The following is a 55,746-nucleotide window of genomic DNA, read 5'->3' on the forward strand; positions in this document are numbered from 1 at the left end:
CTACGCGTTTGTCTCCGGGCCCCCCCCGGGGGGTTTGGCTGTGGCGGCGCCCCTCCGGGTACTTAGCCGCGCGTGTACCGGCCACCCCCGGGGGGCCCGCGCCGGCGGGCGGGGGCCTCCGCGTTTTCCGCCTGGGCACCGGGGCTGTCCGTCGCTGTCAGCGGCGGACAGCTGCCGGTCAGTGCTCCAGCAGGTGCTTGAGCTTCTCCTCACTGCGGGGCATCTCCTTGCGGACCCTGGGCTTCACCACGAGGGGCACGAGACCCCTGCCCAGGCCGTGGCCCTCGAAGTCGACGGAGAGGGTGACGCGCGAGCGGGTCCCGTTGTCGAGGGGCTCGATCCTGCCGCGCACGTCCGGCCTGACCGGGCCGTCGACGCCGTGGACGTGCCAGCTCCTCGGCGGGTCCAGCTCGGTGAACTCCAGGGTCGTGGGGATCCTCCGCCTGCCGTACTGCCGGGTGACGGCGACCCTCGAACCGACGTGCACGGGCAGGTCGCCCATGGGGACGGCGGACACGGCGCTGTCCTGCCACTCCGGCAGGTGCGTGGGGTCCGTCACGTACGCGAAGACCTCTTCCGGCCTCCGGTCGATGTCGATGGTGTTGCTGATCGCTGACATGGCGACCCCTTAGCGCCCCCCTGGCCGGCCTTTCCTTCCAAATTACTCCCCGTCCGAAACGGCCGCGCGCCCCTTGCGGGCCGCCATCAGCGCGTACACGAGGACGCCCGCGAAGAGGAACAGCACGCCCTGGTAGACGGCCGCGTAGCCGGAACCGGCGACCAGCCACATGGAGAAGGCGAAGGCCACGCCGGCGAGGACGGCGTCGCGGACCAGCTGCCCGCGCCGGACCCGCTCCGACTGGCCCGACGCCAGGAAGTAGAGCTGGGCCGCGGTGGAGAGCAGGTACGGGACGGTCGCGGTGAAGGTGGTGACCAGGACCAGGATCTCGAAGACCCGCGCGGAGCCCGCGGTGTAGTTGTAGACGGTCAGGCAGGAGGCCAGGACGACCGTGACCAGCACTCCGACGACCGGGACCCCGCGCTGCTTCTTCTCGAAGACCTTGGGGAAGAGCCCGTCCTTGGCGGCCGCGTACGGGGTCTGCGCACTGAGCAGGGTCCAGCCGTTGAGCGCGCCGACCATCGAGACCACGGCCGCGCCGGCGATCAGGGTGCCTCCCCAGGTGCCGCCGAAGACGGCGTTGACGGCGTCGGTGAAGGGGGCCTGGGAGGAGACCAGCTTCTCGTGGGCGACCAGCCCGAAGACGGACAGGGTGCCGAGCAGGTACACGACGGCGGCGCCGACGGTGCCGAGGACGGTGGCCCGGCCGACGTTGCGGGCCGGGTCGCGGACCTCGCCGGCGCTGACGGCGGCGGACTCGACGCCGATGTAGCTGAAGAGCAGGATCGCGGCGGAGGCGGAGACGGCCCCGACGGTGCTCTGCCCGGCGGCCTGGAAGGGGCCGAGGTTCGCCGGGTCGAAGAAGAACAGGCCGCCCACGGCCACCAGCAGCAGCGGGACCAGCTTCAGGACGGTCGACACCACCTGGACGGCACCCACGTAGCGGGTGCCTGCCAGATTGGCGAGGGCGGGCAGCCACTGCACGGCCAGCGCCGCCAGGCACATCGACCACCGGTGCTCGCCCACGGCCGGGAAGAGCACGGCGAGGTAGCCGACGGAGGCCACGGCGAGGGCGGCGTTCGAGACCCAGGCGGTGATCCAGTAGCTGTACGCGGCGAGGAAGCCCGCGAAGTCGCCGAAGGCGGCGCGTACGTACACGTAGGGGCCGCCGGTCCGCGGGTGGCGTTCGGCGAGGCGGCCGAAGACGAGGGCGAGGGCGATCGCGCCGACGGTCAGGATGCCGAAGGCCAGCAGGCTGACGGTGCCGAAGGGGGCGACGGAGGCCGGGAGCAGGAAGATCCCGCCGCCGATGATGTTGCCCATGACCAGGCAGACGGCCACCGGCAGTCCGAAGCGGCGGGTGTGCCGGTCGCCCCGGGGGCCGGCGGCCAGGGGTGTCCGTACGACGGCCCCGGGGGCGGTGCTGTCCTCGACGGGTGGGGCTGCGGTGCTGGTCATCGGTGGTGCGCCTCTGGATGTCTCACATGGTGGGCAGGTCAGCACATGGTTGACCACGCCGGAGTGCGCGACAAATCACGGGGTTTCGTCCGGCGCGGGCACCCCTGCGGAAGGAAGGGTTCCACCCGATCCGGCCCCGGGCCGCGAATCCTCCCGGGCGGTCCTCGCGGAGCGTTCGCCGCCGGGCTCCGCGTTCTCCCGGCATTCTTGGCCCTCCCCGCCCTCCCGGCCTGCGGCCGCCGGAACCGGCTGCCCGGGCTTCTCCGCGGGCCGGCCGTCCACCGGGACCTGGGGGCCGTCGGCCTCGCGCAGCCAGCGGCGCAGCACCGCGTGCACGGCCTCCGCTCCCACCAGCTCCGGGCCCGGCTCCGACAGCCCCGTCGGCCACATCAGGAAGGGACGGGCCTGCTCCCCGCCCAGCCCGCCGTGCGAGCCGATCTGCTCCTCGAAGGCGTGCACGGCACCGGTCGCCGGGTCGTACGCCGAGTTGACCATGATGTCGGCCACGTGCGGGAAGGAGTCCGTCCGGCGCACGGCCCGCGCCGCGCCCGGGCCGAAGGGGGCGAGCAGTTCCTCCGCCTCCCCCGGTACGTCCAGCCGCGCCACCGCCCCGTCCCGGCCCAGCACCTCCCCGTCCACCAGCAGGAAGCCCACGCCGGGGTGGTTGGCCAGGGTGGGCAGCAGCGCGGGGTGCGCCCGCTCGATCCGCGCCCTCGACGCCCGCCCCGGCACGTCGGGGAAGGAGATCAGCCCGAGGTTGCCCGAGGCCAGCACCACCGGACCGCGGCCGGGTCCCGGGTGCGACTCCTCCCCCTCCTCCTCCACGGGCCGGTGCAGGGCGGCCAGCACCGCGGCCCGGGCCTCGGCCCCGCTGCGGGTGCGGCCGGCCCGGCGGGAGACGGGCAGCCCGCAGCCCGCCCGGACCAGGTCCTTCAGGCTGAGTCCGTACCGGCCGAGGAAGGTCTCCCCGGGGCTCTGGCCGTGGTCCGACAGCAGCACGATGCGGTACTCCCGCGGGGCGTGCTCGGCGACCCTGGCGATGAGAGCGAGACTCCGGTCCAGCCGGGCCAGCACCCGGTCGGCGTCCCGGCTGTGCGGGCCCGAGTGGTGCGCGACCTCGTCGTAGGCCACCAGGTCGGCGTAGACGGCGGCACGGCCCGCCAGCATGTCCCCGATCACCGCGGCGACGACCACGTCCCGCTCGACCACCGTCGCGAAGGCCCGGATCAGCGGGTAGAGCCCGCCCCGCGCCACCCGGGGCCGGTCCCCCCGGGCCCGTGAGCGCAGCGACTGGCCGATCTCGCGGCCCACCTCGGCGACGAAGGACAGCGCGGTGCGCACGGCGTTGGCCGGGTCGGAGAAGTACGCGAAGTACCCCGCGCGGGAGCGGTGGGCGCGGCCCCGCCGGGCCGCGACGGACAGCACCAGCGCCAGCTGGTCGGCGCCCCCGCCGAACAGGTTGCCCCGGCTGGCGCCGTCCAGGGACAGCAGCCCCCCGTCACGGGTGCGCGCGACCGCCCGGCGCTGGAGTTCGGCGGCGCTGGTGGGCCGGTTGCAGACCATCACCTCGCCGGTGTCCTTCTCGTACCAGCGGAAGGCCGGCACGTCGAAGTTGGAGCCGTGCAGGATGCCGAGCTGGCTGGCGCCGGTCTGGCTGGACCAGTCCGTGTGCCAGGGCATGACCCGGTGGCTGCGCTCCAGCCAGCCGGCCGCCGTGGGCATCAACCCCTCGGCCGCCGCCCGGCGCAGCGCCTCGTACCCGACGCCGTCGAGCTGGAGGAAGACCAACCCGGAGCTGCCGCCGGTGGGCGCCCCGAACCGGCGGCGGCGCCGGTCCGCGAGCCGGTACAGCCGGCGCCGGTAGGCCTCGTCGTCGCGCACCGCGAGCGCGGTGGAGGTGGCCGAGGCCACGGCGGACATCGCGGCGGCGACGACCACCGCCGTCTCGGGCGCGACCGCCGCGCCCCGGCCGGCGGGGATCAGGCTGAGGGCCATCAGCAGCAGCGAGCCGTTGAGGAAGAAGACGAGCAGCCCGAGCACGAGGGCGGGCACCAGCAGCAGGGCCCGTACCAGGACCGGCCACACCAGCGCGCTCAGCACGCCGAAGGCACCGGCGCCCCAGGCCGCGGTCAGCCCCGTCCGCGTGATGCTGCCACCGTCGGCGGACTGCAGGCGGAAGTCCGGCAGGATCCCGGCGAGCGCGAGCATGGTGAGGGTCGACGCCGCCCAGACGAGCACCACGCGTACCAGTGCCCGGCCCGCGGGCCGCCAGCGCAACCGCTCCCGCCACACGCCGCACCCGCCTCGCTCCCCGGCCCGCGCCCGGCCCGCGGTCCCCTCGCCAGCGTCGCACAGGGCGGCGGGAGCGACCGGTCGACACGGGTGGCGCACGGGAGTACGGGCGGGCGGCGGTCAGGTGCCGTCGTAGCCGGCGGTCGGCATGGACAGCCGGCGGTGCACCTCGGCCTTCATGGCGGAGGTGTAGGCCGGTTCGTCCAGCCCGGCCGTCTCCAGCCGTACGCCGCGCCGCGCGCACTCGGCGGTGAACTCCTCGACGGAGCGCAGCGCGCGGGCCAGGACCCGGTGGTTGGGGGCGACGAACAGGTCGACCTGCCCGGCGTCCACGTCGCGCCAGAGCCCGCAGTGGTCGGTCCGCAGTCCGTAGAAGAGCAGCTGGCGGGTGACCACGTACCCCTGCTCGGCGGCCCACCGCACGCACATGGCGTGCTGGCTGCGGGTGTCCACGGTGAAGGGGTCGGCGTCGAGGTCCTCGAGCGGGGCCAGGCTGGCGATAGCGGCCACGCGCAGCGCATCCATGGCGCCCGACCCTACTCCGATCCGGGCCCAGGGAGGAGGGGGCCGACGGGTTCCGCTTCCACGGGGACGCGCGGTCGGGCGGTCGGGCGGTCGGGCGGTCGGGCGGGGGAGGTCCTAGGCTCGTCCTGTCGAGGGAAGGGGGTGCGGGGTGCCGGTGGAGATCACCTGGTGGGGTCATGCCACGTGCGCGGTGCGGGACTCCGGGGTGCGGGTGCTGACCGATCCGCTGTTCGCCCGGCGGCTGGCACACCTGCGGCGGCGGCGCGGGGCGGTGCCCCCGCCGGAGGCGGCGGAGGCGGACATGGTGCTGGTGTCGCACCTGCACGCCGACCACCTGCACCTGCCGTCGCTGGCGCTGCTGGCGCCGGGCACCCGGCTGGTGGTGCCGCGCGGGGCGCGCCGGGCGGTGCCGGGGCTGGCGCGGCTGGCGGGGGCCCGGGGGCTGCTGGTGACGGAGGTGGTCCCGGGCGAGGAGGTCGGCGTCCGGGAAGGGGTACGGGTGCGGGCGGTGAGCGCCCGGCACGACGGGCGGCGGGTGCCGTTCGGGCCGCAGCGGGCGCCCGCGCTGGGGTACGTGGTCGAGGGTTCGGCGCGGACGTACTTCGCCGGGGACACCGGGCTGTTCGCCGCGATGGCCGAGGAGGTCGGTCCGGTGGACGTGGCGCTGCTGCCGGTCGGCGGCTGGGGCCCGTACCTGGGTCCGGGACACCTGGACGCGGAGCGCGCGGCGAGGGCGGTGGCGGAGCTGGCTCCGGCGGCGGCGGTACCGGTGCACTACGGGACGTACTGGCCGATCGGCATGGACGCGGTGCGGCCGTACGAGTTCCACGCGCCGGGCGGGGAGTTCGCCCGGCGGGCGGGGCTGCTCGCGCCGAAGGTGGCCGTACGGGTCCCCGCGCACGGGGAGCGGGTGCGGCTGCCGTGACGCCGTGGCGGGTGGCGGCGGACGTGGTGGGGCGGGTGCCGCCGGAGACGACCCAGCAGGCGGTCGGCTACCCGGCGTTGTTCGTGCTGGTGGCGTTGGGGGCGCTGGTGCCGGTGATCCCGACGGGGGCGCTGGTGAGTTCGGCGGCGGTGGTGGCGCTCCATCAGCGGTCGTTGTCCCTCGGCGTGTTGCTCGTCATCGTGGTGGCCGCGCTGGCCGCCTTCGCCGGCGACGTCGCGCTGTACTGGCTCGGGTCGCGCGGGGTGCGTTCGCGGGGCGGCTCGCGGTGGCTGGAGTCCCTGCGGGGGCGGACCCCGCCGGAGCGGCTGGAACGTGCGCGGCTGAAGCTGGACGAGCACGGGGTGCTGGTGCTGGTGCTGTCGCGGCTGGTACCGGCGGGCCGGATCCCGGTGATGCTGGCCTGCCTGCTGGGCGGGCTGCCGCTGCGCCGGTTCGCCCGGGGTGACGCGCCCGCCTGCCTGGCGTGGGCCGCGACGTACGGGCTGATCGGGATCCTGGGCGGCTCGCTCTTCTCCGAGCCGTGGAAGGGCGTGGTGCTGGCGGTGGCCCTGACGTTGCTGATCGGCGTGGCTCCGGGGGTGTGGCGGCGGCTGCGGCGGGGCAGGGTCGGGCCGTGAACTCCACCTCCTGGGACACCGTCCGTGCCCTCGCAGACCGCTTCGAGGTGGCCGCGGCCGCTCGCGGGGTGCATCCTCCGCAGAGCCACCTCCTCCAAGTACTGAAGATCGGCGAGGAGTTCGGCGAGGCGGCACAGGCGGTGATCGGCGCCACGGGGAGCAACCCGCGCAAGGGGTACTCGCACAGCTGGGACGACGTGCACGACGAGGTGTGCGACGTCATCATCACCGGCATGGTGGCGCTGGCCCGGATGCGGCCCGACGCGGCGGCCTACTTCGGGGACCAGCTGGCCCTGAAGGCGGCCCGCTTCCTGCCGGAGCGCGCGCCCTGAACCCGCCGGGCCCGCCCGGCGGCCGTGTTGCCGTTTCCGGGACGGTCGGATGGAATGCCCGCATGGATGCGCGCCCGGATGCCCACACGCATGCCCACACGCCGGCCCGCCCGGACGGACCGCCGTCCCACCGCGCCGTCCTCGACGAGGTCGGCCCCCGCCTCAGGCGGCTGCGGGACCGGCACGGTCTGACCCTGGCGGCGCTGTCGGAGGAGACCGGCATCTCCAAGAGCACCCTGTCCCGGCTGGAGTCGGGGCAGCGCCGGCCGAGCCTGGAACTGCTGCTGCCGCTCGCCCGTGCCTACCGGGTGGCCCTGGACGACCTGGTCGGGGCACCCCCGGTGGACGATCCCCGCGTGCGGCTGACGCCCCGCGCTATGCGGGACGGCGGTACGTCGGTGGCACTGACCCAGGGCCTGGGCCCGCTCCAGGCGTACAAGATGGTCATCCCGGACCGGGGCACCGAGCCGGACCTGCGCACGCACGAGGGCTACGAGTGGCTGTACGTCCTGAACGGCCGCCTGCGCCTGGTCCTGGCCGGGCACGACCTGGTCCTCGGCCCGGGCGAGGCCGCCGAGTGGGACACCCGGACGCCTCACTGGTTCGGCAGCGCCGACGGGCTGCCCGTGGAGATCCTCAGCCTGTTCGGCCGGCAGGGCGAGCGCATGCACGTGGTGGCGAAGCCGAAACCCAAACCGGCCCGGCAGTGAACTGAGCCGGAGATGTCGTCCTGTTCCGGCAACAATGAGCCATGGACCACCTGCTGCACCTCGACCGCACGCTCGATGCCCTGGACCCACCGCGCTGGGCGCCTCCTGCCTCCGACGCGACCCGCTTGGTCCGCAAGGTGCACGCGCTACGGCGCGTTCCGCTGGGCGAACTCCGTCCGGCGGATCTGCACACCCTCATCTCTCAGCGGGTGGCGCTGCCGTACGTTCTTCCGCTCGCGGTGCGCTCGCTGCTTGACGAGCCGATGCTCGACGCCCTTTTCTACGAGGGTGACCTGCTGCTCGCCGCGGCGGACGCCCCGATGCCGGCATGGACCCTGTTCCCGGACCTCGCCCTACGGTTGCGCACCGTAGTCATGAACCTGCCGGAAGCCGCGACGGCCGACCTGCCCCGCGGCGCCACCGAGGAGCTCGCACTCTTCGTCGCCCGGACTGGATCGCTTTGCTGACCGGATGGTCCGGACGAACGGTCCGGTGTGCTCGTCCCGGCCGGCGAGCCGGGACTTCTGTCCGAGTTCGCGAACCACCGCTCGACCAGGTCGAGGAAAATCGGGTGCGGGCCACCGGCTCCGGAATGTTTCCTCGCCTCATGAACACGACGGGACTCGTGCGTCTCCGCCCTTGGGCGGACGACGACCTTTGGCTGCTGCGGCGGCGCAATACCGCGGAGATGACGGCTCACCTCGGAGGCCCCGAGTCCGACACCGCACTCCTCGCCCGTCACCGCCGCTGGACGGCCATGAGCTCGAACGCCGCACACGAGGGGCGGGTGTTCCGGGTTGAGTCTCCGGCGGGGGGCACGGTGGGTACGGTGTCCTTCACGCCGAAGGAGTACGGGGGAGAGCCGATCTTCGAAGTGGGCTGGGGCGTCCTCCCCGAGTACCAGCGCCAAGGCTGGGCGACAGCCTCCGTCCGGGCCCTCCTTGGCCACCTGGCCGCCCTCCCCGCGGCGCACCGCCGGCCGGCGGTTCACGCCTTTCCCCGTGTGGCGAACTCGGCCTCGAACGCGGTCTGCCGGGCGGTCGGCTTCACCCTCATCGGCGAAGCGGTGCACGAGTACCCGCCGGGCCAGCAACACGCCAGCAACACCTGGCGCTTCATCCTCACGTGACGGCCCAAAACGACCTCGGTCGTCCGGTCGTGTTCAGAGGGTTCGGGAGGCGCCGATCGGGAGGTCCCAGAGGTCCTCGCGGGGCAGGCCCGCGCGGGTCCAGGCGGCGCGGGTGCGGTGGAGGGGCTCCGTGACGGGTTCCGCCGACAGGACGAAGGTGGCCCAGTGCATCGGGGCCATCCTGCGGGCCCCGAGGTCCAGGCAGGCCCGCACCGCTTCCTCCGGGTCGGCGTGCACGTCGCGCAGCCACCAGCGCGGGGCGTAGGCGCCGATCGGCAGGAGCGCGAGGTCGATGCCGGGGTGGCGGCGGCCGATCTCGCCGAACCAGTGGCCGTAGCCGGTGTCCCCCGCGAAGTAGACCGTGCGCCCGGCGGCCGTGTCGGTGAGCACCCAGCCGCCCCACAGGGTGCGGCAGGTGTCCAGCAGGGAGCGCTTGGACCAGTGGTGTGCCGGTACGAATTCGAAGCGTACGCCGCCCAGTTCGGCGTACTCCCACCAGTCGAGCTCCGTCACGCTCGTGAAGCCCCGGCGGCGGCACCACCGGGCGAGTCCGGCCGGGACGAAGAGCGCCGTGTCCCGGGGCAGCCGCCGCAGGGTGGGGGCGTCGAGGTGGTCGTAGTGGTTGTGGCTGATCACCACGGCGTCCACGGGCGGCAGTTCCTCCCACGGCACCCCGACGGGTGTCATCCGCGCCGGGGTCCCCAGGATCCGCCGGGACCAGACCGGGTCCGTGAGCACCGTCAGGCCGCCGGTCCGCAGCACCCAGCTGGCGTGCCCGGCCCAGGTCACGGACAGCGTGCCCGGCGGCGCCTCCGGCAGCGGGGCGGGCTCGTACGGCAGGTCGGGGATACCGCTCAGTCCCTCCGCGCCGGGCCGGAACGCGCCCTCGCGGGCCAGCCGGGCGAAGGCGCGCAGCCCGGGCAGCGGGGTGGTCAGCCGGTCCGCGAACGAGCGGGGCCAGAGCCGGTGTTCGCCGAGCGGGCGGGGTGCGGACGGGGCGGACGGGGGGCCGGGCGGGGCGGACAGGGATGCGGAGGGCGCGGCGGGGGCCGGCGGATGCCTGGGCGGGTGGCCCGGCAGCGCGGGGACGGCGTCGCCGGGGCCGCCGGCCGGCGGGGCGGTCGTCACGGGGGCGTCCGGCTGGTCCCTCATCGCGAAGTCTCCGTTCGGCGGCGGCCGGCTGGCGCGGGCCGCACGTCAGTCGGCCAGTCCGGCGAGCACCGACCCGAGCCGGTCGAGCGCGCCCCGGACCTGTGGCAGCGTCAGCGGATCGCGGGCGCCGAGCGCGGTGAGCCGCTCCTGCGGGGTGGCCCCCAGCAGCGGTCCGGTCGACAGCCGTACCCGCAGGGCGCCCAGTTCGTCGGCGAAGCGCTGTCCGCCGGGGGTCGGCGTCCCCAGCCGGGCGCCGAGCCAGTCCTCCAGTTCCATGGCGTCGGCCACGCCGTGCCGGGCGAGTCCCGCGCGCAGCGGGGTGAGGTCGGCGTACAGGTGCCGGCCGGCCTGCGGGGGCCGGGCGAGGGCGCCCGCGGCCAGCAGTTCCCGGTGGGCGGCGGCGGCCACCGCGCCGTGCAGGGCGGCCGCCGCGTAGGCGCGCCCGGCGACGGCGTCGGTTTCGTCGAGGGCGTGTGCGGCGGCCACCGCGACGGGGCCCGCGACCAGGGCGCCGGTGGCGGTGAGGACGTCGAGGGTGCGGGCCCTCAGCCAGGTGCCGCTCGGGGTGCCGGGGAAGCGGACCACGGCGGCGGGCCAGCCGGCCGGGAGCAGCGCTCCGGCGAGGTCCACGAGTACGGCCGCCCGGTCGGGGAGCATCTCGGCGGGGCTCAGCACGAGCGTGTCGTGCGGCCGGTGCACGGTGTCGCGCCAGCTCTCGTCGCTGACGACGAACAGGCCGGCGGCCTCGGCCGCCTCGCAGGCCTCGCGCAGCATTTCGGGCGGCGGCACGCTCGCGGTCGGGTCGTCGGCCACCGAGAGCAGCAGGACCTGCGGGTCGCCGCCCTCGGCGCGGATCCGCCGTACGGTCTCCAGCAGGGCGTACGGGTCGGGGACGCCGCCGCACTCCGCCGGGGTGGGTACGTGGTAGGCCCGCCGTCCCAGCAGCCGGACCTGCGGGGTCCACCAGGCGGGACAGGGTCTGGGCAGCAGCACGTCGCCGCCGTACGCGCCGAGGAGCGCCAGCAGCAGGGCGGGCGCGCCGGGGCCGGCGGCCACGTTCTCGGGGGCGGTGGGGAGCCCGCGCCGGGCCCAGTGGCGGCAGGCGGCCTCGCGCAGGGACTGTCCGCCGCCGGGGGGTTCCGGAGCGGGCCGGTCCGCGGCGGCGGCGAGTACGGAGGTCAGCTCGGGCAGGACCGGGAGTCCCGGTTCGGGGGCGGGCGGACCGTACCTGACGGGGCCGCGCCCCTCCGGGGCCGGGCGGTGCCAGAGCCCGGCGAGCCCTTCCGTCTTGCCCTCGGCCATCCCCGACACGTGCCCCGCCTTCCGTTCTCCGCCACCGATCGATCTGCCCTTTATACGATTATTTACACTGATACGCCCGTCAACCGTGCCGCCTTGCCCCTGACGTCCCCGCCGCCTTTCGCCGCTCAGCCCTTCCTGCCCAGGAGGGCGAGCAGCCGGGTCTGCGCGTCGGCGCCGGGCGGAACCTCCAGCGGCTCCGCGTACATCCCGCTGGCGGCGAGTCCGTCCGCGTACGGCATGACCTCCTTGATGGAGAACTCGACCAGGTCGTCGGGCAGCCGGTCGTCGGCCCCGATGGCCCGCGAGAGGTCCCAGGCGTGCACGACGCAGTCCGCCGTCAGTTCCGAGCAGTACGCCGACACGCGCGTCGGCCCGTACGAGAGCGTGACCGTCCGCTCCAGCGCGCCGGGCGCGGCGAAGGCGGCGTGCCCGGCTGCCGCGGCCCGCTCCCAGGCGGCCGGCGGGTCCTCGCCCAGCAGGTCGCCGGAGAGCTCGTCGCCGACGTCCGCCACCGTGCGCCCCTCGGTGACCAGCGGCGGGATCCAGAGCTGCTCCCCGGTGACGTGGTTGACCAGGTCCCGCACGGTCCACTCGGTGCAGGGGGTGGCCGCGCCCCACTGGGAGGCCGTGACCGCCCGTACCCGCTCGCCGAAGAGCCTCAGCGCCGCGGCATGCCATTCCAGCAACGTCTTCGGCATGGGTCTCACCGTCCTTCGCCTCGGGGTGCGCCGCCCCCGGGGCCCACTGTCCTCGCCCCTCCTCTGCCCTGCCACCGACCCGGCCAATCCCCTTGCGCCACACCGGTGGTGTCCACATGTCAAAACGCACATCTCATGGTACGGGCCGATCCCTTACGGTGATCACCACGCCCGGCGATCCGCCACGACGACGAGGAGTGAGCCATGAGCACCGCCGCCCACGGCACGCACGGAGCCCGCGAACCCCACGAGACTGCCGTCTACACCCACGGCCACCACGAGTCGGTCCTGCGTTCGCACCGCTGGCGCACCGCCGCCAACTCGGCCGCGTACCTGATCGGCGAACTGCGCCCCGGCATGCGCGTGCTGGACGTGGGCTGCGGCCCGGGCACCATCACGGCCGACCTGGCGGAGCTGGTCGCGCCGGGCGGCCACGTCACCGCCGTCGACGCGGCGGCCGGCGTACTGGACCAGGCGAGCGCCCACGCGGCGGAGCGGGGGCTGTCCGGGGCGGTCGACTTCGCCACGGCGGACGTGCACGCGCTGGACTTCCCCGACGGCTCCTTCGACGTGGTCCACGCGCACCAGGTGCTCCAGCACGTCGGCGATCCCGTGCGGGCCCTGCGCGAGATGCGCCGGGTGTGCCGGCCGGACGGGATCGTCGCGGTGCGGGACGCCGACTACGCGGCGATGACCTGGTACCCGGCGACGCCGGGCCTGGAGGAGTGGCTGGACCTGTACCGGCGCGTCGCCCGGGCCAACGGCGGCGAACCGGACGCCGGGCGCAGGCTGCTGTCCTGGGCGCGGGCGGCCGGGTTCACCGACGTACGGGCGTCGGCGACGGCCTGGTGCTACGCGACACCGGAGGAGGTCGCCTGGTGGTCCTCCCTGTGGGCGGACCGCACCACCACCTCCTCCTACGCGGCGGCCACCACGGACGGCGGCCACGCCACCCCGGAGGCCCTGGCCGCCGCCGCCGGGGCCTGGCACGCCTGGGGTGCGGCACCGGACGCGTGGTTCTCGGTCCTGCACGGCGAACTGCTGTGCCGCGCCTGACCGTCTGACCGCTTCGGCGGCCCCGCCGGCACCGGCTGCTCCGCCCGTCCCGGCGGCTCCGCCCGTCCCGACCGCCTCAGGCGCCCCGACTGGCTCAGGCGCCCCGCACGCACCGGCCGCACCGGCCGCCCAGGCCGCCCCCGCCTCCCCGCCCACACCGGCCGCCCGGCCCGTCATTCTCGTGGCGGGCGCATCCGGAAGTCGTACTCCGGCGGCAGCGGCCGGTCCGTCAGGGCGGCCCACACCTCGGACAGGGTCTCCTCGCCCTCCCGCAGGTCGGCGATCTCGAAGCCGTCCTCGAAGACGCGCCGGGCCGCCCCGACGTGGCCCTCGGCCGCCAGCAGCCGGGCGGCGAGCAGCCGGAAGCGGCCCTGCTCGCGCAGCGACGGGCACAACCGGTCCCAGACGGCCCGCGCCGCCGCGAGGCGTCCGGCGCCGAGCAGGGCGGTCATGGCCTCCCGTCCCAGCGCGGCCTCGGCGGCCGTCCAGGCCCCGCCGCCCCGGCTCTCCCCCGCCAGGCCCTCGAAGGCCGCCGCGTACCGGTCGGCGGCCCGCTCCACGTTCCCGGCCAGGGCGTCGGCCGCCGCCAGACAGCGCAGCAGCGGCCAGCGCGAGGGCGCCTGCGCCAGCCCGCGCTCCCAGCTGCGTACCGCCTGGGCCACGTCACCGGCGTGCCACTGGGCCACCCCGAGGTGGTACTCGGTCAGCGGGTCCGCCGGGGCGGTCTCCAGCATGTCGCGCCAGTGCGGGGCCACCAGGCCGGGACCGGGCGGGGCGGCCGCGCGCGGCGCCGGGAGGACGCCGGTGCGCCACAGCTCCAGCCACGGCTGCTGGTCCTCCTCCAGGGTGGACTCCGGGAAGGGGGTGCCGGGCAGGTCGAAGCCCCCGCACAGCACCTCCAGCGCGCCCCAGCCCGAGCCGTCCGCCAGCCGCTCCCCCGGTTCGGTGTCGGCCTGCCCGCGCCACGCCTTGTGCGCCGCGTCCAGGGCCCCGGCCGGCAGGGCGGCGTCGAGCGCCGCGGACGCGGCCCCGCGCGCCGCCGTCCAGTCGGCGCCGTGCACCGCCGAGGGCTCCGCCGACAGCGGCCCGTACGCCTCCAGCCAGCTGACCTCCGCGCCGGCCTCCAGCCGTACGTGCTCCAGCTGGGTCCGTGCCAGCCCGGCCTGGATCTCGGCGTAGCCGCCCGTGCCGGGCACCGTCAGCCACTCCTGCCAGCGCCGGCCGCCCGGTCCCGCGCCCCACACGAACAGCTTGCGCCCGCGCAGCCGTGCGGTGGAGGCCTGCACCAGGCCGTGCCCGTCGGCGTCGAGGGAGGCGATCCAGGGGCGGTCCGCGTCCTCCGCCAGGACCTCGTAGAAGAAATCGGCGGGGTAGGTGCTGTTCAGCGGGTACGTACGGTCGGCGTCCTGCCAGTGCGGCACGGGGACGCGGCGCAGCGTGCGCTCGTAGCCGAAGTGCCAGGCCTCCTCGGCGGGGGCCAGGACGCGGGTGCCGGCGTCCTCGGGGACGGCGGTGTTCGACCACCAGTAGAGGGGGGCGGGCCGTTCGTGCGGATTGCGCACGCGGACGCCGACGTACAGGAAGTCCGAGTCCGCCGGCAGCCACAGGTCCACCTGGAAGGGCAGGTCGCGCAGCCGCTCCCACTCCCACAGCCGCACCATCACGCCCCCGTCGGGCGCCGGCACGAGCGCGGCGTGCAGCGGGGCGCAGGACAGGGCGGTGTGTCCGGTGGCGCCGATGTTCCATTCCACGCCGCCGGAATACCAGGCTCCGTTGAGCGCGAAGTGGGCCGGCTGGAACACCGGGTTGCGGTAGAGGAGTTCGCGCCCGGTGGGGAGGTGGACGAGGGAGTGGATCCGGCCGCCGAGGCCGGGCAGGACGGTCACCCGCAGCCGCCCGTTCTCGATGACGACCGCCTCGAACTCCCGCTCCTCGCGCCGCCGTCCGTATCCGTCGCGGAGCCGGACGGGGAGCAGGGAGCGCAGCGGTTCGTAGCCGATCTGCCGCGCCATGTCGCGCGGCAGCCCGTGGCGCGAGCGCTCGTCCAGTTCGTGTACCCCGTCGGGGGCGCGCAGCACGGGGAGCGGGTTGTCGGGGCCCAAGGGGGCGGCGGGGAGGGTCAGCTGGGCACGTCGGACTGTGGTGGCCATGGGGGAATGGAACACTCGCGTGCGGCCCCGTGCACAGGGGTTCCGCACATCACCACCGGTCAGGATTACGCAAAGGCCCGCGCGGCCGGGTCGTCGGGGCGGCCGGAGCCCGCCCGAGGCGGAAGCGGGCCGGAGGCCGGGCGGGGTGGGAGGCCCGGCGGCATCGCGGCACGGCCCCGCCTCGCCGGCGCAGCCCCCGCCCCACCGGAGCGGCCCCCGGCGCCGCCCTCACCCCGCCGGCGCCGTCAATGCCCAGCGTTCGTGGTCGCGCCAGGCGCCGTCGACGTACAGGAACTCCGGGGAGAGGCCCTCCAGGCGGAAGCCCCGGCCCCGGACCAGGCCGATGGACGCGTCGTTGCCCGGCTGGATGTTCGCCTCCAGGCGGTGCAGGCCGAGACCCGCCCCCGGCTCGGCGAAGGCGTGCGCCAGCAGCAGGTCGAAGCCCTCGCCGAACAGTCCGCGCCCCGCGGCGTGCGCGAAGGCCCCGTAGCCGAGCGCCCCGCACTGGAAGGCTCCGCGGACGATGTTGTTGACGTTGACGAAGCCGGCGGCGGCCCCGGTGGCGAGCTCGCAGACGAGGAACCCGGCCCGGCTCCCGTCGCCGCCGGTCAGCCGGGCCGCGTACGGCCCGTACTCCTCTGGGGTCCGCGGCGGGAACAGCCAAGGCCGGTGCAGCGCACGGCTCTCCCGCGCACGGGCCGTGAACTCGGGGCCGTCGGCGGGCGACAGGGGCCGCAGGCCGACCCGCCGGCCCGTGCGGACGTACTCGGTGGAATAAGGCATCGCCCCAGGTTAAGCACTGTGACAGCATCCCGGAGTGACCATCATCCCGAGCACCGGCGGGCTGCTGCGCGCGGCCGCCCGCAACAACGCCGAGTGGTGCGCGGCCGTTTCCCGCGCCGGCCACTTCCGCGACTCCCTCTGGTGCAGCCCGAGGCGTACCCCGCCGCTCTACCCCGACGCCGTCACCCTCGCCCCCGACGCCACGGCCGCCGACGTGCTGGCCGGTGTCGACACCGCCGCCCCCGGCTGCTCGGTGAAGGACAGCTTCGCCGCGCTCGACCTGGCGCCGGCCGGCTTCGAGGTGCTGTTCGAGGCCCAGTGGATCCACCGCCCGGCGGGAGCCGCCGTTCCCGAGGCGGCGCGGGGCGGCCGGCTGGAGTGGGACGAGGTGGAGAGCCCTGCGGAGCTGTCGGCCTGGGAGGCCGCCTGGGACGGCGAGGGGAGCACGGGCCTGTTCCACGAGGGGCTGCTGCGGGAGGGGATCGTCTTCCTCGCGGGCCGCGACCGGGCCCGGATCACCGCCGGGGCCGTCGTCAGCACCGGCGGCGGGGCCGTCGGCGTCTCCAACGTGTTCGCCCACGACGACGCGGACACCGGCGCCGCCTGGGCTGCCGCCCTCGACGCGGCCGCCCGCCACCGGCCGGAACTGCCGGTCGTGGGCTACGAGCACGGCGAGGGCCTCGACACGGCCGTACGCGCCGGGTTCACCCCACTCGGCCAGCTGCGGGTCTGGCTGCACACCGCCTAGGCGTATCCGTTCGCCTCTCGTATACGCTTCCGGGCGATGACGTACCAACAGCCCGATGGCACCTGGGACTCGACCCTGTCGGCCCGGGAGTTCGCCGCGGTCACCGGCGTCGGGTTCGAACCGGTCGGGCAGGTGATGGGCACGGCCGTCTTCCACCTGGGCGACACCGGTGCCTGGGGATGTCCCGGCGCGTGGACGGCTGCCGGCGGCCCCTCGGGGCCGTCCTCGCCCTCGAGCCCCTCCCTGGCGCCGCTGACGAGGGCCGTCTCCGCGGCGCGCAGGCTGGCGCTGAGCCGCGCGGTGGCCGAATGCCGCGCGCTGGGCGGCGACGGGATCGTCGCGGTACGGCTGGTGTCGCGCGAACACCGGGGCGAGGCAACGGAGTTCACCGTCATCGGCACCGCCGTCCGGGCGCGCTCCCGCGTCCGCCCGCGGCAGCCCTTCACCTCGCACCTCGGCGGACAGGACCTCGCCCGGCTGCTGCACGGCGGCTGGGTCCCCACCGGCCTCGCGTTCGGCGTTTCACTCGCGATCCGGCACGACGACTGGCGCGCCTCCCGGCTGGCCGGCCGCCGGTTCGTGGGGAACCAGGAGGTCGACGGCTACACCCGGCTGACCGACCACGTCCGCCAGGACGCCCGTGCCCGCCTCGCCCTCGACGCCCGCAAGCACGGCGGTGGCGCCGGCGACGGGGTCGTCGTGGACGAAGTCGGCCTCCGGCTGCGGAGGACCGAGTGCCTGGGCTCCGAGGGCGGGAGCGCGCGGGACGTCATCGCGGAAGCCGTCTTCGTCGGCACTTCCATCACCCGGTTCGGCCGGTCACGGCGGCCCGCCGCGGCAGGGCCGCCGACCATCATGAGACTGGAGCGCGAGCACTGACATGACCGGGCAGAACACGACCGGAGGAACGGAACGGATACCGGACGGGCGAGACCTGTCCGAGGACGCGATGCGGCGCCTGGCGCAGCTCCGGCCGGACGACGACAGCGGCCCCATGTTCACCTCGGACCTCACGGTGAACGAGTTCCTGCTGGTGCGGGAGGCCGGCTTCCGCCCCCTCGGCCTGGTCCTCGGCTGCTCCGTCTACCACGTCGGCTTCCAGGCCGGCCGCTGGTCGAAGAACCAGGAGCTGACCAAGCTGTCCCAGGCCATGTACGACGCCCGCGAGCTCGCGATGAGCCGGATGGAGGCCGAGGCGAGCGCGCTGGGGGCGGACGGGGTCGTCGGCGTCCGGCTGGACATCGAGTTCAAGGAATTCGGTTCGGACCTCGCCGAGTTCATCGCGGTGGGCACGGCCGTCAAGGCGGCGGGCGCCGACCCGGGGCCGGCCGGCACCTGGCTCAACAACAAGGGCAAGCCGTTCACCTCGGACCTCTCCGGCCAGGAGTTCTGGACGCTGGTCCGCGCCGGGTACGCCCCGCTGGACCTGGTCATGGGTTCCTGCGTCTACCACGTGGCGCACCAGGGCTTCGTGCAGGCGCTGGGCAACACGGGTCGCAACGTCGAGATCGAGCCGTTCACCCAGGCCCTCTACGACGCCCGCGAGCTGGCGATGAGCCGGATGCGGGCGGAGGGCGAGGCCCTGGGGGCCGAGGGGATCGTGGCGGTGCGGCTGAAGCAGCACTCGCACGGCTGGGGGTCGCACACCACCGAATTCTTCGCCGTCGGGACGGCGGTGCGGCCGCTGCGCGAGGACCACGTCATCGACCGGCCGGCCATGGTGCTGGGCCTCGATGACTGACGGGAAGGGGACGGCCCCGGTGGACGTGGGACTGCTGGCCGCGGCGCTGCGCCGGGACAGCGCCGACCTGGAACTCTATGCCGGCGTACTGTCGGCGAGCCTCGCCGACTCGCTGCCGCCCGGCACCGTCCGGGTCAGCCGCAGGCGTTCCGTGGCGCGGCGGCTGGCGGGGCGGGAGGGGCCGGTCGAGGGACTGGACGTCGTGCTCGGGGAGCAGCGGCTGACCCTGCGCACGGACCAGGGCCGGACCATCGGCGAGGTCTGCCACGAGGTGCGGGGGATCGTCCTCTCGCGGCGTCCGGTGGGCCTGGACGAGTGGATCGGCGCCCTGGCCGGGGCCCTGGCGGACGCCGCGGCCTCGAACGCCCGCGCCCGGGAAGCCCTCGAACGGTTCCTGTCCTAGGCCGTTCCCGCACTCACTCCGTACGCAGCTCCAGCCGGGGCACGTCGTCGCGCTCGATGCCGAAGACCTGCGCGTACAGCGACAGCTCCGCCTCCAGGGCCCGCACCATCGTGTCCGCGCGGCGGAAGCCGTGGCCCTCGCCCTCGAAGGTGAGGTACGCGTGCGGGACCGCCGGCTCGCGGCCGCGCAGGGCGGCCAGCAGGCGTTCGGCCTGCGCGGGCGGGCAGACGGGGTCGTCCAGCCCCTGGAGCAGGATGAAGGGGGCGGTGATGCGGTCGGCGCGGGCCACCGGGGAGCGTTCCCGGCAGCGGACCGCCAGGGTGCCCGGCGGTCCCGCCAGGCCGTCGGCGTAGTGGGACTCCAGGTCGTGGGTCTCGGCGGCGAAGCCCCGCAGGTCGAGCACCGGGTAGATGACCGCCGCGCAGGCGTACAGGTCGGTGGCGGCCAGGGAGGCCGCCGCCGTCCAGCCGCCCGCGCTGCCGCCGCGGATCGCGAGCCGGGCGGGGTCGGCGGTGCCCTCAGCGGCCAGTGCCCGCGCCACGGCCGCGCAGTCCTCCACGTCCACCACGCCCCACTGTTCGCGCAGCCGCTCGCGGTAGGCGCGGCCGTAGCCGGTGGACCCGCCGTAGTTGACCTCGACGACGCCGATCCCGCGTGAGGTGAAGTAGGCGATGTGCAGGTCGAGTACGGGCGGCACGTGGTCGGTGGGGCCGCCGTGCGCCCACACCACGTACGGGGGCAGCTCGTCGGCGGGCGGCCGCAGGAAGGGGTGGTGCGGCGGGTAGACGTGGGCGTGGATGTCCCGGCCGCCGGGGCCGGGGAAGGTGCGGCTCTGCGGCTCCGGGTAGTACGCCGGGTCCACCGGGTCGGCCGCGCGGGCTCCGACGACCCGGGCGTGGCCGGTGGCGGTGTCCAGCTCGACGACCTCGTAGGCGCTGCGCGGGCTGGCGGCGACCCCGTAGACGCGGGTGCCGCTGACGGCCAGGGCCGGCTGCCAGGCCGTCCAGGGCCCGGCCGCGTCGACGAGGTCGCCGGTGCCGGGGTCGAGGACGCCGAGCACCGGGGCGCCCAGCCCGTGCAGGACGGCCACCGGCCCTTCGGGCAGCGGGGCCAGCCAGCTGAGCCCCGGCTTCCACAGCGGGCCGCCGAACTCCTCCTCGCGGGGGCACAGGTTGACCGCCTCCCCGCTGTCGGGGTCCACCCGGTACGGGTTCCACCAGCCGCTGCGGTCGCTCACCGCGAGCAGGGTCCCGTCGGCCGCCCACGCCACCTGGGCCACGGCTTCGGCCGGCCCGCCCAGCACGGTGCGGGGCGTGCCGAGCGTGCCGTCGGGGCGTACCGCGGCCAGCTGGAGTTCCGTGCCGTCCCAGGGCATCCGGGGGTGGTCCCACACCAGCCAGGCCGCGCTGCGCCCGTCGGGGGAGAGCTTCGGCCCGGTGCGGAAGCGGTGCCGGTCGTCGGTGAGCTCCCGTACGGCGGCCCGGTCCCCGGCGGCGGAGCCGTCCAGCGGGACGGCGGCCGCCACCCGCCGTACGTCGGTGGGGGCGGGGCCGGTGAACTCCTCCAGTACGCACCAGACCTCGCCGCCGCGCAGCACCGGGTCGGCCCAGCGCAGCCCGCCGCCGACCGCCGGGACGGGGGTGAGCGGGCGCGGCCGGGGGGTGCCGGGCGCGTCGGGTTCGTACGCGTACAGCCGCTGGTCGGCGTGGTGGACGAAGACCACCAGCGGGCCGCCTTCGGCGCGTTCGGTGCCCGCCCAGGGCAGGCCGCCGTACTCGGTGAGGCGGCTGCGCACGTTCCACGGCGCGGGCAGCACCGACCGGGGAGCCGCGCCGTCGGCGGGCCGGCGCACCAGGGTGCGGCGGCCGCCCTCCGCGGGGCGGGGCTCGGTCCACCACACCTCGGCCCCGACGGTGCCCACGTACTCGGGCCGGCCGTCGTGCGCGGCGGCGTGCGCGGCGGCGATCGGGGAGGGCCAGCTGCCGTAGGGGCCCGCGACGCCGGCCGCCGCCCTCACCGGGGCCCCATCACAGGGCCCGCAGTGCGCGGTCGAGGACGCGGACCCCGAAGTGCAGGGCGTCGACGGGGACGCGTTCGTCCACGCCGTGGAAGAGGGACCAGTAGTCGAAGCCCGGCGGCAGCTTGAGCGGGGAGTAGCCGTAGCCGGTGATGCCGAGCCGGGAGAACTGCTTGGCGTCGGTGCCGCCGGCCATGCAGAAGGGGACCACGTGCCCGTCGGGGTCGAAGTGTTCGACGCACTCGCGCAGGACCGCGTACGTCCGCCCGTCGACCGGGGCCTGGAGGGCCACCTCGCGGTGCTCGAACTCCCAGTGCACGCCGGGGCCGGTGAGCTCGTCGAGGGTGGCGGTGAACTCCGCCTCGCCGCCGGGCACCGTGCGTCCGTCGACGTGGGCGGTGGCGTGGCCCGGGATGACGTTGATCTTGTAACCGGCGCTGAACATCGTGGGGTTGGAGCTGTTGCGGATGGTCGGCGCGACGAGGGCGGCGGCCGGGCCGAGCTTGCCGAGGAGTTCGTCGAGGTCGGTGCCCGGGGCGCGCGGGTCGACGGTGAGGCCCTGGAGGGCGGCGAGTTCGGTGATGCAGGCGGTGACGGTGTCGGTGAGGCGGACCGGCCAGTCGTGGGCGCCGATGCGGGCCACGGCGGCGGCGAGCCGGCTGACGGCGTTGTCCCGGTTGGGCTTGGAGCCGTGTCCGGCGGTGCCGTGGGCGGTCAGCTTGAGCCAGGCGGTGCCGCGTTCGCCCGCGGCGATCGGGTAGAGGGCCTGGCCGGGCCGGGGGTGCACGGTGAAGGCCCCGGACTCGCCGAGGCCCTCCGTACAGCCTTCGAAGAGGTGCGGGTGCTCGTCGGCGAGGTAGCCGGACCCGTCGACCGCGCTGTCCTCCTCGTCGGCGGTGAAGGCGATGACGACGTCCCGGCGCGGCCTCACCCCCCGGCGCGCCCAGGCGCGTACGACGGCCAGCACCATCGCGTCCATGTTCTTCATGTCGACGGCCCCGCGGCCCCAGACCACCCCGTCGCGGACCTCTCCGGAGAAGGGGGCGACGCTCCAGTCGGCGGCCTCGGCGGGGACCACGTCCAGGTGTCCGTGGACGAGGAGGGCGGGCGCGGAGGGGTCGGTGCCCTCGATCCGGGCCACCACGTTGGTGCGGCCCGGGGTGCGTTCCAGCAGTACGGGTTCCAGTCCGGCCCCGGCGAGGCGCTCGGCGGCGTACTCGGCGGCGGGCCGCTCCCGGCAGTCGCCGCCGCCGCGGTTGCTGGTGTCGATCCGGATGAGGCCGGAGGTGAACTCGACCACCTCGTCGAGGGCGGCGGCGTCGAGGCCGCCGCCGGGACCGCCGTCCCGCGGTGCCGTTCCTCCGTGTTCCGCGTGGGCGACCTCCCGGGGGGCGCCTTCCACCCGCTGCATGTCAGCCATACTGCTCCTCCACGGCCGCCGAGACGACCGTCGTGACCGCTTTGAAGGTCCGGATCCCCTCGTACATCGTCCCGCTGGTGTAAGCGACCCTGCGCTCCGCGGAGCGTTCGACGCCCGGGACGACGGTCGCGGCCATCGACAGGTGTTCGGCGTCGAACTCCACCTCCACCGCGAAGGGGCCGCCGCGCACCGGCTCGTGCCGGACCGCGAGCTTGACCGCCTCGGTGGCGGCGGCGCGGATGTCCGCGGCGGTGCGGGCCGGGGTGCGGCAGACGGCCGCGTAGCGCGAGACGTGGTCCTTGACGGCGACGGTACGGGCGTCCGGGGCGTATCCGGCGGCGTCGGCGCAGGTGAGGTCGTCCCCGGTGACCAGGATGACGGGGACCCCGTACTCGGCGACGACGTGGGCGTTGAGGACGCCCTCGCTCGCGCGCAGGCCGTTCAGCCAGACGCCGGTGATGGAGTTGGCGAGGTAGGTGTGGGCGAGGACCCCTTCGCTGCCGGCGCCGGTGTGGTAGCCGACGAAGGCGATGCCGTCGACGTCGCCGTGCTGGACCCCCTCGACCATGGAGAGGGACTTGTGGCGGCCGGTGATCATCTCGGCGCGGGCGTCGAGCTTCTCCAGGAGGAGGTTGCGCATGGTCCAGTGGGCCTCGTTGACGAGGACCCGGTCGGCGCCGCCGTCGTAGAAGCCGAGCACGGCGGCGTTGACGTCGGAGGTGAACATGCCCCGGCAACGCTCCCATTGGGGGGTCCCGGGCAGCACGTCGGCGGGCCAGGTGACGCCCGTGGCGCCTTCCATGTCGGCGGAGACGAGGATCTTCAACGGGCCCCCCGGTGGGTCGGGTCGCGGAGCCCCACCCTAGCCCCCCGGCGCCCCGCGGGCCCTGGGCCACGCCCGGGCTGGGCGGTGGCGGGCGCCGGTTCGGGGGCGGCTCGCGGCGGGCGGGAATTCCACCCGAACCGGTGAGCCGTCCCCGGGGGTTGTGCCGTCGCCGGCCCCGGCCCGCGCCGGGTCCCGCCGGTCAGCCCTTGACTTCCTCGGCGAGGTTTTCGAGCACGGTGTCGTAGATGCGGCCGAGGCCCTTGGGGGCGAAGGTGCGCTCGAAGAAGCCGCCGATGCCGCCGGCGCCGTTCCACACGGTGCTGACCACGGCCCGGGAGCGGCCCTCGCCGGCGGGGGTGACGGTCCAGGTGGTGACCATGGAGGAGTTGCGGTCCTTCTCCACGAGCTGGCCGTCCGTGGGCTCGGTGACCTCGAGCAGGCAGTCCCGGACGCGCTTGCTGGTGGCCTGGAGCTTCCAGTGGACGAGGGTGCCCTCGCCGTCGCCGCCCTCGCGCACCTCGTACTCGCTGAAGTGCTCGGGGAGCAGCTTGCCCCGGGTGCCGGTGTAGTCGGCCAGCGCGTCGAACACGGTGTCCGCGTCGGCCTCGATGATGCGCTCCGTGGTGGCCTCGACCTGCGCCATACCTGTTCCTCCAGCAGTTGGGATCGTGCGTCGCGGCAAGCCAACCACCTCCGGGGCGGCCGCCCAAATCCGGGGGCGGCGTCCCGCCCGGCCGTACGGGCCCCCGTCCCGGATCCGGGCCCGGCCTCCGCCCCCGCCGCCTCCCGGGCGAAGCCTCCCGCACGATCATGGGAACGTTTGTTCTATTCTCGGGAGCCCGTCACCGAGGAGGCATCATGCGCTGGGAGAATCTGACCGGGACACCGGGCAGCGGTCCGGCGGCCCTGTTCGGGGCCGGCTCCGTCGTCACCCGCACCTTCGACACCCCCGAGTTCCGCGGGATCACCTTCCACGAGGTGCGGGCGCGCTCGGTCCTCAACCGGGTGCCCGGCGCCTCGCGGATGCCGTTCGAATGGACGGTCAACCCCTACCGCGGCTGCAGTCACGCCTGCGTCTACTGTTTCGCCCGCAAGACCCACGGCTACCTCGACCTGGACACCGGGACCGGCTTCGACTCCCAGATCGTCGTCAAGGTCAACGCCCCGGAGCTGCTGCGCCGCGAGCTGGCCGCGCCGCGCTGGACCGGCGCGCACGTCGCGATGGGCACCAACGTCGACTGCTACCAGCGCGCCGAGGGCCGCTACCGGCTGATGCCCGGGATCATCGGGGCGCTGCGCGAGCGCGCCAACCCCTTCTCCATCCTCACCAAGGGCACGCTGATCCTGCGCGACCTCCCCCTGCTGCGGCAGGCCGCCGAGGTCACCGAGGTCGGCGTCTGCGTCTCCGTCGGGTTCACCGACACCGGCCTGTGGCGGACCGTGGAGCCCGGCACCCCCTCCCCGGCCGCCCGGCTGGCCGCCGTACGGGCCCTGACCGACGCCGGGCTGGAGTGCGGGGTGCTGATGGCGCCGGTGATCCCCTTCCTGGGCGACTCCCCCGAGCAGCTGCGGGCGACCGTCCGGGCGATCGCCGCGTCGGGGGCGACGTCCGTGACACCCCTGGTACTCCATCTGCGGCCCGGAGCGCGCGAGTGGTTCACCGCCTGGCTCGGCCGGCACCACCCGCACCTGACCGGACGGTACGAACGGATGTACGCGGGCGGGTCGTACGCCCCCACCTGGTACCAGCGCCGGATCACCCGCCAAGTGCACGAGCTCGCCGCCGAATTCGGCATCGGCCCCGCCCGGCGCGGGGCGGCACGGGCCGTCGCCGCCCGGGAGCGGACGGCCGGCCCGGCCCCCGCCGGACCGACGCAGCTGACGCTGATGTGAGCGCGCCGCGCACCCGCGCCGTGACCCGGACGCCCCCCGACGGGTCATCACATCGGGCCAATGAGCGGCCCAATCCCGTCTTCCCGCCAGGGTTTCCGGGACGATTCCGCCCAGAACCCTCGGCTGGGAGGCCCCATGCTCCACCCCTCGAAGCTGCGCCCCGCGAAGAAGCGCGCCGCCGTCCTGCTGGCGATCTCCACCGTCGCCGCCGCCCTCGCGGCCCCCGTCACCGCCGCGGCGCCCGCCGCCGCGCCCGCCCCGGCGGCCGCCGCCGGGCTGACCTGGACCGGCTGCGCGACCCCCCGTTACCCGACCCTGCAGTGCGCCTCCCTCAAGGTCCCGCTCGACCACGGGCAGCCCGCCGGGCGGCAGATCTCCCTGGCCCTGACCCGCGTCCCGCACACCGCGGCCACCTCCCAGGGGCCGCTGCTGGTGAACCCCGGCGGCCCGGGCGGCAGCGGCCGCGCCCTGGCCGGGTTCGTCGCCTCCGCCCTGCCCAAGGACGTCGCCGCCCAGTACGACGTGATCGGCTTCGATCCGCGGGGCGTGGGCAAGAGCGAGCCCGCGCTGGACTGCGGGCCCGGCCACTTCGCACCGGTACGGCCGGACTCCGTGCCCAGGGACGGGGCGACCGAGCGGGCCAACCTGGTGCGGGTGCGCTCCTTCGCGGTGTCCTGCCAGGAGAAGCACGCGGACGTGCTCCCGCACGTCGGCACCGTCTCCGCGGCCCGCGACATCGAGGTGCTGCGCACCGCCCTGGGCGCGGCGAAGCTCAGCTACTTCGGCTACTCCTACGGCACCTACCTGGGCGCCGTGTACGCCAAGCTGCACCCGGAGCGGGTGCACCGGCTGGTGCTGGACTCCGTGGTCGACCCGGGGGGCGTCTGGTACGAGGACAACCTCGCGCAGGACCTGGCCTTCGACGCCCGCCACAAGGCGTTCCTGGCCTGGGTGGCCCAGTACGACTCCACGTACCACCTGGGCACCGACCCGGCCCGGGTCGAGGCGCGCTGGTACGAGATGCGGGACGCGCTGCGCACCGCCCCGGCGGGCGGGAAGGTGGGCCCGGCCGAGCTGGAGGACACGTACATGCCGGGCGGTTACTACAACGGCTACTGGCCGTCGCTGGCCGAGGCCTTCGCGGCGTACGCGGTGAAGCGGGACGCCAAGCCGCTGGTGGCGGCGTACGAGCGGCTGGGCGCGGTGGACCCGGCGGCGGGCAACAGCTACAGCGTGTACACGGCGGTGCAGTGCCGGGACTCGGCCTGGCCGAGGGACTGGAACCGCTGGCGGGCCGACATGTGGCGCACGCACGCGAAGGCGCCCTTCATGACCTGGAACAACGCCTGGTACAACGCACCGTGCGCGTTCTGGCCGGCGCAGCCGCTCCAGGCCACGGACGTGACGAACACCGAGCTGCCCCAGGCGCTGCTGTTCCAGGCGACGGAGGACGCGGCCACCCCCTACGAGGGTGCGGTGAGCATGCGGGACAAGCTGGCGGGCTCGGCGCTGGTGGTGGAGGAGGGCGGTGGCAACCACGGCATCGCCCTGAGCGGCAACAAGTGCCTCGACGAGAAGCTGGCGGCGTACCTGAGGACGGGCCGGGCGGCGGACGCGACGTGCCCGGCGCCGCCGGCCCCGAAGCCGACCACGGCGACGCGCGCGGTGCCGCCCTCGGCGGGCGGTGCGGCCCTCCACGGCCTGCTGGGCTTCCGCGGCTGACACCTGGCGGGCAAGATCGTCCGCATGACCTCGTTCGAGCAGAGCAGCAACAGTGGCAACAGCGGCAGCGGCCACCTCACCCGTGTCGCCGCGCCCGAGGGCATCAGCCCCGGCACCGGGTACAGCCACGTCGTCTGGGGCACCGGGCGGTTCGTGGCCGTCTCGGGGCAGTGCGCCTTCGACGAGAAGGGCGAGGTGGTCGGTGAGGGCGACCCCGCCGCGCAGGCGCGGCAGGTGTTCGAGAACCTGCGGCGGTGCCTGGCGGCGGCGGGGGCGGGCTTCGAGGACGTGGTGAAGCTGACGTACTTCGTCACGGACGTGGCCCACCTGCCGGCGGTCCGGGCGGCCCGGGACGAGGTCATCGCCCCGGACCGGCTGCCGGCCTCCTCGGCGGTCCAGGTCGCCGCCCTGTTCCGCCCGGAGCTCCTGCTGGAGGTCGAGGCCTTCGCCGTGGTGCCGGCGGCCGGGTAGGTCCCTCCGTGTGACCTACGCGTCCGGGTGCCGGACCGTCAGCCGGTTCAGGGCGTCCGTCGCCGCCAGGGCGAGCCGGGGGTGGGCCTGGGCGCGGACCAGGACGTCGCGGGCCCGGGCGTCGGCCAGGGTGCCCAGACCCTCGACGCAGGCCAGGGCCACCCGCCAGTACGGGTCGTGCGGGGCGAGCAGCCGCGACAGGGTCTTGATCAGGGCCGGGGCCGACTCGGGAGCCCGCAGCGCGGTGAGCAGCCTGACCGGGTGCAGGGCGTAGGCCGTGCGCAGGGAGTTTGTCGCCAGGGCGGCCGCCGCGCGGGCGGTGCGCGGGTCCCCGAGGACGCCGAGCGCCTGCGCGGCGGCGGCGCAGCGGGCCGGGTCCCGGTGGTTGAGGAGCAGGACCAGGGGCTCGAAGGCCCGCCGGTCGCCGCCCATCCCCAGTCGGTAGGCGGCCAGTTCGCGGGCCCACAGGGGCAGCCCGGCGGAGGTCAGGGAGGCGGCCAGCGCGTCCGGCTCCGCCGCGCACAGTTCCGCGTACGCCGCCGATCCGCCGGCCTCCGCCCGCAGGCGTTCCAGGACGTCGTTCACGCCGCCACCCTAGGGGTACGCGGGCCCCGGCAGGCCGCCTTCCGCGGACCTCGTTGATCGATGATCGATGATCGGTACATTTGGGCGGTACAGGTCACATCTCCGCGCTCTGGCGGACCAGTTACCACCGGGTTAATGTCACTCCACACGTACGGAGCCGGCCTGGTGACGCAGCCGCCCCGTACCAGTCGGTTCGTCCGCTCGTCCGTTCCACCGCTACGGCTGGACCCCGGGACAGGGTTCCGCCGTTCCGCCCGCCGCGCCCCTTCTCCCTCTCCGGGCGCACCGCCGGGCGTGCTCCGCACGGCTCTTCCGTACGGCATCCGCGCGCGCTGTGCGCCGCGCGCTCCCCAGTCGTCACCCTCTTCCACTGGAGTCCCGCGATGGACCTTCCGTCCACGTCCAGTCATTCCTCCCTCCGCACCGTCGCCGTCGTCGGCCTCGGCACGATGGGCACCGGCATCGCCGAGGTCCTCGCCCGGGCCGGCCGCGAGGTCATCGGCATCGACGTCAGCGAGGCCGCCACCCGCCGCGCCGCCGGGTCCCTCGCGGCCGCCACGGCCCGCTCGGTGGCCAAGCAGAAGCTCACCGAGGAGGAGCGCGAGGCGGTCCTGGCCCGCTTCCGCGCCTTCACGGACCTCGGGGCGGCCGCCGAGGCCGACCTCGTCATCGAGGTGGTCCCCGAGGACTACGACCTCAAGCGCCGCGTGATCGGCGAGCTCGATGCGATCGTCCGGCCGGACGCCGTGCTGGCCACCGGCACCAACGCGCTGTCGGTGACCCGGCTCGCCGCCGAGTCCCTGCACCCCGAGCGGGTGCTCGGCATGCACTTCTTCAACCCGGCCCCGGCGATGAAGCTCGTCGAGATCGTCTCCAGCGTGCTGACCGCGCCGACCGCCGTGGAGGCCGTCACCGGGCTGGCGCTGGAGCTCGGCAAGCAGCCCGTCGCGGTCGGCGACCGGCCGGGCTTCGTCGCCGACGGCCTGCTCTTCGGCTACCTCAACCAGGCCGCCGCGATGTACGAGGCCAAGTACGCCTCCCGCGAGGACATCGACGCGGCGATGAAGCTCGGCTGCGGTCTGCCGATGGGCCCGCTCGCCCTGCTCGACCTGGTCGGCGTCGACACCGCGCGCACCGTGCTGGAGGCCATGTACGCCTCCTCCGGCGACCGGCTGCACGCCCCGGCGCCGATCCTGGGCCAGCTCGTCGAGGCGGGCCTGACCGGGCAGAAGGCCGGGCGCGGCTTCTACACGTACGAGGCTCCGGGCAGCCCGGTGGTCGTCCGCGACCTGCAGACCCCGCTGGACGGGTCCCTGCTCGGCGCGGGCCGTCCGGTCTCCTCGGTCGGCGTCGCGGGCTCCGGGACCATGGCGAGCGGCATCGCCCAGGTCTTCGCCCAGGCCGGCTACGACGTGGTGCTGGCCGCCCGCAGCGAGGAGAAGGCCGGGGCCGCGAAGGCCGCGATCGGGAAGTCCCTGGACCGTGCGGTGTCCAGGGGCCGCCTGACCGAGGAGGCCGCGGCGCGGACCCTGGAGCGGATCACCCCGGCCGGGTCGCTGGAGGCCTTCGCCGACGTGGACCTGGCGGTCGAGGCGGTCGCCGAGGACCTGGAGGTCAAGCAGCAGCTCTTCGCGGGCCTGGACAAGGTCTGCAAGCCCGGTGCGGTGCTGGCCACCACTACTTCCTCGCTGCCGGTGATCGCCGTCGCGCGGGCCACCTCGCGTCCGCAGGACGTGATCGGCATGCACTTCTTCAACCCGGCGCCGGCCATGAAGCTGGTCGAGGTGGTCCGGACCGTCCTGACCGCCGACGACGTGCACGCCACGGTCCGCGAGGTCTGCGCCAAGGTGCGCAAGCACCCGGTGGACTGCGGGGACCGGGCCGGCTTCATCGTGAACGCGCTGCTGTTCCCGTACTTGAACAACGCGATCAAGATGGTCGAGCAGCACTATGCGGGAATCGACGACATCGACGCCGCGATGAAGCTGGGCGGCGGCTACCCGATGGGGCCCTTCGAGCTCCTCGACGTGGTCGGCCTGGACGTGTCGCTCGCCATCGAGAAGGTCCTCCACCAGGAGTTCCGCGACCCGGGCCTGGCGCCGTCGCCGCTGCTGGAGCACCTGGTGGCGGCGGGCTGCCTGGGACGGAAGACCGGCCGCGGATTCCGTGAGTACGCCCGCCGGTAACCCCCGGCCGGGCCCTGAGCAGGATGCGTGGGGAGGGCTGCTCGGGTCCGCCGGACCCTCACGGCGGACACACCCTCCCGAGCCCAGTGCGGGCCCTCCCCCGCATCCACCCCCCTCTCACCCCCCTCCGGCGCACGCGCCTGCCCGAATGAAGTACTTTCGCTCTATGTCCCAGCCCGCCAAGACCTCACCCCGCGCCGCCTCGGCCGGCGACTCCCAGGAGAGCGCCGCCGGCACCCGGGCGGCCGCCCAGCGGCTCAAGATGCGCCGCGAGCTCGCGGCCGCGGCCATGGAGCTCTTCGCTACCAAGGGGTACGAGGCCACGACGGTCGACGAGATCGCCGCGACCGCCGGGGTGGCGCGCCGGACCTTCTTCCGGCACTTCCGCTCGAAGGAAGAGGCGATCTTCCCGGACCACGACGACACCCTGACCCGCGCCGAGGCCGTTCTGGACGTGGCCCCGGCGCACGAGCACCCGCTCGACACGGTGTGCCGGGGGATCAAGGAAGTCATGAAGATGTACGCCGCCTCGCCGGCGGTGTCGGTGGAGCGCTACCGGCTGACCCGCGAGGTGCCGGCGCTGCGGGAGCGGGAGATCGCCTCGGTGGCCCGCTACGAGCGGCTCTTCACCCGCTATCTGCTGGCCCACTTCGACGAGACCGACCACCACGACGGCAACGACGACCCGCTGCTGGCCGAGGTGGCCGCCTCGGCGGTGGTGACCGCCCACAACCACGTGCTGCGGCGCTGGCTGCGGGCGGGGGGCCAGGGGGACGTGGAGAGTCAGCTGGACCACGCCTTCGCGATCGTCCGCAAGACCTTCGGCTCCGGGATCGGCGCCGGCCGCACGCCGGGCGCGGGTGCCGGGGTGCCGAGTGCGGCGGTGCGCACGGAGGGCGAGGTGCTCGTCGCGGTGGCGCGTACGGACGCTCCGCTCGACGAGGTCATGCGGACCATCGAAGAGGCGCTCAAGAACAAGTAGGCGGTCGCCCCCGGAGCACCACCGGGCGACCCTCGTCACAGCGGCCGCTCCCGTTCCGGGGGCGGCCGTTTTCGTTTGTCCGAGTTGCCCCTACTCGCCGGTAACTCTGATCGATCATCGCTCATCTGCGCAGGTCAATCGACAAGTGAGAGAAATTTTTGGCACGCAGTGCCTTGCCGAGTGACACGGGGTGCCATACGTTGAGTCCCGTCCGGATGTCCCCGCGGCCCGCGCCCACTCGGCAAGGAACGCGCCCCGGATGCCTGCGTCACCAGGCCCCCGCCCGCCCCACCACAGGCGCGCCAGCACCACAGCTCCTCCCCCGGTCCTCGGCCGGGGACCCCAGGACCGACGGCACCCGCAACACACGTACCCGCGCACCCGCGTATCCCTCAGCGCACCCTCATCAGCGCCCTCCCCCAACTCCGTCCGGGGAGACCCTCAGGAGGCAATACCGTGAAGGACATCCTGGACGCGATTCAGTCGCAGTCCGCCACCGCCGCAGACTTCGCCGCGCTGCCGCTCCCCGACTCGTACCGCGCGGTCACCGTGCACAAGGACGAGGCGGAGATGTTCGCGGGGCTCGCCACCCGCGAGAAGGACCCGCGCAAGTCCCTGCACCTGGACCAGGTCCCGGTTCCGGAGCTCGGTCCGGGCGAGGCCCTGGTCGCCGTCATGGCCTCCTCGGTCAACTACAACTCGGTGTGGACGTCGATCTTCGAGCCGGTGTCCACCTTCAGCTTCCTGGAGCGCTACGGCCGCCTGTCGGAGCTCACCAAGCGCCACGACCTCCCGTACCACGTCATCGGCTCCGACCTCGCGGGCGTCGTGCTGCGCACCGGCCCCGGCGTCAACTCCTGGAAGCCGGGCGACGAGGTCGTCGCGCACTGCCTGTCGGTGGAGCTGGAGTCCTCCGACGGCCACAACGACACGATGCTCGACCCCGAGCAGCGGATCTGGGGCTTCGAGACCAACTTCGGCGGCCTCGCCGAGATCGCCCTGGTCAAGTCGAACCAGCTGATGCCGAAGCCGGGCCACCTCAGCTGGGAGGAGGCCGCCTCCCCCGGCCTGGTCAACTCGACCGCGTACCGCCAGCTGGTCTCCCGCAACGGCGCCGGCATGAAGCAGGGCGACAACGTCCTGATCTGGGGCGCCAGCGGCGGCCTCGGCTCGTACGCCACCCAGTTCGCGCTGGCCGGCGGCGCCAACCCGATCTGTGTCGTCTCCTCCCCGGAGAAGGCGGAGATCTGCCGCAAGATGGGCGCCACGGCGGTCATCGACCGCAACGCCGAGGGCTACCGGTTCTGGAAGGACGAGCGGACCCAGGACCCGCGCGAGTGGAAGCGCTTCGGATCGAAGATCCGCGAGCTGACCGGCGGCGAGGACATCGACATCGTCTTCGAGCACCCGGGCCGCGAGACCTTCGGCGCCTCGGTCTACGTCACCCGCAAGGGCGGCACGATCACCACCTGCGCCTCCACCTCGGGCTACATGCACGAGTACGACAACCGCTACCTGTGGATGTCCCTCAAGCGCATCATCGGCTCGCACTTCGCCAACTACCGCGAGGCGTGGGAGGCCAACCGCCTGATCGCCAAGGGCAAGATCCACCCCACCCTGTCCAAGGTCTACTCGCTGGAGGAGACCGGCCAGGCGGCCTACGACGTCCACCGCAACCTCCACCAGGGCAAGGTCGGCGTCCTCGCGCTCGCCCCCGAGGAGGGCCTCGGCGTCCGCGACCACGAGATGCGGGCCGAGCACCTCGACGCCATCAACCGCTTCCGTAACGTCTGAGTCCGCTCAAAGGCCATAAGGATCGCCTGAGATGACAGAGCGCCAGAAGGACCGTCCGTGGCTCATGCGGACGTACGCCGGCCACTCCACGGCCGAGGCGTCCAACGAGCTGTACCGCCGCAACCTCGCCAAGGGCCAGACCGGCCTGTCGGTCGCGTTCGACCTCCCGACGCAGACCGGCTACGACCCCGACCACATCCTCGCCCGCGGCGAGGTGGGCCGGGTCGGGGTCCCGGTCTCCCACCTGGGCGACATGCGGCGGCTGTTCCAGGACATACCCCTGGAGCAGATGAACACCTCGATGACGATCAACGCCACGGCCATGTGGCTGCTGGCGCTCTACCAGGTGGCCGCCGAGGAGCAGGGCGCGGACATCTCCCAGCTCCAGGGCACCACCCAGAACGACATCGTCAAGGAGTACCTCTCGCGCGGGACGCACGTCTTCCCGCCCGGGCCCTCGCTCCGCCTGACGACGGACATGATCGCGTACACGGTCAACCACATCCCGAAGTGGAACCCGATCAACATCTGCTCGTACCACCTCCAGGAGGCCGGGGCCACCCCGGTCCAGGAGATCTCGTACGCGATGTCCACCGCGATCGCCGTGCTCGACTCGGTCCGCGACTCCGGTCAGGTGCCCGAAGAGCGCTTCGGCGAGGTGGTCGCGCGCATCTCCTTCTTCGTGAACGCGGGCGTCCGCTTCATCGAGGAGATGTGCAAGATGCGCGCCTTCGGCCGCATCTGGGACAAGGTCACCAAGGAGCGCTACGGCATCGAGGACGCCAAGCAGCGCCGGTTCCGCTACGGGGTCCAGGTGAACTCCCTCGGCCTGACCGAGGCGCAGCCCGAGAACAACGTCCAGCGGATCGTGCTGGAGATGCTCGCGGTCACCCTCTCGAAGGACGCCCGGGCGCGCGCGGTGCAGCTGCCCGCCTGGAACGAGGCGCTGGGCCTGCCCCGGCCCTGGGACCAGCAGTGGTCGCTGCGCATCCAGCAGGTCCTGGCCCACGAGAGCGACCTGCTGGAGTACGAGGACATCTTCGCCGGCTCCCACGTCATCGAGGCCAAAGTCGACTCCCTGGTCGCCGACTGCCTGGCCGAGATCGACCGGATCCAGGAGATGGGCGGCGCGATGGCCGCCGTCGAGTCCGGGTACCTGAAGTCGCAGCTGGTCTCCTCCCACGCCGAGCGCCGCGCCCGGATCGAGGCGGGCCAGGACAAGATCGTGGGGGTGAACTGCTTCCAGCAGACGGAGGAGAACCCGCTCACCGCCGACCTCGACGGCGCCATCATGACCGTCGACCCCGCTGTGGAGGCGCTCACCGTCGAGCGCATCGTCCGCTGGCGGGCCGAGCGCCAGGAGTCCTCCGACCGGCAGGGCGGCGGCGACCCGTTCGTCTTCCCGACCGCCGGGCAGGCCCTGGACCGGCTGAAGGAGGCCGCCGCCGGTACCGAGAACCTGATGGAGGCCACCCTGGAGTGCGCCCGCGCCGGTGTCACCACCGGCGAGTGGGCCGGCGCCCTGCGGGAGGTCTTCGGCGAGTTCCGCGCCCCGACCGGGGTGTCCTCGGCCCCCGTCGCGGTCACCGCCGAGGAGGGCACCCCGCTTGCCCTGGTCCGCGAGAAGGTCGCCCGGACGGCGGACGAGCTCGGCTCCGGCCGGCTGCGCCTGCTGGTCGGCAAGCCCGGCCTCGACGGGCACTCCAACGGCGCCGAGCAGATCGCCGTGCGGGCCCGCGACGCCGGGTTCGAGGTGGTCTACCAGGGCATCCGGCTGACCCCCGAGGAGATCTCCTCGGCGGCGCTGGCCGAGGACGTGCACTGCGTGGGACTGTCCATCCTGTCCGGTTCGCACAGCGCTCTCGTCCCGGACGTCCTGGAACGCCTGCGGGCGGCGGGGGCGGGCGACATCCCCGTCATCGTCGGGGGCATCATTCCGAACGCCGACGCCGTCACGCTGAAGGCCGCCGGGGTGGCCGCCGTGTTCACCCCCAAGGACTTCGGCATCACGGAGATCATCGGACGTATCGTCGACGAGATCCGCAAGGCCAACAAGCTCCACCCCCTCACCATCGCTGAAAGCACGGAGGTCCCCGCATGACCACGCCCCTCTCCCCCGTGAACCGGCTGCGTCCGCGCCGCTCCTGCCTCGCGGTCCCGGGCTCGAACCCGCGGTTCCTGGAGAAGGCCCAGGGCCTGCCGGCCGACCAGGTCTTCCTCGACCTGGAGGACGCCTGCGCCCCGCTCGCCAAGGAAGGCGCCCGCCACACGATCGTGGACGCGCTGAACAACGGCGACTGGACCGGCAAGACCCGCGTGGTCCGCGTCAACGACTGGACCACCCACTGGACGTACCGCGATGTCATCACCGTCGTCGAGGGCGCCGGCCAGAACCTCGACTGCATCATGCTGCCCAAGGTGCAGGACGCCCAGCAGGTCGTCGCCCTGGACCTGCTGCTGACGCAGATCGAGAAGACCATGGGCTTCGAGGTCGGCAAGATCGGCATCGAGGCGCAGATCGAGAACGCCAAGGGCCTGGTGAACGTCGACGAGATCGCCGCCGCCTCGCCGCGCCTGGAGACGATCATCTTCGGCCCGGCCGACTTCATGGCCTCGATCAACATGAAGTCCCTGGTCGTGGGCATGCAGCCGCCCGGCTACCCGGCGGACGCCTACCACTACATCCTGATGCGGATCCTGATGGCGGCCCGTACGCACAACCTCCAGGCCATCGACGGCCCCTTCCTGCAGATCCGCGACGTGGACGCCTACCGCGAGGTCGCCGGGCGCGCCGCGGCCCTCGGCTTCGACGGCAAGTGGGTGCTGCACCCGGGTCAGGTCGACGCGGCCAACGAGGTCTTCTCCCCCTCCCAGGAGGACTACGACCACGCCGAGCTGATCCTCGACGCGTACGACTGGTGCACCTCCGAGGCGGGCGGCAAGAAGGGCTCCGCGATGCTCGGCGACGAGATGATCGACGAGGCCAGCCGCAAGATGGCCCTGGTCATCGCCGGCAAGGGCCGGGCGGCGGGGATGCAGCGCACCAGCAAGTTCGAGATCCCGGAGGGCTGATCCCATGCAGTTCGGACGCACATACGAGGAGTTCGAGGTCGGGGCGGTCTACAAGCACTGGCCCGGGAAGACGGTCACGGAGTACGACGACCACCTCTTCTGTCTGCTGACCATGAACCACCACCCGCTCCACATGGACAGCAACTACGCCGAGAACACGACCGACTTCGGCAAGAACGTGGTCGTGGGCAACTACGTCTACTCGCTGCTGCTCGGCATGTCCGTGCCGGACGTCTCCGGGAAGGCCATCGCCAACCTGGAGATCGAGTCCCTGCGGCACGTGGCGCCGACCTTCCACGGCGACACGATCTACGGCGAGACCACGGTCCTGGACAAGACCCCGTCGAAGTCCAAGGACGACCGCGGCATCGTCTACGTGGAGACCAAGGGCTACAAGCAGGACGGCACCCTCGTCTGCGTCTTCCGGCGCAAGGTGATGGTCCCGACCGAGACGTACATCACGGCGCGCGGCGGCGAGCAGCCCGGCCGGCCTCAGCTGAAGGAACAGGGGAAGTAGCCATGGCACGACTCGCCCAGACCGCCGGGCTCACGGACGTCCAGCGGGAGATCCTCAAGACCGTCCGGGAGTTCGTCGACAAGGAGATCATCCCGGTCGCGACCGAGCTGGAGCACCGCGACGAGTACCCGCAGCAGATCGTCGACGGCCTCAAGGAGCTCGGCCTCTTCGGCCTGATGATCCCCGAGGAGTACGGCGGCCTGGGTGAGTCGCTGCTCACCTACGCGCTGTGCGTCGAGGAGATAGCGCGGGGCTGGATGTCCGTCTCGGGCATCATCAACACCCACTTCATCGTCGCGTACATGCTCAAGCAGCACGGCACGCAGGAGCAGAAGGACCACTTCCTGCCGCGCATGGCCCTGGGCGAGGTGCGCGGCGCCTTCTCGATGTCGGAGCCCGGACTGGGCTCGGACGTGTCGGCCATCACGTCCAAGGCGGTGAAGGACGGCGACGAGTACGTCCTGAACGGCCAGAAGATGTGGCTGACGAACGGCGGCTCCTCGACCCTCGTGGCCGTTCTGGTCCGGAGTGACGAAGGACACCCCGAGGGCACGGCGCCCCACAAGTCGATGACCACCTTCCTCGTCGAGAAGGAGCCGGGCTTCGGTGAGGTCCGTCCGGGCCTGACCATCCCGGGCAAGATCGACAAGATGGGCTACAAGGGCGTCGACACGACCGAGCTCATCATGGACGGACTGCGCATTCCGGCCAATCGGGTCCTCGGCGGCCGGACGGGCCGAGGGTTTTACCAAATGATGGACGGCGTCGAGGTCGGCCGGGTCAACGTGGCCGCCCGTGGCTGCGGCGTCGCACAGCGTGCTTTTGAGCTGGGTGTCTCGTATGCCCAGCAACGTCACACTTTCGGCAAGGCGATCGCCGAGCACCAGGCCATCCAGTTCAAGCTGGCCGAGATGGCTACCAAGGTCGAGGCCGCCCATGCCATGATGGTGAACGCGGCACGCAAAAAGGACTCCGGGGAACGAAACGACCTCGAAGCCGGGATGGCGAAGTACCTCGCCTCCGAATACTGCAAGGAGGTCGTCGAGGACGCCTTCCGTATCCACGGCGGGTACGGGTTCTCGAAGGAGTACGAGATCGAGCGCCTCTACCGCGAAGCACCGATGCTCCTGATCGGTGAAGGAACCGCCGAGATCCAGAAAATGATCATCGGGCGACGCCTGCTCGAGGAGTACCGACTCCAGGGCTGAATGTCCCTTTTGCGGTGGATCATCCGATGATCCACCGCAGAAGAGTCACCAGCAGTCACTGGCCGACGGCCATCGACTCGGCTTCTGGCTTGCCCAGTTGTTGCGCGCAACCGATAGCATTCCAGTAAAGCCGCCGTCCCGTCCCCCCGTTTGCGGCGCGGCAATCACCCGCTACGAAGGTCATCCATGCCCCACAGCCAAACCTCTGCACACCGCGACAGCCTTACCGGCGTACGCCTCGCGCGCGGAGCATCGCCGTGGCTTCTGCCGACCGTCGCCACCGCGGCGCTCAGCCTCACCCGGGCCCGCAAGTCCGGACGCTGGGCCGCGGCGGCCGTGCCCGTCACCGCTCTCGCGGCGGGCATGCTGTGGTTCTTCCGCGACCCCGAGCGCGAGATCGCCCAGGGCCGTGTCATCTCGCCCGCCGACGGTGTGGTGCAGAGCATCATGCCGTGGAAGGACGGGCGCACCCGCGTCGCGATCTTCATGAGCCCGCTGAACGTCCACGTCAACCGCGCGCCCCTCGCGGGCACGGTGACGTCCGTGGAGCACATCCCCGGCGGGTTCGTCCCGGCGTTCAACAAGGAGAGCGAGAACAACGAGCGCGTTGTCTGGCACTTCGACACCGAGCTCGGCGACATCGAGATGGTGCAGATCGCCGGCGCCGTCGCACGCCGCATCGTCCCGTACCTGCCGGCCGGAACCAAGGTGGAGCAGGGCGAACGCATCGGTCTGATCCGCTTCGGCTCCCGCGTCGACATCTACCTCCCGGAGGGCGTCGAGGTCGCGGTCGAGGTCGGTCAGGCCACCACCGCGGGGGTGACCCGAATTGACCGTGACTGACCCCGAGACTCCTGCCACCGGCTGGGTGCCCGAATCCGCGGAGGAGGAGTCCGCCGAGGACGACATGCCGCTCTCGCTGCGGCTGTCGATAGCGGACACCCTCACCCTCGGTAACGCCACGTGCGGATTCATGGCGGTGTACTTCACCACCACCGGAATCCTCATCCCGCACCTCACCGGCAGCGGCGAGTCGGGCATGGCCCGGCACAGCGCGGCGACCGCGGTGATACTGATGCTGCTCGCGGCGGTCTTCGACCTCTTCGACGGCATCGTCGCCCGCAAGCTGCGCAGCTCGCCGATGGGCGCGGAGCTGGACAACCTCTCCGACCTGATCAGCTTCGGGCTGGCGCCCGCGTATTTCGTGCTGGTCTACGGCATGGTCGCCGACGACGCGCACCAGAAGATGTCGGCGCTCGCGGCGATCGTGGTCCTGCTGGCGGTCGTCCTCAGGCTCGCGAGATTCAGCTGCGTGACGATGAAGGACGGCATGTTCCAGGGCATGCCGAGCCCCTTCGGCGCGCTGACGGTGGTCTCCATCGTGCTGCTGGAGCTCCCGTTCGTCCCGACGCTGCTGGCGATCATCGGGGTGGCGTGGCTGATGGTGAGCCGGGTCGAGTACCCCAAGCCGCGGGGTGTCCTCGCGGCGGCGATGCTGAGCTGGATCGTCGGGGCGATGGGCCTCCTGGCGGCCTGGGCGTTCGACGCCCCGGGCGGCCAGCTGCTCCTCCAGACGGGCTGCGCCCTGCAGATCGCCCTCGCGGCGACCATCCCGCTGTTCGCGACGACCCGTCGCGCGAACACGTTCCGCCACAACCGGCGCGAGGCACGGGCGGCGCAGCTGCCGTAACGCCGCCGCTCGGTCGTACGGGGAAGGCCCCGGGTCCATGGACCCGGGGCCTTCCCGCGTCCATGGCCGCTCGGGAGCCCCGGCGGAGCCCGCCGGGGGCTAGTCTTGATGTCGGAAAACCGCCAGCCCCGGCCGGGGGCGGACGGGATGCTGGAGCCATGTACACCGACACCGACCGCTGCGTCAGGGCCGTGCAGTCGAAGGACGCCCGGTTCGACGGGTGGTTCTTCACCGCGGTCCGGACGACCGGCATCTACTGCCGGCCCAGCTGCCCGGCCGTGCCGCCCAAGGTCGAGAACATGAGCTTCCTGCCCAGCGCCGCCGCCTGCCAGCAGGCCGGGTACCGGGCCTGCAAGCGGTGCCGGCCCGACACCAGCCCGGGGTCTCCCGAGTGGAACGCGCGCGCCGACGCCGTCGCCCGCGCCATGCGTCTGATCCGGGACGGGGTGGTCGACCGCGAGGGGGTCCCTGGCCTGGCCGTGCGGCTCGGGTACTCGACCCGGCAGGTGGAACGGCAGCTCAACGCCGAGCTCGGGGCCGGGCCGCTGGCCCTGGCCCGGGCGCAGCGCGCCCAGACCGCCCGGCTGCTCATCGAGACCTCCGAGCTGCCGATGGGCGACGTCGCCTTCGCGGCCGGCTTCTCCTCCATCCGGAACTTCAACGAGACCGTACGGGAGGTCTTCGCGCTGACCCCCGGCGAGCTGCGGCTGCGTGCCGCGCGGGCGGGGCGGCGGGAGCCGCGGATCCCCGGGACGATCAGCCTGCGCCTGCCGTACCGGGCCCCGCTCAACCCCGACAACCTCTTCGGGCACCTCGCCGCGACCGCAGTCCCCGGGGTCGAGGAGTGGCGTGACGGGGCCTACCGGCGGACGCTGAGGCTCCCGTACGGCTCCGGGGTGGTCGCGCTGTCGCCCGGCCCCGACCACATCGGCTGCCGGCTCGCGCTGACCGACCTGCGGGACCTGACCATCGCCATCAGCCGCTGCCGGTGGATGCTGGACCTGGACGCCGACCCGGAGGCCGTCGACGGTCAGCTCCGCACCGATCCGCTGCTGGCCCCGCTCGTGGACCAGGGCCCCGGGCGCCGGGTTCCCCGTACCGTCGACGCGGCGGAGTTCGCGGTACGGGCGGTCCTGGGGCAGCAGGTGTCCACCGCGGCCGCGCGTACGCACGCGGCCCGGCTGGTGACCGCGTACGGGGAGCCCGTCGAGGACCCGCACGGCGGGCTGACCCACCTGTTCCCGTCCCCCGCGGCGCTGGCCGCCATCGACCCGGAGTCCCTGTCGATGCCGCGCAGCCGCCGCACCACCCTCACCACCCTGGTCGCCGCCCTGGCCGACGGTTCGCTGCCGCTCGGGATCGACAGCGACTGGGAGGCGGCCCGCGCGCGGCTGTCCGCGCTGCCCGGCTTCGGGCCGTGGACCACCGAGATCATCGCGATGCGGGCGCTGGGCGACCCGGACGCCTTCCTCCCCGCCGATCTGGGGGTCCGCCGGGCGGCCCGGGGGCTGGGGCTGCCGTCCACGCCCGCCGCCCTGACCGCCCGCGCGGGCCACTGGCGGCCCTGGCGCGCGTACGCCGTCCAGTACCTGTGGGCCACCGACGCCCACCCGATCAACCGCATGCCCGAACGAGGAGCACAGTCGTGAGCAGCACCGGCAGCAAGCAGTACACCGTCGTGGACAGCCCCTACGGGTCGCTCACCCTGGTCGCCACGGACGGGGTCCTCAGCGGGCTCTACATGACCGGCCAGCGCCACCGGCCGGCCGAGGAGTCCTTCGGCGAGCGGGTCTCGGCGGCCGAGGAGCCGTTCCCCGAAGTGGTGCGGCAGCTCGCCGCGTACTTCGCCGGCGGGCTGACCGAGTTCACCGTGCCGGTCCGGCTGGAGGGCACCGAATTCCAGCGCAGCGTCTGGGAGCAGCTCGTACGGATCCCGTACGGGCAGACGTGGTCGTACGGGCGGCTCGCGGCGGAGCTCGGCAAGCCGAACGCCTCGCGCGCGGTCGGCCTGGCCAACGGCAAGAACCCGGTCGGGATCATCGTCCCCTGCCACCGGGTGATCGGGGCCTCGGGCTCGATGACCGGGTACGGCGGTGGCATCGAACGCAAGGTGCGGCTGCTGGAGTTCGAGAGCGGCGCGGCGGCCCTGGGTCAGATCACCACCAGCGGGACGAGCAGCGCAAAGCCGGCGCCGGCTTCGACGGCGTAGGCGTAGAGGGACGGGTGCTGGACGGGGGCGGCGAGCAGGACCACGCTGTTCTGGGTGGCGGCCGCCTTGATCCAGTCGTCGTCGGCGCCGAGCCGGCCCTGGTACCAGCCCTCGCAGGCGCCGGGGCCGGTGACGGCGAGGACGTCGTCCTCGCGGCGGTAGAAGGCCTGCCAGCCCTCGGCGGGCGCGGACCAGCCCTCGAAGTCCTCGAAGGAGGACCAGCCGCCCTCGCGTATCGCGGTGTCGAACAGCCAGACCGGCATTCCCTCTTCGGAGACCTCGCCGCCCGACTGCTCGTCGGTGGTGAAGTGGACCATGGGAAGGGCGTCGGGCCCGTCGGCCGTGCTCGGCCAGGCGTACATCGTGATCATCTGTTGATTCTGCCCTGGTCGCAGGAGTGCGGATGCGCGGGGTTCAGCGGTTGACGGGCCGTCGGCCGTTCTCCAGTTCCACGGTGCCCTCGCCCGACTCCAGGACGCGGTACGCCTCTTGGGCGCGCAGGCCGAGCGGTCCGAGGAGGTAATGGGTGAGCTCGTCGGGTCCGACGAGCTTCCAGGAGAGCAGCTCGTCCTCCTGGAGGGTGATGGAGGCGAGCTGTCCGGCGTCGAGCACGCCGCCGTCGTAGAGGTAGGCGACCAGCGGTGGGCGGCCGGCTCCCAGGCTCCAGTCGACGGCGAGGAGCCGGCCGAGCGGGACGTCGATGCCGATCTCCTCGGCGCTCTCGCGCCGGGCGGCCGTCCGGGGTGACTCGCCCCGGTCCGACTCGATGGTTCCGCCCGGCAGGGCCCAGCCCTCGCGGTAGTTGGGCTCGACGAGCAGGACGCGGCCGTCGGCATCGCGGTAGAGGGCGGCGGCGCCGGCCAGCACCCGGGGCAGGCTCGCGACGTAGGTGGCGAAGTCATCCGTGGTGGTCACGCGGCCACCCTAGCCGCCGTCCGGAACCGCCGTCCCCGGCGGGCCCGCGCCGATGTCCGCGCAGGGGGTCTAAGGGGTGTCGCCGCCGTCCTCGCGGTCCCGTCCGCGGGATTCGGCGACGCGGCGCAGCCGGGGGTGGCGGGTCTGGCCCTGCTCGGTGATGGCGTCGCCGACCATGGCCCTGACGGCGTTCCGCAGTCCGTGGAGGGCGGGGTGGCGGGCCGGTCCCGCGCCGGGGTCCGCGCGCAGTTCCTTCAGCAGGGCCCAGCACAGCAGCAGCATGACGATCACGAAGGGCAGGGCGACCAGGATGGTCGCGGTCTGCAGGGATTTCAGACCGCCCGCGACGAGCAGTACGGCGGCCACGGCGGCCATCAGCACGCCCCAGGTGACGACGAGCCAGGTCGGCGGGTGCAGGGAGCCCCGGCTGGTGAGGGAGCCCATGACCAGGGAAGCGGAGTCGGCGCTGGTGACGAAGTACGTCATGACCAGGGCCATGGCCACCCAGGAGGTGAGGGTGCCGAGCGGAAGCGCGTCGAGCATGGCGAACAGGGAGGCCTCCGCGCCCTCCTTGACCTTGGAGGCGAGGTCCGCGGCGCCGGTGGAGTCGAGGCGGATGGCGGTGCCGCCCATGACGCAGAACCAGACGACGGTGGCTCCGCTCGGGACGAGCAGGACACCGACGAGGAACTCCCGGATGGTGCGGCCTCGGGAGATGCGGGCGATGAAGGTGCCGACGAAGGGGGCCCAGGAGAGCCACCAGGCCCAGTAGAAGATCGTCCACGCGCCGAGCCAGGCGCTGTCGGTGAAGGCGCCGGTGCGGGAGGCCATGGGCAGCAGTTCGTGCAGGTAGCTGCCGATGCCGGCCGGGATGACGTCGAGGACGTAGACGGTCGGGCCCAGCACGAAGACGAAGAGCATGAGGGCGGCGGCGAGCACGATGTTGAGGGTGCTGAGCCATTTCACGCCCCGGTGCAGGCCGGAGAAGGCGGACAGGACGTAGGCGGCCGAGAGCGAGGCGATGACGATCAGCTCGACGCCGGTGGAGTCCTGGATGCCAGTGGTGATGTTGAGGCCCTTGGCGACCTGGAGGGCGCCGAGGCCGAGGCTGGTCGCGGTGCCGAAGACGGTGGCGAAGACGGCGAGCAGGTCGATGGCCTGGCCGGGCCGGCCGTTGGCCCTGGCCTCGCCGATGAGGGGGACGAAGGCGGAGCTGAGGCGGTTGCCGCGGCCCTTGCGGAAGGTGGCGTAGGCGAGGGCGAGGCCGGCGATGCCGTAGATGGCCCAGGGGGTGAGCGTCCAGTGGAAGAAGGAGTAGTCCAGGGCGGCGCGGGCGGCGGCGCCGGTGCCGGGGGCGGCGCCGCTGGCGGGGGGCGGGTTCAGGTAGTGGGTGAGGGGCTCCCCCACCCCGTAGAACATCAGGCCGATGCCCATGCCCGCGCTGAACATCATCGCGATCCACGCGAGGTTGCCGAATTCCGGCTCGGAGTCGTCGGCGCCGAGCCGGATCCGGCCGAAGCGGCTGATGGCGAGGACGACGCACATGACGAGGAAGACATCGGCGGCGATCACGAACAGCCAGGCGAAGTTGTTCAGCACCCAGGCGAGCGCGGTGCCGGAGGCGGTGTCGAAGGAGTCCTTGCCGAGGGCCGCCCAAGCGACGACGGCGAGCACGGCGAGCACTCCGACGGTGACGACGCCGAGGTCGGGGGAGCCGTCCGCCGGGCCGCCGGGCCCCGCTGCGGGGGCGTCCGGAGCTGCTTGTTCCAGTGATTCCGCGCTCATGCGGCCACACTATGCAGGCATATATCCCGATTTACCTGTATGGCGCGCCGCATGTGGCCCAGGCCACTCGTGGGCATAGGAGGATCCTCCGGATAAGCTCATGGTGGCGCGACTGCACTGTTCGATAGCAAGGGATAGCAAGGTGACGGACGGAGCAGTAACTGAGGCCGCGCGCGTGCTCATCGCCGCGGACAAATTCAAGGGTTCGCTCACGGCCGTTCAGGTCGCCGAGCGGGTGACGGCCGGCCTTCGCAGGGCCGTCCCGGGCGTGGAGGTCGAGACCCTCCCCGTCGCGGACGGCGGCGACGGTACGGTCGCGGCCGCCGTCGCGGCCGGTTTCGAACGCCGGGAGGTACGGGTCACCGGACCCCTCGGCGAGCAGGTCACGGCCGCTTTCGCGCTGCGCGACGGCACCGCCGTGGTCGAGATGGCGGAGGCCTCCGGGCTCCAACTGCTGCCGGCGGGCACCTTCGCCCCGCTGACGGCGACCACGTACGGCTCCGGCGAGCTGCTGAAGGCCGCGCTGGACGCGGGCGCGCGCTCCATCGTCTTCGGTGTGGGCGGCAGCGCCACCACCGACGGCGGCGCGGGCATGCTGGCCGCGCTGGGCGCCGTGTTCCTGGACGCGAACGGCGAACCGGTCGGCCCGGGCGGTGGCGCGCTGGCGTCCCTGGCGTCGGCGGACCTCTCCGGTGTCGACCCCCGCTTCGCGGAGGTGGACTTCGTCCTGGCCAGCGACGTGGACAACCCGCTGACCGGCCCCAAGGGCTGCGCGGCGGTGTACGGCCCGCAGAAGGGCGCTTCGCCCGAGGACGTGGCCACGCTCGACGCGGCGCTGGCGCACTTCGCGGTGGTGCTGGAGAAGTCGATCGGCGCGAAGGCCGCGGACTGCGCGGTGCTCCCGGGCGCGGGCGGCGCGGGCGGCATCGGCTACGGAGCCCTGCTGCTCGGCGCGACGTTCCGGCCCGGCATCGAGCTGATGCTGGAGGTGCTGGGCTTCGCCCCCGCGCTGGAGCGGGCCACGCTGGTCATCACCGGCGAGGGCTCCCTCGACGAGCAGACCCTGCACGGCAAGGCCCCGGCCGGGGTCGCCGCCGCGGCGCGCGCCGCGGGCAAGCCGGTGGTGGCGGTCTGCGGTCGGCTGCTGCTGGACCAGGAGGCGCTGGAGGCGGCGGGCATCCGCAAGGCGTACCCGCTGACGGACCTGGAGCCCGACCCGGCGAAGTCCATCCCCAACGCCGGCCCCCTGCTGGAGCGGGTCGCGGAGAACATCGCCGCCGACGTGCTCTGAGCCCCTCCCGCACCCCGTCCGGACCCAGGAGGCCCGGCACCCCCGCCCGGGGGTGCCGGGCCTCGGGCGTTCCGCTCCCGGGGCGGGGGCGCGAAGGCCACTACGGGGTCCGAACGGCCGCGGCGGCCTCCAGCAGCCGGGCCGTGGTCACCACGCGGGCGAAGCCGCCGCCCTGGAGGTTGACCGCGGTCGCGGCGGCCAGCTCGCCGGCGGTGAGGGACAGGCCGTCCGGGCCCTCCAGGTCGAAGGTGTGGGTGGCGTCCAGCGGGACCAGCACCTCGTAGCCGAGGTTCCCCGCCATCCGGGCCGTCGTCTCGACGCACATGTTGGTCTGGATCCCGGCCACGACCAGCTGGCGGACACCGTTCGCGTCGAGCCACCCGGCCAGGTCCGGGGTGCCGTAGAAGGCGGAGTTGACGGTCTTGGTGACCAGCAGGGCCTCCTGTCCGCGCCGGTCCTCGACGCAGTCCTTGAAGGCGTGTCCCGGGCGGTCCGGGGCCAGCACCGAGCCGGGCCGCGAGGCGTGCCGGACCAGCACCACGGGACGGCCGGTCTCCCGCCAGGCGTCCATGAGGGCGGCGATGTTCTCCTCGGCGTCCGGGTTGTCGCGCGGCCCCCAGAAGGAGGCGTCGTCGAAGCCCTTCTGGACGTCGATGACGAGCAGGGCACTGTCGGCTGCGATCTCGATCGCGTTCTCTGTCATGGCTCCATCGTGTCCCCGCGGCCGCTCCGGCCCCAGGGGCGACGGGGCCGGGAAACGATGAGATCCTGCCAGATTGGCAGTCCTTCTCCGGACGGCTCTGGCACAGTGGCCGCATGCAGCGCGTCGCCATCGTCGCCCAGCCCGGGATCCGCAGCTTCGACCTCGCCGTCATCACGGAGGTCTGGGGGCCGGACCGCAGCCGCTCCGGGGTGCCCCCCTTCGAGCTGCGCCGCTGCGCCCTGGACGACCGGCCGATCCGTCTGCCCGGCGGGCTCACCCTGATGCCCGACCGGGGCCTGGACTGGCTCGGCCGCGCCGACCTGATCGTCGTACCGGCCCTGGCCGAACCAGCCGACCCGACGCCCGAGCCCGTCCTCGCCGCCCTGCGCGCCGCGCACGCCCGCGGGGTGCCGGTGGCCGCGCTCTGCGCCGGGGCGTTCGTCCTCGCCGAGGCCGGGCTGCTGGACGGCCGCCGGGCGGTGACGCACTGGTGGCTGGCCCCTCAGCTCGCGGCCCGCTACCCGGCGGTGCTGGTCGAGGAGGCCCCGCTCTTCGTGGAGGACGACGGGCTGTGGACCTCCGCCGGAGTGGCCTCCGGGATCGACCTGTGCCTGCACCTGGTCCGCGAGGCCCACGGCGCCGAGGCCGCCGCCGCCATCGCCCGCTCGATGGTGACCGGCCCCTTCCGGACCGGGGACCACGCCCAGTACCTCGACCGGCCCACCCCAACGGCGGACCGTACCGCCGAGGCGCTGGCCGCCGTACGGGAGCAGGCCCTGCGCCGGCTGCACGAGCCGCTGGACGTGGCCGCACTGGCCCGCTGGGCGGGCATGTCCCCGCGCTCCTTCGCCCGGCACTTCACCGCCGCCACCGGCACCACACCCCACAAATGGCTGCTGAGCCGCCGTCTGGACGAGGCGCGCAAACTCCTGGAGCGCACCGACCATCCGGTGCCCGAAGTGGCCCGGCGCGCCGGGTTCGCCAGCGAGGTCACCTTCCGCCAGCACTTCGGCGCGGCCTTCGGTCTGAGCCCCCGCGCGTACCGGGCGGCCGCGGCCGCCGCTCCGGCGAGCGGCGACAGTGTTAGAAAGGGCTCATGACCGGACGTTCGGGTCGGCACAGGGAGACGCGGCCGGCGAGCCTGCCCGCGCGCCTCTGGCTGGCCCGGAACAGCATCGCCGGCCAGGTGTTCTCCGTCACCGCCGTCATCGTGCTGGTACTGATCACCGCGGCGGCGCTGGCCCTGGTGTTCCAGGCGCGCTACGACAGCCAGCGGGGCGCCCGCGACCGTTCGCTGGCCGCCGCCGAGGCCTTCGCCCACGCCCCGGGCCTGCCCGCGGCCCTCAAGTCCCCCGACCCCACCGCCGAGCTGCAGCCGCTCGCCGACGGCGCCCGCCGCGCCTCCGGGGTGGACTTCGTCGCCGTCATGACCACCGACGGGGTCCGCTACACGGACTCCCGGCCCGAGCTGATCGGGCAGCGCGCCACGGGAGACCTCGCCCGCGCGGCGGCCGGGGAGTCCTTCACGGAGGTGTTCAAGGGCGACCCCAGTGACGCGGTCCGCGCGGTGGTCCCCGTACGGGACGCGCGGGGCACCGTCGTGGGGCTGGTCGCCACCGGCATCGAGGTGGAGAACGTCGGCGAGACGGTGGAGGGGCAGCTGCCGCTGCTCGTCGGCGCCGCGGCGGGCGCCCTGCTGCTGGGCACCGGCGGCGCCGCCCTGGTCAGCCGGCGGCTGCGGCGCCAGACCCGCGGCCTGGGCGCCGTGGAGATGGCCCGGATGAACGAGCACCACGAGGCGGTCCTGCACGCCGTGCGCGAGGGCGTGCTGATCGTCGGCGCCGATCACCGGCTGCTGCTGGCCAACGACGAGGCCCGGCGGCTGCTGAACCTGCCGCCCGATGCCGAGCAGCGGCACGTCGGCGACCTCGGCCTGGACCCCCGCACCACCGAGCTGCTGCTGTCGGGGCGGGTCGCCACCGACGAGGTCCACCTGGCGGGAGACCGGCTGCTCGCCGTCAACGTACGCCCGACGGAGCCCTTCGCCGGACGGCCGTCGGGCAGCGTCACCACCCTGCGCGACACCACCGAGCTCGCGGCACTGTCCGGGCGCGCCGAGGTCGCCCGGGAGCGGCTCCAGATGCTGTACGAGGCGGGGGTGCGGATCGGCACCACCCTGGACGTGGTGCGGACGGCCGAGGAGCTGTCGGAGGTGGCCGTCCCGCGTTTCGCGGACTTCGTCACCGTCGAGCTGCTGGAGCCGGTGCTGCGCGGGGACGAGCCCTCGCCGGCGGCGGGGGAGCACACGGAGATGCGCCGGGCGGCGATGAGCGGTACGCGCACCGACCAGCCGCTCCAGCCGGTCGGGGACATCATCCGCTTCGAGGTGCCGACGGCCCCGATGGCGGCGGCCCTGGCCGACGGGCACGCGGTGCTGGCCGCCGACCTGAACGCGGCGATGGGCTGGCGGGCCCAGGACGAGGCGGGGACGAGGCAGGCCCTGGACTACGGGCTCCACTCGCTGATCTCCGTACCGCTCCAGGCGCGGGGCGTGGTCCTGGGCATGGCCAACTTCTGGCGGGCGGCGGACACCCCGGAGGCCTTCGACGAGGAAGATCTGTCCTTCGCGGAGGAGCTGGGGGCGCGCGCGGCGGTCTCCGTCGACAACGCCCGCCGGTTCACCCGCGAGCACGCGACGGCGGTGGCCCTCCAGCGGAGCCTGCTGCCCCGGGTGCTGCCGGAGCTGAGCGCGGTGGACACGGCCTTCCGGTACCTGCCGGCGAAGGCGGGGGTGGGCGGGGACTGGTTCGACGTGATCCCGCTGCCGGGGGCGCGGGTGGCGCTGGTGGTGGGTGACGTGGTCGGCCACGGGGTGCACGCGGCGGCGACGATGGGCCGGCTGCGGACCGCCGTGCACAACTTCTCCACGCTGGACATGCCGCCCGACGAACTGCTGGGCCATCTGGACGAGCTGACCGACCGGATCGACCAGCTGGAGGACGGCGGGCCCGCCGAGGGCGACGCCGGGGGCTCGGGCCTCGCCGGGGGGACGGAGGAGCCGCCCGCCGGGATCACGGGCGCCACCTGCCTGTACGCCGTCTACGATCCGGTGTCGGGGCAGTGCACGATGGCCAGCGCCGGCCACCCGGGGCCCGCCCTCGTGTACCCCGACGGGCGGGTGGAGTTCCCCGAGCTGCCCACCGGGCTCCCGCTCGGGGTGGGCGGCATGCCCTTCGAGACGGCGGGGCTGGTGCTGCCCGAGGGGAGCCGGCTGGTGCTGTTCACGGACGGGCTGGTGGAGGACCGCGGCCGGGACTTCGACAGCGGGCTGACGCTGCTGCGCGAGACCCTGTCGCGGCGCGGCCGCAGCCCCGAGGAGGCCTGCGCGGACGTGCTGGCGGCGATGCTCTTCCCGGCGCCGAGCGACGACATCGCACTGCTGGTGGCCGACGCCCGGCGGCTGGAGGCGGACCGGATCGCCGAGTGGGACGTGCCCGACGATCCGGCGGCCGTCTCGCGGGTGCGCCGGGAGGCCGCCGCCCAGCTGCGGGACTGGGGGCTGGACGAGGCGTCCTTCACGGCCGAGCTGATCCTCAGCGAGCTGATCACCAACGCCATCCGGTACGCCAACGAACCGATCCGGGTCCGCCTGCTGCGCGACCGGAACCTGATCTGCGAGGTCGCCGACGGCAGCAGCACCTCGCCGCACCTGCGGTACGCGGCCACCACCGACGAAGGGGGCCGGGGCCTGTTCCTGGTGGCCCAGTACGCCGAACGGTGGGGCACCCGCTACACGGAGCGCGGCAAGGTCATCTGGGCGGAGCTGTCACCGTCGGGCGGTGAGGCCCCGCTGCCACTGGGCTTGGACATGGACGCCCTGGAGGACCTGGGCTGGTGAGCCCGGCCCCGGCGGGCCGTCACCCGGCGGGGGCGGTGCGGGCCGTGCGGGCCAGCAGTACGGCCACGTCGTCCTGCGGGGCGGCGGGCAGCAGCCGCGCCAGGATGCCGTCGCACAGTTCCTCCAGCGGCCGGCCCGCCCCGCTCAGGACCCCGGCGAGGCGGTCCATCCCCTCGTCGAGGTCCCGGTCACGGCACTCGATCAGCCCGTCGGTGTAGAGGGCGAGCAGGCTGCCGGGGGGCAGCGGGACCTCCTCGGTGCGGAAGTCCCGCCCGCCGGTGCCCAGCGGAGTGTTGGGCGGGCCCTGGAGGAAGGCGACCCGCCCGTCGGGGCCGGCCACGGCGGGCGGCGGGTGGCCGGCGCGCGCGATGACGCAGCCTCCCCCGGCCGGGTCGTGGACGGCGTAGACGCAGGTCGCCATCACGTCCTCGCCGAGGTCGGCCACGACCGCGTCGAGGGAGCGCAGCAGCTGGGCGGGCGGTACGTCGTGGCGGGCGAGGGTGCGCACGGCGGTGCGCAGCTGGCCCATGACGGCGGCCGCGTGGATGCCGTGGCCCATGACGTCGCCGATGACGAGTCCGGTGCGGCCGCGGGGCAGCTGGATGACGTCGTACCAGTCGCCGCCGACGTCGTGTTCGCTGGCGGGCAGGTAGCGCCCGGTGAGTTCCAGGCCGGGCACGTCGGGCAGGGCGCTGTTGGTGAGGCTGCGCTGGAGGGTGAGGGCGGCCTGGCGCTGGCTGGTGTACATCCGGGCGTTGTCGATGTTGAGGGCGGCCCGGGCGACGAGTTCGTCGATGAGTACGCAGTCCTGCGCGTCGAAGGGCTCGCGGGAGCGCAGCCGGGTCACGGCGACCGCCCCGAGCACCTTGCCGCGCGCGACCAGGGGCACCATGCGGGCCGATCCGAGAGTGGCCAGGTAGTCGCGCAGGGCGTCCGCGCGCGGGTCGGTGATCAGGGCGGGGATGTCGGAGACGTACAGGTTCATGGGCACGCCGTCGGCGATGACGCGCTCGTACACGGTCCCGGCGGGGATGCGGAAGGTCTGGCCCGGTGCGAGGCGGGAGGTGGGGGCCGAGGGGTCGGGGAAGGCGGCGGCGAGCCTGCGCAGCAGCCCGTGGGTGGAGGCGGCGGCGACGGCGCTCTCGTCGGGGTCGAGCACGGCCTCGAGGAGCTGTACGTCGGCCGAGTCCGCGAGCTGCGGGACCAGCAGGTCGGCGATCTCCTGGGCGGTCTGGCGCAGGTCGAGGGTGGTCCCGATACGTGTGCCGGCCTCGGCGAGCAGGGCGAAGCGGGCCCGGGCCCGCTCGGCCTCCTGCTGGGCCCGCTGGCCCTCGGTGATGTCGATCAGGGAGGCGATCAGGCCGAGGGGGCGGCCGCCGCCGTCGAGCAGGGGGGCGTAGGAGCAGGACCAGGTGCGGTCCTGGTCGGGGTCGGCGGGGGTGCGGCCGGTGCGGCGGACGTCGACGACGGCGGTGCCCCGTTCGAGCACCTGGCGCATCGTGGCCTCCAGGGCGGTGGCGTTGACGCCGGGTACGACCTCGGTGAGGCGTTTGCCGAGGTGCTCGGAGGCGGGGACGCCGTTCATCCGGGCGAGGGCGTCGTTGACGCGGAGGAAGCGCAGGTCGGGGCCGAGGGTGGCGAGGCCGATGGGTGACTGGGTGAAGAGGCTCTGGAGGGCGGCGAGGGAGTCCCGCATGCGCAGGACCTCGGAGGTCTCGACGGCGATGAGCATGGCGCCCGTACGGCCCTGGGGGTCGGCGGCGGGCACGATCCACATCTCCATCGCCACCCGGTGGCCGTCGCGGTGGCGCACGGGCAGGGTGCCGACGACGGTTTCGCCGGCCTGGACCCGGCGGGTCAGGTCGTCGGCGAGCTCGCGGTTGGCCTCGGGGACGAGCACGGCGGTGCCGGGGCGGCCGAGGATGTCCTCGGGGCGGTGGCCCAGCAGGTCCTGGGCGGCCAGGGACCACTCCACGACGCGGCCGTCCGCGTCCTCACGCCACAGGGCGATCGGGAGCAGTTCGCGCAGTACGCCGGCGTACCCGACCGCCGCCGCCGGCGGATCGGGCACCTTGCTCGTCGACTGGTAAGTGTCCAATGCACCGACCTCACCCCGGGGGGCCTGATTCGTACCGGTTCACCCTATCCGAGGGCCCGGCGCGGGGCTCTGCGTCGAGCGACCGGCACCCGGTGCGGGCGGCGGGCGGCGTTCGGCGCCGCGGCCGGTCGGCCGGTCGGCCGGCGCCGCGGCCGGCACACGGGTCGGCCCGTCGTGGCGATCACCGTACCCGGCTTTCCGGGCCGCGGGAAGCGGCCGGTGCACCGCCGACGGGCGGCACGGCGCGGGGCAGCGGACGGCCCCGGTCCGCGGGTGCGCGGACCGGGGCCGTCCGCCAGAACGGCGGTCGTCCTCCGACGGCCCTGGACCGGCGTCCGTCAGAAATCGACCGCCGCCCGGACATCGGCCCGGCCGACCGACTCCAGCTCCCACATCGTGCAGTAGAGGTTGCGGATGTACTCGATGTCGGCGTTCCGGGCGTGGGCCTCGCGCACCGGGTACATGACCGTCAGCTCGTACGATCTCTCCTGGTTGATGTCGCCTTCCTTGTCACGCCACTGGCCGCGGCCCTCCTGGAGGGTCAGCCCTGAAGGAAAGCGCGGCGTGACCACGTCGGCGATGAACCGGTTGAACTGCTCCTCGGTGATGGGCGGGTGCCCGTTGTGCCTGCCCGTGCCGAAGTAGAGGTGCGTCGAGATGTACGCACTCCCCGTCGCGGCGGCGTCCGCCTCCGCCGACGCCGCCGAGGCGGTGCTGGTGCCGAGGGAGGCCTGTGAGACCGGTCCGCCGAAGGCGAAGAGGAGCGCGGCCGCCGCCAGCAGGCCGGCGGCGGGCGTGGAGATCCTTAAGGGGCGCATGGGGTCGTCCTGTCTGTCCGTGTGTTGTCCGGTGATCCGCGCACCTGCTGGTCCGCGGCCCCGCCCGACGGGCGGTCCGGCTGCCGGTCCTGCGGGGTCCTATGCGGGCAGCGATTCCTGGAGGAAGGCCGCCGCGTCCCGCAGCCGCGCCGGAACGCCCGCGTCACGGCGGAGGGCGCGCGCCGTCCCGCCGAGGCTCTCGGTGGTCCGTACCGACCCGATGGCGGCGGCGCCCGGAGCGACCCGTGCGATCAGCTCCTCCGCCTCGCGCCAGGCCCCGGCGCCCGCGAGGGCCGCGAGCAGCTGCGCCGTGAACAGGTGCCGGTAGGAGGGGCCCGGGGCGGTGGCCGCCCGGTGCAGCAGCGGGACGGCCCGGTCCCAGCGGCGCAGCCTGGCCTGCACCCAGCCCTCGTGGCCCAGCAGTTCGGTCTCGTCGATCCACCAGGCCCAGTGCGGATCCCGGCGGGAGACGCCGTCGAGGAACCTGCTGCGGGCGCGGGACACCAGCTCCAGCGGCTCCCTCCGGCCGCCGAGCAGGGCCGTCGCGTGGGCCTGCCGGATCAGGACGAGGCTCGCGACCCTCGCGGGGAGCGGCCGTGGCCCGCCCACCCGGGCCGCGGCCTCCAGAGCGGCGCGCGGCCGTCCGGTGTGTGCGGTGAGCATGCTGTGGTTCAGCAGGACCAGCCGGGCCGTCCAGCGGTCGCCGCAGAGCTCCGCCAGGGCCAGTGCCCGGGCGTTCATGCGGCCGGCCTGCCGGTAGCGGCCCGCGTCGAAGAGGATCCAGCCGATGACCTCGCTCAGCTCGGCGAGGGCCGCGAGCCGGTCCGGGTCGTACGCGCGCAGGGCCGGGGGGTCGGCCGCCAGTTCCGGGATCCGCCGCACGGCCTCGCGTACGGCGGGCAGGGCGGCCGTCGCGCCGCGCTCGGTGTCCAGGGCCACGAGGCGGCCGATGGTGCGTACGGCGAGCCGGACCGCCGCGTCACGGGCCTCGGCGCCGCCCGGCGGGCCGGCCGGCGCCGTCATGACAGCAGGCCGGCGTCGACCCCGCCGACGACGCTCCGGCCGAGGTCGTCGAAGGAGGAGGCCACCTTGCTGAGCCAGTCCACCTCGTCGCGGAAGTCCTCGTACGGGGGCCGTACGGGGATGTCGGAGGTGTCGGCCCGCTCGGCGCGCTCCGCCCGCTCCTCGGCCGGGCGGCTGAGGACGGCGCGTACCTGGAGCGCCTCGCCCAGGGGGGAGGTGGGGTCCTCGGGGAGGTCCAGGGAGCGGGCCACGCGGACGAAGTCCTCCAGGGAGAGGGAGGTGCGCAGGATCAGCTGGCCGTCGCGTATCTCGATGACGCGCCGGTAGAGGCGGTAGTGCGGGTCCCGGGGCGGCACCAGGTCGCGCAGCCAGGAGCGCGGCGGGTCCAGCGCGATGTCGGGCGTGGCCTCGTACAGCGCCCACCACAGGGGCCGCAGCCGCCGGTAGGAGCGGTAGCTGCGGGCCCAGCCACGGGCGCGGGTGATGCGGATCCCCCAGGAGGGGATGGTCCAGCCGGCGATCTGGAGGAGGGCGCCGACGCTGCCGCAGGTCCACTGGATGGGGTCGAGCACGGCCGCGTCGTAGTCCAGGCGGGTTCCGGCGATCTGGATGCCGCGGGTGACGCAGTAGACGAGGATCATGCTGGCGCCGACGGTGACGGTGCGCATGCCGACCTTGAGCCACTGCCGGTTGGCCATCGTCGTGAAGCGCAGCGACAGCCGCACCGTCTCGAACTGGCCCACGGCGCAGATCAGCAGGTAGAAGGACATGTAGAGGGCGTAGCTGCCGTGCTGGATGCTGAGCAGGATCGTGGAGGTGGCCGTCTCCGAGTGCGCCACCGGACCGACGGCGAAGGAGCTGACGACCAGGACCGCGAGGGCCGCTCCGAAGAACAGGACGCGGTGGCGTGCCATGCGCCGGGCCTCGGCGGGCGGCGAGGACCAGTACACGAGGACGACCTGCTGCGCGGCGGTCAGCACCACCACGGCGGCCTGGGTGATCAGGGAGGTGATGTTGGGCAGGCCGAAGAAGGCGGAAATGTGCAGCCTGAGCTGGTCCAGGTCGACGAGGAAGCTGATCCCGGAGCACAGGAAGTAGGTGCACAGCGCCCACAGGGCGATGTCGTTCCTCCGGCGCAGCAGGTCCGGGAGCCGGTAGGCGAAGGCCGCGAGGCCCACGAAGGCGCAGACCCACGCGAGGACGGTGTAGATCACGCGGGCCCCTGGTCGGGCCTGCCGAGCCCGCTCTCGATCCGGGCCACGATCTCGGCGGCCTCGTCCGGCACGCCCCAGGCGCGCTCGGTCCAGCGCTTGGTGGCGCGGGCGAGGATCAGCGAGGCCATGGTCTCTGCCTCCTGCTCCTCGTCGTCGCTGTAGCGGGAACGCATCAGTACGCCGCGGACGGCGTCCGGGTCGACGTCCGAGAACAGCCCGCCGGAGCCGTCGGCGTCGGCCGCCGCGGCCTCCGGTGACCCGCCGGGGCCGCCGAGCTGATCGAGCTGGACGGATCCGTTGTGGTCGAAGGCGATGTGGGCGAGCTCGTGGGCAATGATGTGTTCCTTGTGCGACGCCGAAGCGGCCTTCTCGAAGGCGATGATGTCGAAGTCATCGGTTTTCAGCCATACGCCGAAGAGATGCCGCTCGGGGAAGGCCGTCGGAATCAAATGGATGGGGCGTCCGCGCTGCTCGCTGAGATATGCGTGGAGTTCGTCGATGCCGCATCCGTGCTCCATGCCCCACTGCGCGAGCAGTCCCTCGCAGGTCTGGCGGACCTTCTTGAGACGGCGCCTGAGCCGCCTGTCCTCCGACGCCGGTAACGCGGAGCCAGGTAACTTCATCCCTCAGTCCTCCGGCGAACCCAGCGGTCGGACAATGCGGCCATGATGCCACACCCCAACTCAGCCCTGCGCAAGGGCAGTTCTATCCGGCCATTCGCTCCTGGATTTCATCCGCCCATTCCCCT

Annotated in this window: 51 protein-coding genes; 28 read left to right on the top strand and 23 right to left on the bottom strand. The window is 73.8% G+C overall.

The features are described 5' to 3' along the window. Positions 1 to 178: 178 nt before the first annotated feature. The 4 genes from ACFY7H_RS26550 to ACFY7H_RS26565 all read right to left on the bottom strand — a co-directional run bounded on the left by ACFY7H_RS26550 (position 179) and on the right by ACFY7H_RS26565 (position 4,894). Positions 179 to 619: an SRPBCC family protein gene (locus ACFY7H_RS26550; RefSeq protein ID WP_388942596.1), complete on the bottom strand. Its 441-nt coding sequence runs from the start codon at positions 617 to 619 to the stop codon at positions 179 to 181. Positions 620 to 661: 42 nt separating this feature from the next. Further along, positions 662 to 2,077 carry an amino acid permease gene (locus tag ACFY7H_RS26555; protein WP_388942599.1) on the bottom strand — a complete coding sequence of 472 codons (1,416 nt, stop codon included), beginning with the start codon at positions 2,075 to 2,077 and terminating at the stop codon, positions 662 to 664. A 75-nt stretch (positions 2,078 to 2,152) separates the two neighbouring features. Then, a complete protein-coding gene (locus tag ACFY7H_RS26560; protein ID WP_388942930.1) occupies positions 2,153 to 4,285 on the bottom strand; it encodes an alkaline phosphatase family protein in 2,133 nt (710 codons plus the stop codon). 204 nt (positions 4,286 to 4,489) lie between these two features. Beyond that, on the bottom strand, positions 4,490 to 4,894 hold the full coding sequence (locus ACFY7H_RS26565) for a hypothetical protein (RefSeq protein ID WP_388942602.1): 405 nt from the start codon (positions 4,892 to 4,894) through the stop codon (positions 4,490 to 4,492). A 148-nt stretch (positions 4,895 to 5,042) separates the two neighbouring features. On the opposite strand from ACFY7H_RS26565, the gene ACFY7H_RS26570 reads away from it, so the two are divergent. The 6 genes from ACFY7H_RS26570 (at position 5,043) to ACFY7H_RS26595 (ending at position 8,628) form a co-directional block, all read left to right on the top strand. Then, positions 5,043 to 5,819, top strand: a complete 777-nt coding sequence (locus ACFY7H_RS26570; RefSeq protein WP_388942605.1) for an MBL fold metallo-hydrolase — start codon at positions 5,043 to 5,045, stop codon at positions 5,817 to 5,819. Continuing rightward, positions 5,816 to 6,457, top strand: a complete 642-nt coding sequence (locus ACFY7H_RS26575) for a DedA family protein (RefSeq protein ID WP_388942608.1) — start codon at positions 5,816 to 5,818, stop codon at positions 6,455 to 6,457. Before ACFY7H_RS26570 ends, ACFY7H_RS26575 begins: the two co-directional genes overlap by 4 nt. Then, the gene (locus tag ACFY7H_RS26580; RefSeq protein ID WP_388942611.1) at positions 6,454 to 6,789 is read left to right on the top strand and encodes a MazG-like family protein; all 336 of its coding nucleotides are present in this window, start codon (positions 6,454 to 6,456) and stop codon (positions 6,787 to 6,789) included. The genes ACFY7H_RS26575 and ACFY7H_RS26580 overlap by 4 nt, the downstream gene beginning before the upstream one ends. Positions 6,790 to 6,851: 62 nt before the next feature. Continuing rightward, positions 6,852 to 7,499 carry a helix-turn-helix domain-containing protein gene (locus tag ACFY7H_RS26585; RefSeq protein WP_388942614.1) on the top strand — a complete coding sequence of 216 codons (648 nt, stop codon included), beginning with the start codon at positions 6,852 to 6,854 and terminating at the stop codon, positions 7,497 to 7,499. 41 nt (positions 7,500 to 7,540) lie between these two features. Then, the gene (locus ACFY7H_RS26590) at positions 7,541 to 7,966 is read left to right on the top strand and encodes a contact-dependent growth inhibition system immunity protein (RefSeq protein WP_388942616.1); all 426 of its coding nucleotides are present in this window, start codon (positions 7,541 to 7,543) and stop codon (positions 7,964 to 7,966) included. Between the two features lie 140 nt (positions 7,967 to 8,106). Further along, positions 8,107 to 8,628 (top strand): GNAT family N-acetyltransferase, encoded by a 522-nt coding sequence (locus ACFY7H_RS26595; protein WP_388942621.1) that lies wholly within the window; start codon positions 8,107 to 8,109, stop codon positions 8,626 to 8,628. Positions 8,629 to 8,661: 33 nt separating this feature from the next. On the opposite strand, the gene ACFY7H_RS26600 is transcribed toward ACFY7H_RS26595, so the two are convergent. From ACFY7H_RS26600 to ACFY7H_RS26610, 3 genes are all read right to left on the bottom strand, one after another. Next, positions 8,662 to 9,780, bottom strand: coding sequence for an MBL fold metallo-hydrolase (locus ACFY7H_RS26600; RefSeq protein ID WP_388942623.1), 1,119 nt, complete (start codon positions 9,778 to 9,780; stop codon positions 8,662 to 8,664). A gap of 45 nt (positions 9,781 to 9,825) precedes the next feature. Then, entirely contained in the window at positions 9,826 to 11,082 is a 1,257-nt protein-coding gene (locus ACFY7H_RS26605; RefSeq protein ID WP_388942933.1) for an aminotransferase class I/II-fold pyridoxal phosphate-dependent enzyme, read from the bottom strand. Positions 11,083 to 11,207: 125 nt separating this feature from the next. After that, on the bottom strand, positions 11,208 to 11,780 hold the full coding sequence (locus ACFY7H_RS26610; RefSeq protein ID WP_388942626.1) for a TIGR03086 family metal-binding protein: 573 nt from the start codon (positions 11,778 to 11,780) through the stop codon (positions 11,208 to 11,210). Positions 11,781 to 11,984: 204 nt separating this feature from the next. On the opposite strand from ACFY7H_RS26610, the gene ACFY7H_RS26615 reads away from it, so the two are divergent. After that, the gene (locus tag ACFY7H_RS26615; RefSeq protein ID WP_388942629.1) at positions 11,985 to 12,836 is read left to right on the top strand and encodes a methyltransferase domain-containing protein; all 852 of its coding nucleotides are present in this window, start codon (positions 11,985 to 11,987) and stop codon (positions 12,834 to 12,836) included. A gap of 173 nt (positions 12,837 to 13,009) precedes the next feature. Here the strand turns inward: ACFY7H_RS26615 and ACFY7H_RS26620 are convergent, their stop codons facing one another. Together ACFY7H_RS26620 and ACFY7H_RS26625 are read right to left on the bottom strand one after the other, a co-directional pair. Continuing rightward, entirely contained in the window at positions 13,010 to 14,986 is a 1,977-nt protein-coding gene (locus tag ACFY7H_RS26620) for a DUF5107 domain-containing protein (protein ID WP_388942632.1), read from the bottom strand. 228 nt (positions 14,987 to 15,214) lie between these two features. After that, the gene (locus ACFY7H_RS26625) at positions 15,215 to 15,769 is read right to left on the bottom strand and encodes a GNAT family N-acetyltransferase (protein WP_388942635.1); all 555 of its coding nucleotides are present in this window, start codon (positions 15,767 to 15,769) and stop codon (positions 15,215 to 15,217) included. A gap of 34 nt (positions 15,770 to 15,803) precedes the next feature. Here ACFY7H_RS26625 and ACFY7H_RS26630 point away from each other — a divergent pair, with 34 nt between their 5' ends. The 4 genes from ACFY7H_RS26630 to ACFY7H_RS26645 are packed head-to-tail and all read left to right on the top strand — an operon-like array spanning position 15,804 to position 18,661. Beyond that, positions 15,804 to 16,517 (top strand): hypothetical protein, encoded by a 714-nt coding sequence (locus tag ACFY7H_RS26630; protein WP_388942638.1) that lies wholly within the window; start codon positions 15,804 to 15,806, stop codon positions 16,515 to 16,517. Positions 16,518 to 16,553: 36 nt separating this feature from the next. After that, positions 16,554 to 17,396: a heavy metal-binding domain-containing protein gene (locus ACFY7H_RS26635; protein WP_388942641.1), complete on the top strand. Its 843-nt coding sequence runs from the start codon at positions 16,554 to 16,556 to the stop codon at positions 17,394 to 17,396. A 1-nt stretch (position 17,397) separates the two neighbouring features. After that, on the top strand, positions 17,398 to 18,258 hold the full coding sequence (locus tag ACFY7H_RS26640) for a heavy metal-binding domain-containing protein (RefSeq protein WP_388942643.1): 861 nt from the start codon (positions 17,398 to 17,400) through the stop codon (positions 18,256 to 18,258). After that, positions 18,251 to 18,661 carry a hypothetical protein gene (locus ACFY7H_RS26645; RefSeq protein ID WP_388942645.1) on the top strand — a complete coding sequence of 137 codons (411 nt, stop codon included), beginning with the start codon at positions 18,251 to 18,253 and terminating at the stop codon, positions 18,659 to 18,661. Before ACFY7H_RS26640 ends, ACFY7H_RS26645 begins: the two co-directional genes overlap by 8 nt. A gap of 13 nt (positions 18,662 to 18,674) precedes the next feature. Here ACFY7H_RS26645 and ACFY7H_RS26650 read toward each other — a convergent pair whose 3' ends face one another. The 4 genes from ACFY7H_RS26650 to ACFY7H_RS26665 form a co-directional block, all read right to left on the bottom strand. Next, positions 18,675 to 20,678, bottom strand: a complete 2,004-nt coding sequence (locus tag ACFY7H_RS26650; protein ID WP_388942648.1) for a prolyl oligopeptidase family serine peptidase — start codon at positions 20,676 to 20,678, stop codon at positions 18,675 to 18,677. Positions 20,679 to 20,688: 10 nt separating this feature from the next. Beyond that, positions 20,689 to 22,089 carry a M20/M25/M40 family metallo-hydrolase gene (locus ACFY7H_RS26655; protein WP_388942936.1) on the bottom strand — a complete coding sequence of 467 codons (1,401 nt, stop codon included), beginning with the start codon at positions 22,087 to 22,089 and terminating at the stop codon, positions 20,689 to 20,691. A 1-nt stretch (position 22,090) separates the two neighbouring features. Next, on the bottom strand, positions 22,091 to 22,924 hold the full coding sequence (locus tag ACFY7H_RS26660; protein WP_388942651.1) for a M55 family metallopeptidase: 834 nt from the start codon (positions 22,922 to 22,924) through the stop codon (positions 22,091 to 22,093). A gap of 199 nt (positions 22,925 to 23,123) precedes the next feature. Beyond that, positions 23,124 to 23,567 (bottom strand): SRPBCC family protein, encoded by a 444-nt coding sequence (locus ACFY7H_RS26665; protein WP_388942654.1) that lies wholly within the window; start codon positions 23,565 to 23,567, stop codon positions 23,124 to 23,126. Between the two features lie 215 nt (positions 23,568 to 23,782). Between ACFY7H_RS26665 and ACFY7H_RS26670 the strand changes: the two genes are divergently transcribed. From ACFY7H_RS26670 to ACFY7H_RS26680, 3 genes are all read left to right on the top strand, one after another. Continuing rightward, positions 23,783 to 24,817, top strand: coding sequence for an Rv2578c family radical SAM protein (locus tag ACFY7H_RS26670; protein WP_388942657.1), 1,035 nt, complete (start codon positions 23,783 to 23,785; stop codon positions 24,815 to 24,817). A 135-nt stretch (positions 24,818 to 24,952) separates the two neighbouring features. After that, positions 24,953 to 26,539, top strand: coding sequence for an alpha/beta hydrolase (locus ACFY7H_RS26675; RefSeq protein ID WP_388942660.1), 1,587 nt, complete (start codon positions 24,953 to 24,955; stop codon positions 26,537 to 26,539). Between the two features lie 24 nt (positions 26,540 to 26,563). Beyond that, a complete protein-coding gene (locus ACFY7H_RS26680) occupies positions 26,564 to 27,010 on the top strand; it encodes a RidA family protein (RefSeq protein ID WP_388942663.1) in 447 nt (148 codons plus the stop codon). A 15-nt stretch (positions 27,011 to 27,025) separates the two neighbouring features. Here the strand turns inward: ACFY7H_RS26680 and ACFY7H_RS26685 are convergent, their stop codons facing one another. Next, entirely contained in the window at positions 27,026 to 27,595 is a 570-nt protein-coding gene (locus ACFY7H_RS26685; RefSeq protein WP_388942666.1) for a HEAT repeat domain-containing protein, read from the bottom strand. 383 nt (positions 27,596 to 27,978) lie between these two features. Between ACFY7H_RS26685 and ACFY7H_RS26690 the strand changes: the two genes are divergently transcribed. The 11 genes from ACFY7H_RS26690 to ACFY7H_RS26740 all read left to right on the top strand — a co-directional run bounded on the left by ACFY7H_RS26690 (position 27,979) and on the right by ACFY7H_RS26740 (position 41,253). Next, complete coding sequence (locus ACFY7H_RS26690) at positions 27,979 to 29,781, top strand: 3-hydroxyacyl-CoA dehydrogenase family protein (protein WP_388942668.1); 1,803 nt, start codon at positions 27,979 to 27,981, stop codon at positions 29,779 to 29,781. Between the two features lie 166 nt (positions 29,782 to 29,947). Further along, entirely contained in the window at positions 29,948 to 30,763 is an 816-nt protein-coding gene (locus ACFY7H_RS26695) for a TetR family transcriptional regulator (protein ID WP_388942670.1), read from the top strand. 456 nt (positions 30,764 to 31,219) lie between these two features. After that, complete coding sequence (gene ccrA, locus ACFY7H_RS26700; RefSeq protein WP_388942673.1) at positions 31,220 to 32,557, top strand: crotonyl-CoA carboxylase/reductase; 1,338 nt, start codon at positions 31,220 to 31,222, stop codon at positions 32,555 to 32,557. A 31-nt stretch (positions 32,558 to 32,588) separates the two neighbouring features. After that, positions 32,589 to 34,658, top strand: coding sequence for a protein meaA (locus ACFY7H_RS26705; RefSeq protein ID WP_388942675.1), 2,070 nt, complete (start codon positions 32,589 to 32,591; stop codon positions 34,656 to 34,658). Next, a complete protein-coding gene (locus ACFY7H_RS26710) occupies positions 34,655 to 35,629 on the top strand; it encodes an HpcH/HpaI aldolase/citrate lyase family protein (protein ID WP_388942678.1) in 975 nt (324 codons plus the stop codon). Before ACFY7H_RS26705 ends, ACFY7H_RS26710 begins: the two co-directional genes overlap by 4 nt. 4 nt (positions 35,630 to 35,633) lie before the next feature. After that, positions 35,634 to 36,146 (top strand): MaoC family dehydratase, encoded by a 513-nt coding sequence (locus ACFY7H_RS26715; RefSeq protein WP_388942681.1) that lies wholly within the window; start codon positions 35,634 to 35,636, stop codon positions 36,144 to 36,146. A 2-nt stretch (positions 36,147 to 36,148) separates the two neighbouring features. Further along, on the top strand, positions 36,149 to 37,354 hold the full coding sequence (locus ACFY7H_RS26720; protein ID WP_388942684.1) for an acyl-CoA dehydrogenase family protein: 1,206 nt from the start codon (positions 36,149 to 36,151) through the stop codon (positions 37,352 to 37,354). Positions 37,355 to 37,540: 186 nt separating this feature from the next. Next, entirely contained in the window at positions 37,541 to 38,197 is a 657-nt protein-coding gene (locus ACFY7H_RS26725; RefSeq protein ID WP_388942687.1) for a phosphatidylserine decarboxylase, read from the top strand. Next, the gene (gene pssA, locus ACFY7H_RS26730) at positions 38,184 to 39,044 is read left to right on the top strand and encodes a CDP-diacylglycerol--serine O-phosphatidyltransferase (protein WP_185911220.1); all 861 of its coding nucleotides are present in this window, start codon (positions 38,184 to 38,186) and stop codon (positions 39,042 to 39,044) included. Before ACFY7H_RS26725 ends, pssA begins: the two co-directional genes overlap by 14 nt. 158 nt (positions 39,045 to 39,202) lie before the next feature. Continuing rightward, positions 39,203 to 40,693 carry an AlkA N-terminal domain-containing protein gene (locus tag ACFY7H_RS26735; protein WP_388942690.1) on the top strand — a complete coding sequence of 497 codons (1,491 nt, stop codon included), beginning with the start codon at positions 39,203 to 39,205 and terminating at the stop codon, positions 40,691 to 40,693. After that, complete coding sequence (locus ACFY7H_RS26740; RefSeq protein ID WP_388942693.1) at positions 40,690 to 41,253, top strand: methylated-DNA--[protein]-cysteine S-methyltransferase; 564 nt, start codon at positions 40,690 to 40,692, stop codon at positions 41,251 to 41,253. Before ACFY7H_RS26735 ends, ACFY7H_RS26740 begins: the two co-directional genes overlap by 4 nt. Here ACFY7H_RS26740 and ACFY7H_RS26745 read toward each other — a convergent pair. From ACFY7H_RS26745 to ACFY7H_RS26755, 3 genes are all read right to left on the bottom strand, one after another. Then, entirely contained in the window at positions 41,196 to 41,624 is a 429-nt protein-coding gene (locus ACFY7H_RS26745; protein WP_388942696.1) for a hypothetical protein, read from the bottom strand. The genes ACFY7H_RS26740 and ACFY7H_RS26745 overlap by 58 nt on opposite strands. 43 nt (positions 41,625 to 41,667) lie before the next feature. Further along, positions 41,668 to 42,168 (bottom strand): NUDIX domain-containing protein, encoded by a 501-nt coding sequence (locus ACFY7H_RS26750; RefSeq protein ID WP_388942699.1) that lies wholly within the window; start codon positions 42,166 to 42,168, stop codon positions 41,668 to 41,670. 69 nt (positions 42,169 to 42,237) lie between these two features. Beyond that, complete coding sequence (locus tag ACFY7H_RS26755; RefSeq protein WP_388942701.1) at positions 42,238 to 43,953, bottom strand: BCCT family transporter; 1,716 nt, start codon at positions 43,951 to 43,953, stop codon at positions 42,238 to 42,240. A 142-nt stretch (positions 43,954 to 44,095) separates the two neighbouring features. Between ACFY7H_RS26755 and ACFY7H_RS26760 the strand changes: the two genes are divergently transcribed. Further along, positions 44,096 to 45,244 carry a glycerate kinase gene (locus ACFY7H_RS26760; protein ID WP_388942704.1) on the top strand — a complete coding sequence of 383 codons (1,149 nt, stop codon included), beginning with the start codon at positions 44,096 to 44,098 and terminating at the stop codon, positions 45,242 to 45,244. Between the two features lie 100 nt (positions 45,245 to 45,344). On the opposite strand, the gene ACFY7H_RS26765 is transcribed toward ACFY7H_RS26760, so the two are convergent. Next, the gene (locus ACFY7H_RS26765) at positions 45,345 to 45,947 is read right to left on the bottom strand and encodes a cysteine hydrolase family protein (RefSeq protein WP_388942708.1); all 603 of its coding nucleotides are present in this window, start codon (positions 45,945 to 45,947) and stop codon (positions 45,345 to 45,347) included. Positions 45,948 to 46,060: 113 nt separating this feature from the next. Between ACFY7H_RS26765 and ACFY7H_RS26770 the strand changes: the two genes are divergently transcribed. Together ACFY7H_RS26770 and ACFY7H_RS26775 are read left to right on the top strand one after the other, a co-directional pair. Further along, positions 46,061 to 47,047, top strand: coding sequence for a GlxA family transcriptional regulator (locus ACFY7H_RS26770; RefSeq protein ID WP_388942711.1), 987 nt, complete (start codon positions 46,061 to 46,063; stop codon positions 47,045 to 47,047). Continuing rightward, the gene (locus ACFY7H_RS26775; RefSeq protein WP_388942714.1) at positions 47,044 to 49,845 is read left to right on the top strand and encodes a SpoIIE family protein phosphatase; all 2,802 of its coding nucleotides are present in this window, start codon (positions 47,044 to 47,046) and stop codon (positions 49,843 to 49,845) included. Before ACFY7H_RS26770 ends, ACFY7H_RS26775 begins: the two co-directional genes overlap by 4 nt. A gap of 19 nt (positions 49,846 to 49,864) precedes the next feature. Here ACFY7H_RS26775 and ACFY7H_RS26780 read toward each other — a convergent pair whose 3' ends face one another. The 5 genes from ACFY7H_RS26780 to ACFY7H_RS26800 form a co-directional block, all read right to left on the bottom strand. Then, positions 49,865 to 51,943 (bottom strand): SpoIIE family protein phosphatase, encoded by a 2,079-nt coding sequence (locus tag ACFY7H_RS26780; RefSeq protein ID WP_388942716.1) that lies wholly within the window; start codon positions 51,941 to 51,943, stop codon positions 49,865 to 49,867. A gap of 338 nt (positions 51,944 to 52,281) precedes the next feature. Further along, the gene (locus ACFY7H_RS26785; RefSeq protein WP_388942719.1) at positions 52,282 to 52,761 is read right to left on the bottom strand and encodes a DUF3574 domain-containing protein; all 480 of its coding nucleotides are present in this window, start codon (positions 52,759 to 52,761) and stop codon (positions 52,282 to 52,284) included. A 99-nt stretch (positions 52,762 to 52,860) separates the two neighbouring features. Continuing rightward, positions 52,861 to 53,784, bottom strand: coding sequence for a DNA-binding protein (locus ACFY7H_RS26790; RefSeq protein WP_388942721.1), 924 nt, complete (start codon positions 53,782 to 53,784; stop codon positions 52,861 to 52,863). Then, a complete protein-coding gene (locus ACFY7H_RS26795; protein ID WP_388942724.1) occupies positions 53,781 to 54,998 on the bottom strand; it encodes an MAB_1171c family putative transporter in 1,218 nt (405 codons plus the stop codon). Before ACFY7H_RS26795 ends, ACFY7H_RS26790 begins: the two co-directional genes overlap by 4 nt. Further along, positions 54,995 to 55,621 (bottom strand): hypothetical protein, encoded by a 627-nt coding sequence (locus ACFY7H_RS26800; RefSeq protein ID WP_388942727.1) that lies wholly within the window; start codon positions 55,619 to 55,621, stop codon positions 54,995 to 54,997. Before ACFY7H_RS26800 ends, ACFY7H_RS26795 begins: the two co-directional genes overlap by 4 nt. Positions 55,622 to 55,746 lie beyond the last annotated feature (125 nt).

Origin of the sequence: Streptomyces sp. NPDC012794 (genome assembly GCF_042901085.1) — a bacterium.
Taxonomy (GTDB): domain Bacteria; phylum Actinomycetota; class Actinomycetes; order Streptomycetales; family Streptomycetaceae; genus Streptomyces.

Coding starts and splice junctions, on each gene's coding strand:
- ACFY7H_RS26550 (WP_388942596.1), bottom strand. CDS start 619: ATGTCAGCGATCAGCAACACCATCGACATCGACCGGAGGCCGGAAGAG.
- ACFY7H_RS26555 (WP_388942599.1), bottom strand. CDS start 2,077: ATGACCAGCACCGCAGCCCCACCCGTCGAGGACAGCACCGCCCCCGGG.
- ACFY7H_RS26560 (WP_388942930.1), bottom strand. CDS start 4,285: ATGCTCGCGCTCGCCGGGATCCTGCCGGACTTCCGCCTGCAGTCCGCC.
- ACFY7H_RS26565 (WP_388942602.1), bottom strand. CDS start 4,894: ATGGATGCGCTGCGCGTGGCCGCTATCGCCAGCCTGGCCCCGCTCGAG.
- ACFY7H_RS26585 (WP_388942614.1), top strand. CDS start 6,852: ATGGATGCGCGCCCGGATGCCCACACGCATGCCCACACGCCGGCCCGC.
- ACFY7H_RS26590 (WP_388942616.1), top strand. CDS start 7,541: ATGGACCACCTGCTGCACCTCGACCGCACGCTCGATGCCCTGGACCCA.
- ACFY7H_RS26595 (WP_388942621.1), top strand. CDS start 8,107: ATGAACACGACGGGACTCGTGCGTCTCCGCCCTTGGGCGGACGACGAC.
- ACFY7H_RS26600 (WP_388942623.1), bottom strand. CDS start 9,780: ATGAGGGACCAGCCGGACGCCCCCGTGACGACCGCCCCGCCGGCCGGC.
- ACFY7H_RS26605 (WP_388942933.1), bottom strand. CDS start 11,082: ATGGCCGAGGGCAAGACGGAAGGGCTCGCCGGGCTCTGGCACCGCCCG.
- ACFY7H_RS26610 (WP_388942626.1), bottom strand. CDS start 11,780: ATGCCGAAGACGTTGCTGGAATGGCATGCCGCGGCGCTGAGGCTCTTC.
- ACFY7H_RS26615 (WP_388942629.1), top strand. CDS start 11,985: ATGAGCACCGCCGCCCACGGCACGCACGGAGCCCGCGAACCCCACGAG.
- ACFY7H_RS26620 (WP_388942632.1), bottom strand. CDS start 14,986: ATGGCCACCACAGTCCGACGTGCCCAGCTGACCCTCCCCGCCGCCCCC.
- ACFY7H_RS26625 (WP_388942635.1), bottom strand. CDS start 15,769: ATGCCTTATTCCACCGAGTACGTCCGCACGGGCCGGCGGGTCGGCCTG.
- ACFY7H_RS26635 (WP_388942641.1), top strand. CDS start 16,554: ATGACGTACCAACAGCCCGATGGCACCTGGGACTCGACCCTGTCGGCC.
- ACFY7H_RS26640 (WP_388942643.1), top strand. CDS start 17,398: ATGACCGGGCAGAACACGACCGGAGGAACGGAACGGATACCGGACGGG.
- ACFY7H_RS26645 (WP_388942645.1), top strand. CDS start 18,251: ATGACTGACGGGAAGGGGACGGCCCCGGTGGACGTGGGACTGCTGGCC.
- ACFY7H_RS26655 (WP_388942936.1), bottom strand. CDS start 22,089: ATGCAGCGGGTGGAAGGCGCCCCCCGGGAGGTCGCCCACGCGGAACAC.
- ACFY7H_RS26665 (WP_388942654.1), bottom strand. CDS start 23,567: ATGGCGCAGGTCGAGGCCACCACGGAGCGCATCATCGAGGCCGACGCG.
- ACFY7H_RS26670 (WP_388942657.1), top strand. CDS start 23,783: ATGCGCTGGGAGAATCTGACCGGGACACCGGGCAGCGGTCCGGCGGCC.
- ACFY7H_RS26675 (WP_388942660.1), top strand. CDS start 24,953: ATGCTCCACCCCTCGAAGCTGCGCCCCGCGAAGAAGCGCGCCGCCGTC.
- ACFY7H_RS26680 (WP_388942663.1), top strand. CDS start 26,564: ATGACCTCGTTCGAGCAGAGCAGCAACAGTGGCAACAGCGGCAGCGGC.
- ACFY7H_RS26690 (WP_388942668.1), top strand. CDS start 27,979: ATGGACCTTCCGTCCACGTCCAGTCATTCCTCCCTCCGCACCGTCGCC.
- ACFY7H_RS26695 (WP_388942670.1), top strand. CDS start 29,948: ATGTCCCAGCCCGCCAAGACCTCACCCCGCGCCGCCTCGGCCGGCGAC.
- ACFY7H_RS26705 (WP_388942675.1), top strand. CDS start 32,589: ATGACAGAGCGCCAGAAGGACCGTCCGTGGCTCATGCGGACGTACGCC.
- ACFY7H_RS26710 (WP_388942678.1), top strand. CDS start 34,655: ATGACCACGCCCCTCTCCCCCGTGAACCGGCTGCGTCCGCGCCGCTCC.
- ACFY7H_RS26715 (WP_388942681.1), top strand. CDS start 35,634: ATGCAGTTCGGACGCACATACGAGGAGTTCGAGGTCGGGGCGGTCTAC.
- ACFY7H_RS26720 (WP_388942684.1), top strand. CDS start 36,149: ATGGCACGACTCGCCCAGACCGCCGGGCTCACGGACGTCCAGCGGGAG.
- ACFY7H_RS26725 (WP_388942687.1), top strand. CDS start 37,541: ATGCCCCACAGCCAAACCTCTGCACACCGCGACAGCCTTACCGGCGTA.
- ACFY7H_RS26735 (WP_388942690.1), top strand. CDS start 39,203: ATGTACACCGACACCGACCGCTGCGTCAGGGCCGTGCAGTCGAAGGAC.
- ACFY7H_RS26745 (WP_388942696.1), bottom strand. CDS start 41,624: ATGATCACGATGTACGCCTGGCCGAGCACGGCCGACGGGCCCGACGCC.
- ACFY7H_RS26755 (WP_388942701.1), bottom strand. CDS start 43,953: ATGAGCGCGGAATCACTGGAACAAGCAGCTCCGGACGCCCCCGCAGCG.
- ACFY7H_RS26765 (WP_388942708.1), bottom strand. CDS start 45,947: ATGACAGAGAACGCGATCGAGATCGCAGCCGACAGTGCCCTGCTCGTC.
- ACFY7H_RS26770 (WP_388942711.1), top strand. CDS start 46,061: ATGCAGCGCGTCGCCATCGTCGCCCAGCCCGGGATCCGCAGCTTCGAC.
- ACFY7H_RS26775 (WP_388942714.1), top strand. CDS start 47,044: ATGACCGGACGTTCGGGTCGGCACAGGGAGACGCGGCCGGCGAGCCTG.
- ACFY7H_RS26785 (WP_388942719.1), bottom strand. CDS start 52,761: ATGCGCCCCTTAAGGATCTCCACGCCCGCCGCCGGCCTGCTGGCGGCG.
- ACFY7H_RS26790 (WP_388942721.1), bottom strand. CDS start 53,784: ATGACGGCGCCGGCCGGCCCGCCGGGCGGCGCCGAGGCCCGTGACGCG.
- ACFY7H_RS26800 (WP_388942727.1), bottom strand. CDS start 55,621: ATGAAGTTACCTGGCTCCGCGTTACCGGCGTCGGAGGACAGGCGGCTC.